This window comes from Providencia sp. PROV004, from assembly GCF_011045615.1.
GTDB classification, from domain to species: Bacteria; Pseudomonadota; Gammaproteobacteria; order Enterobacterales; family Enterobacteriaceae; genus Providencia; species Providencia rettgeri.
Genome location: NZ_CP042859.1, coordinates 519045 through 576715 on the forward strand (window position 1 = coordinate 519045; position 57671 = coordinate 576715).

General features: G+C 42.3%; 38 protein-coding genes and 1 pseudogene (2 of these 39 cut by a window edge). 25 read left to right on the plus strand and 14 right to left on the minus strand.

Translation table 11 applies throughout. From position 1 onward, the window contains the following. Positions 1-954 carry the 5' portion of an efflux RND transporter periplasmic adaptor subunit gene (locus tag FVA69_RS02225; protein ID WP_109912611.1) on the minus strand. Its footprint begins 156 nt before the window's first position, so the window shows 954 of its 1110 coding nt (coding positions 1-954); the start codon lies at positions 952-954; its stop codon lies off the left edge, out of view. 12 nt (positions 955-966) lie between these two features. Continuing rightward, positions 967-1395, minus strand: a complete 429-nt coding sequence (locus FVA69_RS02230; protein WP_164528336.1) for a DoxX family protein — start codon at positions 1393-1395, stop codon at positions 967-969. A gap of 99 nt (positions 1396-1494) precedes the next feature. On the opposite strand from FVA69_RS02230, the gene soxR reads away from it, so the two are divergent. From soxR to FVA69_RS02255, 5 genes and pseudogenes are all read left to right on the plus strand, one after another. Beyond that, positions 1495-1992: a redox-sensitive transcriptional activator SoxR gene (gene soxR / locus FVA69_RS02235; protein WP_109912609.1), complete on the plus strand. Its 498-nt coding sequence runs from the start codon at positions 1495-1497 to the stop codon at positions 1990-1992. A gap of 342 nt (positions 1993-2334) precedes the next feature. Next, positions 2335-3981 carry a Na+/H+ antiporter gene (locus tag FVA69_RS02240; protein WP_004915075.1) on the plus strand — a complete coding sequence of 549 codons (1647 nt, stop codon included), beginning with the start codon at positions 2335-2337 and terminating at the stop codon, positions 3979-3981. A 378-nt stretch (positions 3982-4359) separates the two neighbouring features. After that, positions 4360-4692 carry an AAA family ATPase gene (locus tag FVA69_RS21595; RefSeq protein WP_164528337.1) on the plus strand — a complete coding sequence of 111 codons (333 nt, stop codon included), beginning with the start codon at positions 4360-4362 and terminating at the stop codon, positions 4690-4692. Further along, positions 4610-5063: pseudogene (locus FVA69_RS02250) on the plus strand (fimbria/pilus outer membrane usher protein); the annotation flags it as partial. The gene FVA69_RS21595 and the pseudogene FVA69_RS02250, both read left to right, overlap by 83 nt. 99 nt (positions 5064-5162) lie before the next feature. Beyond that, positions 5163-5459, plus strand: a complete 297-nt coding sequence (locus tag FVA69_RS02255; protein WP_425262878.1) for a hypothetical protein — start codon at positions 5163-5165, stop codon at positions 5457-5459. A gap of 24 nt (positions 5460-5483) precedes the next feature. Here the strand turns inward: FVA69_RS02255 and FVA69_RS02260 are convergent, their stop codons facing one another. Continuing rightward, positions 5484-6257 (minus strand): AraC family transcriptional regulator, encoded by a 774-nt coding sequence (locus FVA69_RS02260; protein WP_004915063.1) that lies wholly within the window; start codon positions 6255-6257, stop codon positions 5484-5486. A 192-nt stretch (positions 6258-6449) separates the two neighbouring features. Between FVA69_RS02260 and FVA69_RS02265 the strand changes: the two genes are divergently transcribed. The 5 genes from FVA69_RS02265 (at position 6450) to FVA69_RS02285 (ending at position 11627) form a co-directional block, all read left to right on the plus strand. Next, positions 6450-8867 carry a DMSO/selenate family reductase complex A subunit gene (locus FVA69_RS02265; protein WP_164528338.1) on the plus strand — a complete coding sequence of 806 codons (2418 nt, stop codon included), beginning with the start codon at positions 6450-6452 and terminating at the stop codon, positions 8865-8867. Further along, entirely contained in the window at positions 8864-9502 is a 639-nt protein-coding gene (locus FVA69_RS02270; protein ID WP_164528339.1) for a DMSO/selenate family reductase complex B subunit, read from the plus strand. The genes FVA69_RS02265 and FVA69_RS02270 overlap by 4 nt, the downstream gene beginning before the upstream one ends. After that, positions 9499-10398, plus strand: a complete 900-nt coding sequence (locus FVA69_RS02275; protein ID WP_123382763.1) for a dimethyl sulfoxide reductase anchor subunit family protein — start codon at positions 9499-9501, stop codon at positions 10396-10398. Before FVA69_RS02270 ends, FVA69_RS02275 begins: the two co-directional genes overlap by 4 nt. Positions 10399-10432: 34 nt before the next feature. Next, the gene (locus FVA69_RS02280; protein WP_164528340.1) at positions 10433-10999 is read left to right on the plus strand and encodes a molecular chaperone TorD family protein; all 567 of its coding nucleotides are present in this window, start codon (positions 10433-10435) and stop codon (positions 10997-10999) included. Between the two features lie 205 nt (positions 11000-11204). Further along, the gene (locus tag FVA69_RS02285) at positions 11205-11627 is read left to right on the plus strand and encodes a DoxX family protein (protein ID WP_004915049.1); all 423 of its coding nucleotides are present in this window, start codon (positions 11205-11207) and stop codon (positions 11625-11627) included. 86 nt (positions 11628-11713) lie between these two features. Here the strand turns inward: FVA69_RS02285 and FVA69_RS02290 are convergent, their stop codons facing one another. Genes FVA69_RS02290 through FVA69_RS02300 form a run of 3 tightly spaced genes read right to left on the minus strand, consistent with a single transcriptional unit; the run spans position 11714 to position 14883 of the window. Next, positions 11714-12508 (minus strand): nucleotidyltransferase domain-containing protein, encoded by a 795-nt coding sequence (locus tag FVA69_RS02290; RefSeq protein ID WP_164528341.1) that lies wholly within the window; start codon positions 12506-12508, stop codon positions 11714-11716. Positions 12509-12534: 26 nt separating this feature from the next. Next, on the minus strand, positions 12535-13761 hold the full coding sequence (locus FVA69_RS02295; RefSeq protein ID WP_117163018.1) for an RtcB family protein: 1227 nt from the start codon (positions 13759-13761) through the stop codon (positions 12535-12537). Between the two features lie 3 nt (positions 13762-13764). Next, entirely contained in the window at positions 13765-14883 is a 1119-nt protein-coding gene (locus tag FVA69_RS02300) for a slipin family protein (RefSeq protein ID WP_164528342.1), read from the minus strand. 486 nt (positions 14884-15369) lie between these two features. Here FVA69_RS02300 and rtcR point away from each other — a divergent pair, with 486 nt between their 5' ends. Further along, positions 15370-16953: an RNA repair transcriptional activator RtcR gene (gene rtcR, locus FVA69_RS02305; RefSeq protein ID WP_164528343.1), complete on the plus strand. Its 1584-nt coding sequence runs from the start codon at positions 15370-15372 to the stop codon at positions 16951-16953. A gap of 60 nt (positions 16954-17013) precedes the next feature. On the opposite strand, the gene FVA69_RS02310 is transcribed toward rtcR, so the two are convergent. The 3 genes from FVA69_RS02310 to FVA69_RS02320 form a co-directional block, all read right to left on the minus strand. Continuing rightward, entirely contained in the window at positions 17014-30555 is a 13542-nt protein-coding gene (locus tag FVA69_RS02310) for an invasin domain 3-containing protein (RefSeq protein WP_164528344.1), read from the minus strand. A 424-nt stretch (positions 30556-30979) separates the two neighbouring features. Beyond that, the gene (locus FVA69_RS02315) at positions 30980-33148 is read right to left on the minus strand and encodes an inverse autotransporter beta domain-containing protein (protein WP_164528345.1); all 2169 of its coding nucleotides are present in this window, start codon (positions 33146-33148) and stop codon (positions 30980-30982) included. Between the two features lie 194 nt (positions 33149-33342). Further along, positions 33343-35625: an inverse autotransporter beta domain-containing protein gene (locus tag FVA69_RS02320; RefSeq protein ID WP_164528346.1), complete on the minus strand. Its 2283-nt coding sequence runs from the start codon at positions 35623-35625 to the stop codon at positions 33343-33345. Positions 35626-35860: 235 nt separating this feature from the next. Between FVA69_RS02320 and rnz the strand changes: the two genes are divergently transcribed. Beyond that, positions 35861-36775 (plus strand): ribonuclease Z, encoded by a 915-nt coding sequence (gene rnz / locus FVA69_RS02325; protein WP_164528347.1) that lies wholly within the window; start codon positions 35861-35863, stop codon positions 36773-36775. A 42-nt stretch (positions 36776-36817) separates the two neighbouring features. On the opposite strand, the gene deoR is transcribed toward rnz, so the two are convergent. Next, positions 36818-37597 carry a DNA-binding transcriptional repressor DeoR gene (deoR, locus tag FVA69_RS02330; RefSeq protein WP_004915016.1) on the minus strand — a complete coding sequence of 260 codons (780 nt, stop codon included), beginning with the start codon at positions 37595-37597 and terminating at the stop codon, positions 36818-36820. Between the two features lie 55 nt (positions 37598-37652). Next, the gene (deoC, locus tag FVA69_RS02335; protein ID WP_109912599.1) at positions 37653-38321 is read right to left on the minus strand and encodes a deoxyribose-phosphate aldolase; all 669 of its coding nucleotides are present in this window, start codon (positions 38319-38321) and stop codon (positions 37653-37655) included. A gap of 168 nt (positions 38322-38489) precedes the next feature. Between deoC and rbsK the strand changes: the two genes are divergently transcribed. The 3 genes from rbsK to FVA69_RS02350 all read left to right on the plus strand — a co-directional run bounded on the left by rbsK (position 38490) and on the right by FVA69_RS02350 (position 41916). Then, on the plus strand, positions 38490-39419 hold the full coding sequence (rbsK, locus tag FVA69_RS02340; RefSeq protein ID WP_004915011.1) for a ribokinase: 930 nt from the start codon (positions 38490-38492) through the stop codon (positions 39417-39419). A 108-nt stretch (positions 39420-39527) separates the two neighbouring features. After that, complete coding sequence (fucP, locus tag FVA69_RS02345; RefSeq protein ID WP_164528348.1) at positions 39528-40835, plus strand: L-fucose:H+ symporter permease; 1308 nt, start codon at positions 39528-39530, stop codon at positions 40833-40835. 64 nt (positions 40836-40899) lie between these two features. After that, positions 40900-41916 carry an aldose 1-epimerase family protein gene (locus tag FVA69_RS02350; protein ID WP_164528349.1) on the plus strand — a complete coding sequence of 339 codons (1017 nt, stop codon included), beginning with the start codon at positions 40900-40902 and terminating at the stop codon, positions 41914-41916. A gap of 35 nt (positions 41917-41951) precedes the next feature. On the opposite strand, the gene FVA69_RS02355 is transcribed toward FVA69_RS02350, so the two are convergent. Further along, positions 41952-42359: a DUF2750 domain-containing protein gene (locus tag FVA69_RS02355; protein ID WP_004915000.1), complete on the minus strand. Its 408-nt coding sequence runs from the start codon at positions 42357-42359 to the stop codon at positions 41952-41954. A 143-nt stretch (positions 42360-42502) separates the two neighbouring features. On the opposite strand from FVA69_RS02355, the gene FVA69_RS02360 reads away from it, so the two are divergent. From FVA69_RS02360 to dusA, 7 genes are all read left to right on the plus strand, one after another. Next, positions 42503-43522, plus strand: a complete 1020-nt coding sequence (locus tag FVA69_RS02360; RefSeq protein WP_109912597.1) for a mechanosensitive ion channel family protein — start codon at positions 42503-42505, stop codon at positions 43520-43522. A gap of 272 nt (positions 43523-43794) precedes the next feature. Further along, positions 43795-45954: an ornithine decarboxylase gene (locus FVA69_RS02365; RefSeq protein WP_164528350.1), complete on the plus strand. Its 2160-nt coding sequence runs from the start codon at positions 43795-43797 to the stop codon at positions 45952-45954. Between the two features lie 98 nt (positions 45955-46052). After that, a complete protein-coding gene (locus FVA69_RS02370; RefSeq protein WP_109912595.1) occupies positions 46053-46988 on the plus strand; it encodes a nucleoside hydrolase in 936 nt (311 codons plus the stop codon). Positions 46989-46991: 3 nt separating this feature from the next. Then, entirely contained in the window at positions 46992-47465 is a 474-nt protein-coding gene (locus tag FVA69_RS02375; RefSeq protein WP_164528351.1) for a DUF6882 domain-containing protein, read from the plus strand. A gap of 362 nt (positions 47466-47827) precedes the next feature. Beyond that, the gene (locus FVA69_RS02380) at positions 47828-48037 is read left to right on the plus strand and encodes a YdgH/BhsA/McbA-like domain containing protein (protein WP_109912594.1); all 210 of its coding nucleotides are present in this window, start codon (positions 47828-47830) and stop codon (positions 48035-48037) included. Positions 48038-48174: 137 nt separating this feature from the next. Continuing rightward, entirely contained in the window at positions 48175-48801 is a 627-nt protein-coding gene (gene ycaC / locus FVA69_RS02385; protein WP_004914979.1) for an isochorismate family cysteine hydrolase YcaC, read from the plus strand. Between the two features lie 212 nt (positions 48802-49013). Beyond that, the gene (dusA, locus tag FVA69_RS02390; RefSeq protein ID WP_164528352.1) at positions 49014-50015 is read left to right on the plus strand and encodes a tRNA dihydrouridine(20/20a) synthase DusA; all 1002 of its coding nucleotides are present in this window, start codon (positions 49014-49016) and stop codon (positions 50013-50015) included. 55 nt (positions 50016-50070) lie between these two features. Here the strand turns inward: dusA and FVA69_RS02395 are convergent, their stop codons facing one another. Next, positions 50071-51054, minus strand: coding sequence for a quinone oxidoreductase (locus tag FVA69_RS02395; protein ID WP_110731425.1), 984 nt, complete (start codon positions 51052-51054; stop codon positions 50071-50073). A 211-nt stretch (positions 51055-51265) separates the two neighbouring features. Between FVA69_RS02395 and dnaB the strand changes: the two genes are divergently transcribed. The 3 genes from dnaB to FVA69_RS02410 all read left to right on the plus strand — a co-directional run bounded on the left by dnaB (position 51266) and on the right by FVA69_RS02410 (position 55314). Then, positions 51266-52678 carry a replicative DNA helicase gene (gene dnaB / locus FVA69_RS02400; protein WP_004260904.1) on the plus strand — a complete coding sequence of 471 codons (1413 nt, stop codon included), beginning with the start codon at positions 51266-51268 and terminating at the stop codon, positions 52676-52678. A 252-nt stretch (positions 52679-52930) separates the two neighbouring features. Then, positions 52931-54013, plus strand: coding sequence for an alanine racemase (gene alr / locus FVA69_RS02405; protein WP_004914965.1), 1083 nt, complete (start codon positions 52931-52933; stop codon positions 54011-54013). 104 nt (positions 54014-54117) lie between these two features. Further along, entirely contained in the window at positions 54118-55314 is a 1197-nt protein-coding gene (locus FVA69_RS02410; RefSeq protein WP_115166560.1) for an aromatic amino acid transaminase, read from the plus strand. A 79-nt stretch (positions 55315-55393) separates the two neighbouring features. Here the strand turns inward: FVA69_RS02410 and uvrA are convergent, their stop codons facing one another. Continuing rightward, positions 55394-57671: the 3' portion of an excinuclease ABC subunit UvrA gene (uvrA, locus tag FVA69_RS02415; protein WP_109912590.1), read on the minus strand. It continues 557 nt past the right edge of the window; only the last 2278 of its 2835 coding nucleotides appear in the window; its start codon lies off the right edge, out of view — the gene reads right to left on this strand; its stop codon occupies positions 55394-55396.

A 57671-nucleotide genomic window follows, 5' to 3' on the forward strand; every position in this document is an offset into this window, starting at 1 on the left:
TTGTCCCGTTTTTACGGACACTCGCTTAACGGTCATCGCATCGCCTTCACCTTGCGTAATAAACACAGTATCGCCATAGGCGGTATAAGTGACTGCGGTTTCTGGGATCGTAATGACTTCATTACTGGCTTGGCGTACCACATTCACGTTGGCGTACATTCCTGCTTTTAGGGTGCCATCACTATTTTCCAGTGTGGCTTGCAGGGCGATAGTGCGTGATTTTCCAATGAGTGGGTCAATTGCAGTAATACGGGCTGGAAATGTTTTATTGGGATAAGCATCAACTGTAATATCAACAATTTGGCCTTGATGCAGTTCCGGTGAGGCTTGTTCATCTAAAGAGAAATTGAGCTTTAAGGTTTGGGTATCCACCAAGCTGGCAATGGCTTCGCCGGGGTTTAAATATTGTCCTTCATGGACTTGGCGAATACCTATCGTTCCGTCGAATGGCGCTCGGATCGTTTTTTGTGCAATTAATGCTTGGGTTTGACGGATTAGGCCTTGGGCAATATCACGTTCAGCACGAGTGCTATCTACTTGAGCCTCTGCCACTAAATGTTGCGCAGATAATGAACGGGTTCTTTCGTATAAGCGAGCCGCATTGCGCAACTGTGCTTGGTAACGTGATAAATCCGCTTGTTCAACGGCATCATTGAGCTGCACTAATAATTGGCCTTTTTTGACTTGCTGGCCAGATTCAAATGCAATTTTCGTAATACGACCATTGGTTTCTGCCGCGACCAACACTTGGCTGCCAGCTTCTAACTCACCCACACCGTAAAAGGTACGAGGCGCAGTATCTAAGCTAACAGGAGCCAATGCCACTTTTACTGGTGGATATTGGTAAGCTGCTTGTTCGTCTTCCTCGTTTTGGGCATAGGTCGAATAAATCGCGCTACCCGCCCCAACAGCGATTAAAACGGAACAAAGTGTCATTATTGTTTTTTTATTCATTAAATTTTCCTTCTATTTCTGCGCTTTTAACGCGAAATAAAGACCTCGAAAATGCCCTGCAATGGCGATAGCAATTAAGCCCCCAATAACAGCGATATGCTCAATTGCCCAAAACATTGCAATTTGAGCTTGTTCCCCCGTGTAGCTCCAAAAGGTGTGGACAACCACAATTGTGAGGAACAAAAACACGGCTAGCGCCCCAGTTCCAAGCCATAAAAGACGGTTAAATAGCACAAGAACTGAGCCAATTAACATGACAGCAGCAGAAGCAATGTTGAAAAACCAATCTGGGTGAAGACCCGCGGCACGCATTCCGGCCAGACTATTTTCATAATCAAAAACTTTGGCTAAACCAGATGAAATAAATAAAACCAAGATGAGTAAGCGAGCAATAATCCATAAGCTATTGCTTTCTAACATTTTGGTAATCACCGATGGCATAAACCTATCCCCTTTTAAAAAGTAACCTCAATTGACAAACTAGCAGGGTGGCACTATAAAACCTTAAGTTAAGTTGAGGTCAAGCAAAGGTGAGATAAAATGGCGGACAAAGACACAAAAACGATAAAACCTCAGAAAAGCGAGGGAAAAAAAATTGATTTTACGCGGGCACTAACGGTGGGCGAAGTGGCAAAACGCTCGGGAGTACCTGTTTCTACAGTCCATTTTTATGAATCAAAGGGACTCATTCAAAGTACTCGAACTCAAGGGAATCAGCGACGATTTCACTCTGTTGTACTGCGTTATATTGCCATTATTAAAGTCGCACAAAGTACAGGGATCCCATTACATGAAATTCAAGAGGCATTAGGGCGTTTTCCTGCAAATAGTGCGCTAACTTCAGAACAATGGCAGGAGATGTCGACACAATGGCGTAAATCTTTAGATAAGCGTATTCGGCAACTGACGCGTTTACGTAATGAATTGGATAACTGTATTGGTTGCGGCTGCTTATCATTAAGTGATTGCCCACTGCGTAACCCTGATGATGTCCTTGGTCGGAAAGGTCCTGGTGCCCGTATTTTAGAACGTCCATAAGCTCTTTTATTAAAACCCGCACTTTTCATTATTTGGATGGCCACTGTTTAACGTGGCTATTTATCTAGATATATCATTAAGTAATGATGGTTTAATTCTATTTTTAACGGTAAGGCATAACTTATTGTTGAGATGGAGTTTTAATCGTTATTTACCAAATTGATAAATAAATTTTTTATTGACAACTCAAGTAGATAGTATTTTTGTAACTTAATGATAGATAGGCTATTTCTTAAATTTATTGTTTTTGTATCAGATGATTAATTGCCACTTTACATTGATTCAATTTATCTATTTACTGCATAACTGGTAATTAATGATTAGCTAAATATGGAGCAATCAATGTCAGTAGTGACACTTGTACTCGTTTTTTTATTAGCCGTTGTTGTGAGCGTTTTTGTTTCACGACTGCTCAAAGATATTATTCCATTACCCCTAATACAGATAGCACTGGGGGCTGGCTTGTCTTTATACGGTTTTACGGTTGAATTTGAACCTCATTTATTTCTGTTTTTATTTATTCCACCTTTATTGTTTCTTGATGGCTGGCGTATTCCTAAAGAAGCCTTATTTCAAGAAATTAAACCAATCATGTCGTTAGCCATAGGTTTAGTGGTGGTTACGGTTATTGGTATGGGGTTCTTTATACATTGGTTAATTCCGGCCATTTCTTTAGCTGTTGCTTTTGCCTTGGCTGCTATTTTGTCGCCAACAGACCCTGTTTCGGTGTCTGCAATGACCGTCAATTCCCCATTACCATCGCGAATGGCGCATATTCTAGAAGGGGAGTCATTGCTGAATGATGCAACGGGTCTGGTGTGTTTCAGTTTTGCGGTGGTCGCTGCGCTAACAGGCACATTTTCCCTTGCTTCAGCGGCGGGGCAGTTTGTATTAGTGGCTTTTGGCGGAATTTTAATTGGTTTGCTGGTGGCTTGGGCAATTGGCTGGTTAAACCAATTGCTAGTTAAGCGCACTGGGGAAGAACCTGCTATTCAAATTATGATCAGTTTATTGATGCCATTTACGGCTTACTTATTAGCTGAACATTTACATGTTTCCGGTATTTTAGCCGCAGTGGTTGCCGGTATTGCCATGCACTATGAAAAAATTGCAGGGCGTATGCAAGCCGCAACACGTATGCAAAGTAAAGCGGTGTGGGATACTGTACAAACTGCGTTGAACGGGATGATTTTCATCTTGTTAGGCGAGCAGTTACCCGGTATGTGGACAAATATGCCTGCTGTAGCAGAGGCCGCGGGTGCAAGCCATCCTTGGATGCTATTTGTTTATGTGGCAATCATTACTGTGGCCTTGGCGGTTTTACGGTTTAGCTGGGTGTGGATCTCGATGACTCTAACGGTCTTCCATAAACGCCGTCGTGGTAAAGAAGCCGATGTTATGCATATTCGTATGATGGCAGTGATGGCGACAGCGGGAGTGCGTGGAGCGATTACGTTAGCGGGTATTTTAACATTACCTTTATTGATGCCAGATGGTTCATTATTTCCGAATCGTGACGTGGCTATTTTCTTAGCAATGGGGGTGATTTTATGTTCATTACTGATTGCCAGTATTGCACTGCCTATTTTAACTAAAGGACTGGTACAAGACTTACCTTATGATAATGACGAAATTCGAGCGCGTTTAGCCTTAAATGAAGCCGCAATGGCACATTTACGTGAATTGATGAACCACCCATCGGATGATATGGATGAAATTGCCATGCGTACTGAGGTTGGGGCACAATTGTTAGAAATTTATGGTAGACGACTCGATAACTCAGATGAAACTGAGTCAGATGTGTATGATTTACATAAGATGATTGATATGGAACGCGAGATGTCCAAGTCAGCATTAAAAGCAAAACGGGACGCGTTATATCAAATGCGTAAAAGTAAAAATATCAATGAAAGGGTGTATCACCGTTTACGTGATGAACTTGATTTAAAAGAAGAAACACTTAATCATCATAAAAATGGTAAACATTAATTAGTGAAATAAAAGGCCTGAATTTTATTCAGGCCTTTTATTTATGCCCATAATTCAACTAAGTTTGACAATTTGTATTGACCACTGATAGGTTGGTTATAATTCCATTTGGGAAATTTATATGTCACAGGGTGTCGTTAGCTTAAACATTATTATTACCATCACTTAGTGGTGGGGATATGCGACATCCTAAACCCGCCAGATAAGGCGGGTTTTTTGTTCTTATCTGGTTAACACTTCAGTAAGGAACGATTTATGACTTTAGTAGAAGCATCATCATTATTAGAAAATCAACCTCGTTTGCATTTTCTTTGTGGGAAAATCGCTTCAGAGAAATCGATATTAGCGAAACGACTGGCTAACTAGCCTCGGACTATTTTGCTTTGTGAAGATGAGTGGCTTGCTGCACTTTATCCTAATGAACTTACTGAATTAGTTTACTATATTGAGAAAAGTGCTTTAGTGAAGCAAGTATTAGAAGGTCATATCAAGCAATTGATACAGGCGGGAAATAATATTGTGATGGATTTTCCTGCTAATACACCATTGCAACGGCAATGGTTAAGATCATTGGCACAGTCATCTGATGTACCTTATGTATTTCATGTTTTGCAAGTAAGCAATTTGGGGAGCTTGGCGCTTACGTGGGGATTACAGTACATCTTATCAGAAGCAACGGGGGGATTACCCTCAAGAGAAACACAACTTTGATTTTACTCGTCTTTATGCATTTACTTCATTGAAAGATAGCGCTTCAATTTTTACCGTGGGAGAAAATTATCTTTATTCGGATATTTTTGAATCTTGGCAATATACTGGTTTTTCTTTAGAAAGTGATGACCGCATGCTACCGCCTAAATTAGCGGGGGTATGCACCTGAAATTATTGGTATGGCAAACACTAATGCAATTGTGATTGTTCGCAGTCAAGAATGTATTATTTCTGAAACAGCCGTTCCTCCAGAGCCATTTCGCATTCAAACACTCGATAGCGGCATCCGTGGTGTATTGGATGTGACGGTACGCGAAGAAAATGGCGAAGAGAGTAAATTTAGTATTAGTACCGCCTCGTTACCTCAGTTAAATGTAAAAGCGATGTGTTCCACGCAAACGAGCTCTGGATAGGCTAGCACGGTCAATTTACGGCATGGCCAATTAAGTCGTATTCATTATGATAGCTTGGTGAGTGAAAGCATCAGGTATACATGCAAATTTGCAACCTTAACGAAGGTAAGATTGCGGTTAGACTATGCCACCGATAGCGACCCGCAAAAGCGGTTGCCGATGAAAGATGCTTCAAATAAAACGATTAACAGTCAGTTAGAAATTGTGGATGAGCAAACTGGGGCGGCAGGCACAGACATTCGTGTGGGAATTCAGTCAGAGCATACGATTCAGATACGTAGTCGTATTCAAGGAGCTAATGCAGACGCAGGAAGCTATCAAGGGTCTGCATGGTTAATCGCCACATTTGATTAAATTGGGTTTTTGAATGGTTAGATATCATCCACCAATTTTCTGAATAAAACTGGATGGACTTTGCCCTAACCATTTTTTAAACATAGTCGAAAAAGACCCAACACTGCTGTAGCCTAAATCAAATGCAACCTCGGTAATGGATTTACCCGCAGAAATATGGGTAATAGCACTTAATAAGCAAGCTTGCTGCCGCCAGTCTGAGAAAGATAGCCCCGTTTGAGCGCCAAAAAAACGGCTAAATGAACGCTCACTTTTATGTAATTTAGCGGCCCATTCCTGTGGTAATGAGGTGATTTGTGGGGCTTTTAGGAATTCCCTGCACAACTGGGCTAAATGTTCATCCCGTGGGATGGGCGCGTAGAAAGGCAGGGGTTCTGCTTGTGCAATTTCATGCAAAATCAATTGGTACATTACCCCATCACGGCCATTTAAATCATATTCAATCGGGGTATCAACCGCTTCAAGCAATAATTGACGAAGTAAGGGAGAAACCCTGAGTACTTCGCACTTATTTCCTCTACGAGGAGCCGCTTTGGGCTCAATGTATAAACTACGTGTACTGACATTCAACATGCGGGTTTCATGAGGGGTATTACAGGGGATCCAAACCCCGCTATCAGGCGGGATGACCCATTCACCATCTGCAGTACTGACTTCAATCAATCCTGTTGCGCCATATAAAAACTGGGCACGGCGGTGGACGTGAGAATCGAGTAACACGTTTGGTAGGTAATCAGTACCGATAGCTAACACATCACGTGGAGTGGCATCGACAGTTTTTAGAGGAATATTTCGCATAGGAATTTATCTTGGCTGAGATTCAAAAATTATTATCTATCTTCTGAATATAGGCAATTTTTATTGACATAACCACATGTTTTATATGGTTGGCTGAAATTCCAATGTGTTTGGCGGCTTTTCGAAAGTTGGCAAACCGGGAAATGATTACTCTAGCGCGGCAACCTAATGTATGCCAGAGGTAGAGTTATCATGGAAAATTATCACGATCGGGCAGATAGCAAGAGTCTGATTAAACCCTTAACCCGTCGTCGGTTTATTCAAGGCAGCTCTGCGCTCATGGCTGTCCCCTTTATTGCCACAAACACGGTCGCATCGACACCAGAAAACCCGAATATCATCCCAACCACAATGCTACAAAATGAAGGTGAGCGAGTGGTTTCTACCTGTAGTAGTTTTGACTGTGGTGGCAAATGTGATATTCGAGCACATGTTAAAGAAGGGGTAGTAACCCGAATTAGTACCCGCCCAGATGCCGATTTAGATGAAGAGATGCCCATCATGCGTGCTTGCGTACGCGGCCGCAGTTATCGGAAATTTGTTTATCACCCAAATCGCTTGAAATACCCAATGAAAAGAGTGGGTAAACGTGGTGAGGGGCGCTTTGAGCGCATTAGCTGGGAAGAAGCGACGACATTGATTGCCGACAATATGCAGCGTATCAACGAGCAATATGGCCCTGCCTCGCGCTTTGTTAGCCTCAGTACTGGAGTGACTGGAGGCATTTTCTCTGGTGCGAATATGCTACGCCGTCTATTTAATATCACGGGGGGCTTTCTGGAGAATTACCATTCAGTGAGTAACGGCAATACCATGGCGGTCACACCTTATACCTATGGCACATCAGCCAGTGGTAGCACCTTAGACACGCTCGAAGATACGCCATTGGTGATTCTGTGGGGGCATAATCCTAACGAAACCATTTTTGGTCATACGAATCATTATTTTCAAAAAATGAAGAAAAATGGCACTAAATTCATTGTTGTCGATCCGCGTTATTCAGATACCGCATCGTCATTAGCGGATCAGTGGATCCCTATTTTACCGACTACAGACAATGCGATGATGGATGCCATGATGTATGTGATCATCAGTGAGGGCCTGCATGATCAAACCTTTATCGATAAATTCACTGTTGGTTTTGATGAGCACCAGATGCCCGAAGGCATACCCGAAAATGAGTCATTGATGGCGTATTTGATGGGGAAAAAAGATGGAATAGTGAAAACTCCTGAATGGGCGGAACCCATTACCAAAGTACCCGCCGATACCATACGTCAATTGGCACGTGAATATGCCAACACCAAACCAGCGGTATTAATGCAAGGCTGGGGGCCTCAGCGTCATATCTGTGGTGAACGTTCCGCCCGAGGCGCGACCTTGTTGGCAACAATCACGGGTAATGTGGGTGTAAAAGGGGGATGGGCAGCAGGTTATGGCATGGCAGTCACGCCGGATCTCCGTAAAACTCTCGCGGGTCCTAGCTTATTTGACAACCCTGTGAAAGCGAAAATTAATATCACCAATTGGGTGCAGGCCTGTGAAAATAAAGATTTGGTAACGCCCAATAACGGTTTAAAAAACGCAGAAAAACTCGATACGGAAATCAAAATGATTTTTTCGTTAGCGGGTAACTATATGACCAACCAGAACCCCGATATTTTGCATGCCGCTAAAGTTCTGGAAGATGAAAGTAAAGTTGAGTTTATTGTTTACAGTGAATTATATATGACTCCCAGTGCCAAGTATGCCGATATTTTACTGCCTGAAACCAGTTTCTTAGAGCGTTGGAATGTGGGTGGCACATGGGGAACGGGTAATTATATTATTTTATCTGAAAAAGTCGTCGAGCCTGAATTTGAGCGCCGTAGTGACTATGAATGGTTACGCGACGTGGCTGAAAAACTCGGTGTTGACGAAAAATTCAGTGAAGGCCGTACAGAAAAACAGTGGATTGAGTATTTAGTCAATGACGCTCATCAAAAACGCCCGGAAGATGGCATTCCAACCTTTGATGAGCTGCTGGTTAAGCGCCGCCATTTGTTAAAACACAAACCGCATGTGGGCCATGTCGCCTTCGAAAAAAATATTAACGATATCGAGAATAACCCGTTTGAAACACCATCCGGAAAAATTGAAATTTTTTCTCAGCGCCTTTATGAGCGTAATGACGTGGACATCCCTGCTTTATCTCATTATGTGCCTGCCATTGAGGGGCCGGAAGATGAACTAGCTTCCCGCTATCCATTGCAATTAATCACTTGGAAAGGTCGTAATCGTGCCAATTCAACGCAATTTGCTAACCCGTGGTTACAAGAAGTACAGCGCCAAGAGTTATGGATCAATCCTATCGATGCCAAAAGACGAAATATCACGGATGGGGAGCGGGTCAAAGTGAATAATGACCGCGGTATCACCATGGTACCGGTCAAAATCACCCAGCGCATTATGCCTGGTGTTGTTGCTTTACAGGCAGGAGCGTGGTGGCAACCTGATGAAAATGGCATTGACCAAGGCGGTTGTGCGAACGTTTTAACATCTTCCCGCAGTACAGCAATGGCACATGGAAATGCCCATCAAACCTTATTGGTGGAGGTAAGCAAAGCATGAGTAAATTTCAGGTTTATCCCGCGATTAGTGACAAACAGCTTGGCTTTTATATTGACTCTGCCCGTTGTTCCGGTTGTAAAGCCTGCCAAGTGGCGTGCAAAGATAAAAATAACCTCGACGTGGGTCGCAAATATCGTCGTGTATACGAAGTCGCTGGTGGTGAGTTTATTGAAAATGGCACAGGGGGGCTGATGAATAACGTCTTTGCCTATACGTTGTCCATTTCATGCAACCACTGTGCCGACCCAATGTGCGTGAAAAATTGCCCGACGACAGCCATGCACAAGCGTGAAGGGGATGGCATTGTGATGGTCAATACAGATAAGTGTGTGGGCTGTGGAACCTGTGCGTGGTCTTGCCCGTATGGTGCACCGCAAATGAACCCTGAAACCAAGCAAATGTCGAAATGTGATTTTTGTATTGATTTACAACTAAAAGGGGAACAGCCCGTCTGCGTCGCCACTTGCCCACTAGGAGCCATTCAATTTGGCCCAATTGATGAATTACGACAACGTTATGGGGAGCTAGCGGATGTCCGAGGATTACCAGACTCATCGATTACCCACCCAAATTTAGTGATCCATCCACATCTTGGGGCGGGTCGTACACAAGACTCACAAGGAGAAGCCAAATGAATGAATGGCCACTGTTATTATTCACATTTTTAATGCAAACATCCATTGGGTTGAGTGTGATGTTAGCGCTTTTTGCAAACAAATTATCGGCGAATTTAACGGGCAAAACGCACGCACAGTTTTTGCTGTGGTATGTATTTGTCGCCTGCGTATTTGCGGGTATCGGTTTATTGTCCTCAATCACCCACTTAGGGGTTCCTTTAAATGCGCCTAACTCACTGCTGAATATTTTTTCATCGTGGTTAAGCCGTGAAGTGGTATTCACCGCTACCTATTTTGCTTTTCTCGGGCTGACTTTCCTATGGTTATGGCTCAAAAAGGAATTGTCATATTTGCTACTTGGCTTGGCCATTATTGCAGGGCTATGCGATGTGTATGCCATGGCTTCAATCTATCGTTATACATCAATGTTAACGTGGATGAATGATAATACGTATTTGATGTTCTACGGCACCATGTTTACTGCGGGAGCTGCTGGGTATTATTTATTAATCAATTTGTTATTGCGTTTTAACATCGGAGCCGTAGAGACTCAGATATCAACTCGTGGGTTATGGATGTTATGGGCGGTGATTGGGGTTAGCTTACTGGTTCGTTTAGCTTATCAGCCTACCTATGAAAGTTACTTGGTTCACACTAGCTATAATAATGAATCCATTACATTTCCTATCGACTCTATCCATGCTTACCAAGGGATTTGGTCACTGCGTATCACGAGTTGGGTAGTTGGAATATTGGCGGTGATGGTATTGGGATATGGGTTGTTTCGTCATATACGACAAACGGCGAATGGGGTTATGACTTCGAGCAGTAAAGGATATTTAGTGGTTGGTTGTACAGCGGCGATGGTTGCTGAGTTTATGCTGCGTTACTGTTTTTACACGATCCACATATAGATAACAGCGTATTGCTTAGGAAATTATCTTTTTTATGATCCATTTTTCACACTATGCAGCCGCGTTTAATATTTTAGGCACGTGCTATTTATTTTCACCCAATGATGATGCAAGCCATTATGCAATAAGCTTTTTCAAGTTAAATGACTTCACATCTCAGTGGCCTTGTAAAATCAGTACTTCGCTTAGCGAACGGATTTCGGCATCGCTAAATATTGAGATTGCGGCACTGCATACTCAGTGGACGGATTTGTTTATTGGACCTGAAGCATTACCCGCCCCGCCATGGGGCTCGGTATATCTTGACCCAGAGGGTGTTTTGCAAGGTTCTTCCACGGTGGCATTGAGTGAGTTTTTAAAACGGGAGCGTTTAAAAATACAGACTCGTTATCCAGAGCCCTCTGACCATGTTGGTTTAATGTTATTTCAAGCGGCAGTTTTGGCTTCACAAGTCAGGGAAGCCGCATTAAAAGAATTGTTGAATGACCATTTGGGAAGTTGGCTACCACAATTTTCTCAGCAATTAAATCGAACAAGCTATAGCCCATTCTATAATGCATTAACTGAATTAGCTCTGGTGACTGTCAGGTCGTGCTTGTAATATTATTCAATATTTTTGATTTTTAAATGGTTAATTAAACGTAATATTTGAATAGGTGAAAGGTTAACAAATTTTAATTAAATGAAAATTGATTTAGTTATAAGAAATGCAAATTAAAATGATTCTTACTTTATCTTTCTAAGCCATAATGCATTTTTAAGCCATACTACTTAATGATGTTTTGGATATCCATAGGGGGTATAAAGTGGTCAATTTATTAAATCGTTTGTTGTCCCATGAAGATGCTGGCAGGTTGTTATTGCGTCTTTCTGTTGGTGGGCTCATGTTGTTTCATGGTATGAGCAAATTAATGACTGGTGCGAGTGGTATTAAAGCGCTGCTGGCTTCTTATGGTTTACCTGAATTTATTGCTTATGGAACAATTCTAGGTGAAGTGGTTGCGCCTATTTTCATTATTTTAGGGATTTTAACTCGTCCATCAGCTTTATTAGTGGCTTTCACCATGGTGGTTGCATGGTTAATGATTGGGCTAGATAAAACATTTGTATTGGATAAAACCGGTGCATGGGCCATCGAAAGCCTAGTGTATTTCTTCTTGAGTGGTATTGCATTGGCATTTTTAGGTGCGGGTAAATATTCCATTATTAAAAACCCGAACTGGCGATAAACCTGTTTTTCTTTTGTGTTTGACATTGCTTTTGAAAAAAGACCATCAAAAAATTTCTGATGGTCTATTTTTTTGAAAAATACCTGTTAATGATTCTCTAACACGGTTTTACGAAAAAATTCATCTAATAAACGGCTGTCACGACAAGCAGGCTCAGGAAATTGCATGCGTTCTGCATTGGCTATGACTTCCAGAACGAGCTTATCAATAGCTGGGCGCCTTGCACCATAATCACTTTCAACCGCTTGGTGCTTTATAACCAGCAATTCATCTATCTCTGCGAGCACCTTGCTATCGGTGACTGTGGCCGTGACTAATTCAGAAAATGCCATTGGTGGCATGCTCTTGCTTGTTTCTATCCAACGCAAAGCTAATACTGCGCGTAGTAAATAAAAATATTTTTTTAATTTAATACGCTCGCCTTTAAAGTCAGTATGTAAATTACGCTTACTGATTGATAAGTAATGATAACGTGATTTTAACGGTGAATAAAATTGCGCCGCCAATTGCTCCAGTTGAGCAAAAAATATCTCATCTTTAAAATACACACTCGGTGAGTGCAGCCACTCTATTAATGCAGGGTTGGAATTACGCATTAGTTTCAGAGCTTTAGATAATTCCCAACCCGATATATCCAGCTCATCATCAATTGGCTTTTCTATCACATCGCGTTTCTTATCCAGCGTTAGATACCAGTCAAGTTTATGAACATAGATAAATCGAACATCATAGTCGCTATCGCGGGAGGCAAAGCCCCAACCGCGACTGCCGGATTCACATGCAAACAGTATTTTAACGTGATGAGTTTCTTCTATTTCTTTGAGTGTTTTCTCTATCCGTTCTCTCATTAGCACGGATACACTTTCATGGTCAGTTTCCATGCTTTTTCTCCTGTAACGTTTTATCGTTAACCCTTAACACATACCACTTGGCGTAGGGTATGAACAATTTCTACCAGTGATGATTGTGCTGCCATTACCGCGTCGATGTCTTTGTAGGCCATCGGTATTTCGTCAATCACATCACTGTCTTTTCGGCACTCAACATGGGCAGTCGCCATTTTTTGGTCGCTAACTGAGAAACGCTTTTTGGCTTCAGTTCGGCTCATTACACGGCCTGCACCGTGGCTACAGGAACAGAAACTTTCTTCGTCTCCTAACCCGCGCACGATAAAGCTTTTCGCCCCCATAGACCCTGGAATGATCCCCATTTGGCCTTTTCGAGCGGATACCGCACCTTTTCGTGTCACTAAAACGTCTTCACCAAAGTGCTGCTCTTTTTGCACATAGTTATGATGGCAATTTACAGCTTCTTGCTCTGTAATAAACGGTTTTGGAATTTCACGCGATAGTGCTTCTAACACGCGGTGCATCATCACTTCACGGTTATGGCGGGCAAAGTCTTGCGCCCAACCCACTGCTTCCATATAGTCATTAAAATGTACGCTTCCTTCTTCGAAATACGCGAGGTCTCTATCAGGTAAATTAGCAATATGCTGTTGCATATCTTTTTGCGCGAGTGTGATAAACAAGTTACCAATCGCATTTCCCACTCCGCGTGACCCGCTATGTAGCATCACCCATACACGGTCTTGTTCGTCTAAACACAGCTCAATAAAGTGGTTTCCCGTTCCCAACGTCCCTAAATGGTTATAATGGTTAGTTTGGCGCAGTTTTGGGTACTTATCGCAGATACGCTTAAACTCTGCATCTAAATGTGCCCAGTGGCTATCGACAATATCCGGTGTACGATGCCAAGCCCCTTTATCACGCCCATGTCGATGGGTGGTTCGACCGTGTGGCACTGCCGCTTCAATGGCAAAACGGATATTTTGCAGGCTATCCGGCAAATCCGATGCCGTTAAGGACGTTTTTACGGCAATCATTCCACAACCAATATCCACTCCAACCGCCGCAGGAATAATGGCCCCTTTAGTTGGAATCACGCTTCCAATGGTTGAACCTTTCCCCACGTGTACATCAGGCATCACAGCAAGGTGCTTGAAAATAAACGGCATTTTGGCGGTATTTTGTAGTTGTGTAACTGCTTTCGGGTCAACAGGAACCCCATTGGTCCACATTTTTACCGGTACGCCATTTTCTTGAGTTAATTCGTTGAATTTATTATTTATCATTATTTATTCCTTAATTTTTACTAATCCGTTTAATACTTGGTCTAATCCACCGTAAACAGAAATTTGGTCGATGCGATGCGCAATATTTTCTAAGGTTTCGAGCTCTTTCAAACGCAAGGCAATGGGGTTGTTTTCCATCACTTTAGCGGTGTTTAGCAGTGAGCGAGTCGCCGCGGTTTCTTCACGTCGGCGGATCACGTTTGCTTGTGCCGATTTCTCGGCTTCGACTACTTGGGATAAAATCGTGCGCATATCTCCCGGTAAAATAATATCTTTAACACCAATGCTATCGATTTCTAGGCCAAACTCAGTGACGCATTGCGCCACTTGAGCCAACATCAGCTCATCAATTAGTTGCTTGTTTTCTAACAGTTCATCTAAGGTTCGAGTCCCCACGATTTCTCTTATTGAGAATTGTAATTCACGATATAAATGTTCTACAGGCTGACTCAATTTTGAAAATGTCAGCAAAACATCCTGATAGCGCCAATTAGCACACAGATTGATGCGTAATGTGACTTTATCTTTGGTTAAAATTTCTTGCCCGCTGACTTCAAGTGATTGCAAACGCGTATCAATGATTTCAACCTCATGTTTATGGTTAATTTTCCAATAGCCGTAAGTTCCCGGTTGTAATAAATCTTGTATCTCACCATCAATTTTTAGCATACCGACATGCCATGCAGGTACTTGGCTAATCAAGGCCAACTCATTGCCTTTAATGCGTTTTTTACCCATTAATCGGGCAACTAAGGCGGAGTCAATAACACTATTTTCTAGTGATTGCAGTTCCACTTTTAAGCTATTGCCATTTTTCCAATACAACCGACGGGTTGCTGGTGGCAAGATTTCTGCCAAGCTATTGTGCAAGTAAATAAAACCAATCTCATCATCAGCTAAAATGATGTCAATACAGTGCTCATCAACCCAATCAGAGTGAAATTGGCGTAAGTGGTCGGCCAATTTTTCATCAATGGCCTCATTGTCGAGGGTGAACAATGACACTGTCAATCGATTGAACCAGTCGTTTAAATGGTGCTCACCCGCTGTTAGTAATTGTTTAAAATTCCCATTTTTAGCGGTCAATGCGATTTGTCCTTGAGCGATATTGATTTTTTTCATTATTTTTCCTTTTTTATGGTTTATCCACCACTGAAGAAAAAAGCGAAGTGGTGAGGGGAAAAGTAGAGTGCCCAGTACGGCTGTCTAAATTTCTGCTCATCACTCGGCAAGGTTCTCGAGTGGTGGTTTTAAGCTTAACTTCAACTTAGTTTTATACAGTTGGATTTGTATTTTTTTCAGGAGTCGAACCTGATAGCTAGGCTATTACCAAGGTATCTTACTGACGGCGGCATACAGACCATGTAGTGACTAACGCCACCATGTCTGCACCGGTTGAACGCGAAGTTCAGACAATTTTCGGCAGTGGATAAATAGATAATTGCCAGAAGCGTGCCAACTTTGATGAAAATATAATAAATATTTTTATATCATTGAAAAATAACAAATAAATATTTTAATGAAATTTTACTAACATTGAATGATGAAATGAATTAGGCTATTTATTATATTTTTATCTCGTCTTTTATAAATTTATATAAACTCATTATGAATAAAAAACACAAAGTTGTTATTGGCGTACTGGGCACGGTACTCGATAGGCGAGGTAAAAAAGCCAATCGCTGGACAAAATGGCGCCCAACGGTAGGTTTGTGCCAACAACCTGATTTGGATATCGGTCGCTTTGAACTGCTACATCAGGTCAATGACTATGGCATGGCGCATCGGGTGAAGGAGGATATTGAGCAAGCCTCTCCCAATACCGAAGTGGTGCTGCATGAGGTGGATATTGCCGACCCGTGGGATTTCGAAGAGGTGTATACCTCGTTATTGGATTTTTCTTCAAGTTATCAATTTGATACTGACGACGAAGAGTATCTGGTGCATATCACGACGGGCACCCATGTGGTACAAATCTGTTGGTTTTTATTAACCGAAGCTCATTATTTACCTGCCAAATTAATCCAAACCTCTCCCAGCCAAAAGGGGAGAGAAAAAGACCCAATCGGCATTCATACGGTGATTGACCTTGATTTAAGCCGTTATACCCACATCACCAGTCGCTTCCAAACAGAGCAGCAACAGCAGGTATCCTTCTTAAAATCCGGGATTGCCACGCGTAATGCTGCGTTTAACACCATGATTGAGCAAATCGAGCGGGTGGCTTTGCGCTCAAAAGCGCCGATTTTACTCAATGGCCCAACGGGGGCTGGGAAGTCGTTTTTGGCGCGACGCATTTACCAATTGCGGGAAAGCCGCCACCAAGTCAAGGGGCGTTTTGTGGAAGTGAACTGCGCCACTTTGCGCGGTGATAATGCCATGTCGACGCTATTTGGCCATGTCAAAGGGGCGTTTACTGGGGCACTAAATGCACGAGGCGGTTTGTTAAAAGAAGCCGATGGCGGCATTTTATTTTTAGATGAAATTGCAGAACTTGGCCTTGATGAACAAGCTATGTTACTCAAAGCCATTGAAGAAAAACGTTTTTTTCCTTTTGGCTCCGACAATGAAATCCACAGTGATTTCCAGCTGATAGCGGGAACCCACCGCAATCTTGCAAAGCAAGTGGAATCGGGTAAGTTTCGTGAAGACTTATACGCCCGTATCAATATGTGGACCTTTGCCCTACCGGGCTTGCGTGACCGTCGTGAAGATATTGAACCCAACATCGATTATGAGCTGGCGAAGTTTAGCCATGACCAACAAAACCAAATTCGCTTTGATAGTGAGGCTCGCAGCCTGTATGTGAAGTTTGCCTGTTCCCCTCAAGCCCAGTGGCGCGGCAATTTCCGTGAATTGGGTGCCTCCATTAGCCGAATGGCGACCTTTGCCGAGCGCGGGCGCATTACTAAAGTGGTTGCCGAGGAGGAAATTAGCCGTTTGCAGTCTCAATGGCAGCCAAAGTTGAGCCATTCATTACCAAAGCAAATTGGTGAGATTGATTTATTCGATAAGCAGCAACTGGCAACAGTACTTGAAGTTTGCCGCCGTTCATCTTCCCTTTCCGAGGCGGGGCGTGAGCTGTTTGCAGTATCACGGCAACACAAAAAACAACCCAATGATGCGGACAGGCTGCGAAAATATCTCGCCAAATTTGAATTGGATTGGGATGGGGTGAAGGCGGGGTATTGAGGGACGCTATATTGCTAAATCGTAGAAAGAAAAATCCCCGCCGAAGCGGGGATGAGGGGGTTAATATTCGATAATACAAAGTGTTTTTAGACTATGGTCATACCATGAGGCCTGCATGGAAATAACCTTGTCGGCAGTAAGACTCGCAGAATCATTTCCTGTCCAGTACAATCCTAGAACATTATGATAAGTATCTATTTTTTTCTGAGGGTTTTGAAATAACATTGCTATTTCTGAGTTATAGGCCGGACGGCCTCCATTAATGCTGCATCCAGAATCATCCATATGACGCTCTTTCGTGTCCGTAGGGTAGAAATATGTATTTATTGTTATCGTTGCGCGTATAGCTTCAAGTTTATGGCTGTTTTTATTCGGCCTAGCGGTTAATTTGATGACATTTTTTTGACGACTTGGTTTATTCTTTATATAAGGGACCAACTTGGTACCAAAGCCTATCACACCGGGATGGCTATTCTCCCATGTATAATCAGTATAATCCTTTGTTATTGAATAGAAATGAAAATACTGTTTGTAAATCATTGCGGTGGCAGGGTAGTCAATATGTTGGAAAGAATAGAAATAGATATCAATTTCCTGTTCGGTACCCACATGACCAATTGAATTAGAGTCAAGGGTTACCATTACTTTCTCTGCTTTTAAGTTCGAGATAGATGCAGTATACACACCTGATGCTGCGGTTTCTTTCATAACAGCGTTACTTAGGACTCCACTACTTGAAGTGATCTTTGGTTTTTTACCTGAGATAAGTACTCCATTTTTATTGATAAGCTTTAAGGTTATTATCGCCTTGTCTTTGCCATTACCTTCAACTGAATCGGTATCAACAGAGAATTCACTTTTCCCGCTGTCAAAAATAGGGGCGTCTGTTTGGATATTAATCTCTTTTTTTCCTGTTATTTTGGCTGGATTATTGATAATAACCGTTAATGTATGCTTTCCTTCAGTGTCAAACTTAACATTGGTTGAATAGTTTCCAAGTTTATCATCACTCCATACTAATGAAGATAAAGGTTGCTTATTACTCGATAAAGTAATGTCACTTGGACTGATATCAATAACACCGTTACCATTTTTATCTCGTAATTGGAGTGTCACTTTAACGGTATCTCCAGTTTCTGCGGTGTCTAAAGTGTTTATGTGAATAACTTCAACACTGTTTGCGCCTTGCGGAGCCATAAATTCGATCTCGATAGGTTTTATCAAACGGTTAGTATTAACTACCACATCTAATTGATGTTTACCGACTTTCGTCGATTGCCAATTTGTGGTGTATTGCCCATTAGAGTCTTCGGTCCAAGTGATACTTTTTTCTTTGCCATTATGTGTTAATTGAATATCTTGATTAGCAACATTAATAACACCATTACCGAACCTATCTTTGAGTTGTAATGTCAGTGGAGTATCCACACCTAATTTGGCCGTTGCTGGCGTAGTTAATTCAACTTTCGCGATATTTTTAGCGCCTTTCAGTGGTTTCACATCAATGTTGATTTTTTTTATCTGACCATTTACCTCAACCGATAAAGTGTGTTGTTTAACTTTCTCTAAGGTTATCTGAGCGGTATAGACACTATCGTGTAATGGTGTTTTCACCCACGATGCTTTCGTGATAATAGTATTATCGCTATTTTCGAGCTTCATGTCTTTCGGGGCAACATCTGCCACTTCATTGCCATATTTATCAAGCATGGTGAGGGTTAATTTAGTGCTCTCACCTGCACTCATTGAAGTTACTGCAGGAGTTGATTTAATCTCATTAACATTGCTAGCCCCTTTCAAGGCTTTCACCGTGACTTCCTTAGTATTGGCATCTTGTTTATTCACCGTCGCGGTTAATGTGTGTTTACCGACTTTGGTTAATGGTAAGGTGGCTTTATACACGCCTGTCGATACCTCATGCCAAGCAATACTGCGGCTATCAATAATTTCTGCGCTATTATTATCGGTTAACACAATATCAGCCCCTGTGACGTCAGTCACCAAATTGCCATATTGGTCTTGTAGTTTTAACGTTAAGTCAACTTTTTTACCGGCATCAAGCGTGTTGGTGTTGGTGGAAAGTGCTGCGGTTTTCACCACATCTTTGCCACTTGGGTCAGTTGCTTCTACGGTTTGAATGCGGCTTGGTTGCTTATTGACAGTGGCTTTAAACTGGTAATTATCGACAGTTTTTAACTGTTGTTTAGTGGTATAGACGCCATCTTGTAGGCTATCCCATTTTACGTTAACTAGATTATCATTTTTGGTGAGCTGAATATCACTTGCATTGATACCAATAACACCATTATCAACACTGTCTGTTAGCGCTAATATTAAGGTCACCTCTTTCCCAGCTTCAAGAGTACCTACATCGGTTTCAAGAGTGGTTTTATGGACGTTATTTACACCTTTGGCTGGGGCAACGGTTAGCTCAAGTTTATCGCTGATCATGTTATCTACGGCAACTTGAATAGGCTGCGAGTGTAACTTGTTCATAGTGAGTTCTTGAGAGTAAAAACCATCTTTAAGTTCTTTCCATATGGAGGTCGATTGCAAGTCAGTTAATAACTTCAATTTCGATGATGCCCCAGTCAGCTTGTTACCAAACTTATCTTTTAGTCCGACTTTTAGGGTGATTTTATCGCCTGAATTTACTGTATTATTTTTTGCGTTGTGGGTGATAGACATGGTGTCTAATGAGCCACGCAAACCATCTTTATCATAAGAGTTAATCAAAATTTCTTTTGGTGCTTTGACGTTCCAATACACCGTTTTTGACTTGCCGTTGACGCCGATACTGATTTTATAGTTACTCGCTTTAGCCGCAGGGAGCTGAGCGATATATCTATCTATGTTGTTTTTTTCCATAAATATAATATTTTGCTCTTTATCATCAATTTTCATTTTGATATCGCTACTGCTAATATTTTTAACTGGGTTGCCATATTGGTCAGTTAAACTAATGGATAATGATGATGGTTGTCCTGCGTCACTGTCGGATATCGGTGAGATAGTGATTGTTTTTACAGCATCTTTACCAGTTGGTGAATTGACCGTGACAGTGGTTGTATCTGTAAATTTACCAATACCCGCACTGAGGGTATGCATTTTAACGTCACTGAGCATGATGGTGGTGGTATAGATACCTAAGCCATGGTTATCTTCATCCCAGACAGCGGATATTTTATTATTACTGTCAGTGAGTGTGATCGTATTATTATTGAGGTGAATAACTGGGTTGTTATCTCTATCAGTGACTTTTAAAGATAACGTAACGTTATCGCCTGCCGTTATGGTGCTCAAGTTTGTTGTTAGCTGAACCTTATTGATCTGGCTTTGGTTAGTCGATGGCTGGGCGTTAATCAATACCTTTTTACTTTGTATTAGGTTAACAGTTGCTTTTAGGGAGTGAATTCCTGCAATTGCGACCGTTGTTGACGCAGTATAGGTTCCATTCCCTTTTGATAGCCAATTTAAACCTGTGAGGTTTTTCTTAATATGCGCATCATTTATGGTGATATCTTTCGCCGTGACCCCTTCAACACCATTACCCCATTGGTCGGTTAATTGAAGTGTCAGTTCCGTTTGGCTTCCTACGGTCAGTTGATTGGTGCTGGCTTTGAGCTCAACAGTTTTCACTTGTGTTGGGTCAGTTAATGCGCTGACATTAATCACCAGTGGGGCATTTGCTTGGTGGTTAACGCGACTGACAAAGGTGTTTTTCCCTTGCTGATGTAATGGGAGTGTGGTGGTGTAAATACCGGCCCCTTTCTCTAACCAAGCCAGTTTAGGAACAAGCGTATGGTTATGTTCTAATTGAATATCGTTGGCTTGTACTTTTTCAACACCATTACCATGGATATCAGTTAATGTTAATTGCAGTTCAACTAACTCTCCCACCATAAGAGTTTTGTTCGTTGCCTTTAATTCCACATTGCTAACAGCAGATTGCCCCTGTGGCGCCTCAACATTAATAACCTGTGATTGGATAGTGTTATTGACAGTAACTTTTAACGTATCAGAGCCTAATTTACGCAATAATAAGTCGGCGGTATAAGTGCCATCCGCATGGTCTTTCCATATGACAGGTCCTGATTGCTGGTGAGCAGTCACAATACTGTTGCTAGAAACCTCTTTTAGCCCATTACCAAAGGCATCTTTCAACGTGACGATGAGTGTAACTTTCTCGCCAGCTTTATGTTTACTGGTTGGCGCTACATTCAGCAATACTTCATTAACGACTTTGTATTGGCCTTTCTTACCACTCCCATCCCTAGCAACAGCAGCAATTGGCACTGGTTTGCTAACATCAAATAATTTTTCGATTGAAGTGACATTTTGAGTTGGGATAGATGCAACCATATTGTGTGAGCCACTTTGCTGTCCGGGTAATGTCCCAACGTATTTGCCCGTAGGGACTTGAGCAACTTGCATGGAAATTGGTTGTTGCTGATCGACGGTAACGGACAGGCTGGTAATATTGGATACCGGGTGCCCATTTGAGTCAGTCAGGGAAAAGACAATCGTACTGTCAGAACCTGCAGCTACGGGTAAAACATGGACAATTTCAACATTATTGACCTTGCTTTTCCCTTCATTGTTATGAACCGTAATCTCAACAGGGAGGCTTTTCTGTTTATTGACGATGGCCGTTAAGCTGTCTTTACCTAGTTTATTTAACACTAAATCCGCGGTATAAGTGCCATCGTTGCCATCAACCCAAGCCACCGGACTTGTTTGACCATGAGTGAGTGCAATTTTGGTGCTTTCAACGCCTGTGAGTTTATTATCAAACGCATCTGTTAAGGTCAGTGTCAGTTTAACGGTTTCTCCTGATTTGTAACCTTGAGTTGTAATCGCCTGTAATTCGACGGTTTTCACCACGCCTTGCGTCTCAGCTTTACCTGAACCATCAGTTTGAGTTGCTTTAATGGTTGTGGCAGCCTTAACGACCCAACTTTGTTGGTTTTTCTGTTTATTAGCCGTGACTTTAACGGTGTAACTGTCTGCTTTACTTGCCGGTAGTGTCGCGTTGTAAGTGCCTTTGGTGCTAGTTTCAGTGAACTTAATGTCTGCTAATTTATCGTTGATAGTGACTTTAATGTCATTAGCTATCTGAGTCACACCTTGTTGATGGGTATCTTGAATTTTCACGGTAAGATTGCCCGCTTTCCTGGCTTCTGACGGGGCGATAGGGTCAATGATAACCTTATCTACTTGATTGACTTGGTTGGTATTTTCCACCGTAATGTTTACGGTTGAACTCTCTTTCTGGTTAACGATGGCTTTTAGCGTGCCACTTCCCAACACTTTTACTGGTAATGTTGTGGTATAGTTGCCGTTATTGTTATCACTCCATGTCACTGTACTACCTTGATTTTGTAGCAGAGTGATGCTGGTAACGCCTTTAAGTGGGTTACTAAACTTATCCTTTAAGGTCACGGTCAGTTGTAAGTTATCGCCTGATTTGATGTTAGTGTCTGGTGTTACAGCCAGTGTGACATCATTGACGACACCACGTGCTCCTGCTGTTCCCCCACCATTTGATGCTGCGGTGACGGTATCAGGTTGCTCCACAGTGAGTGGTTTTGGCGTGGATGGGATTTTATTGGCGGTGATAACCACATCATAAGGCCCCGTTTGTTGCCCTGGTAATTTCCCTGTATAGCTGCCATCCACTTGTGGAGTCAACGCGATGTTTGTTGGTTTTTGATTACCGATGGTGACATCTACGTTTTGAATACCTTCAACCAAGTTGCCTTGAGCATCGGTCAATACAACCGTAAAGGTACTTTCTGCACCTGCTGTTGCATTGGTGATATCAGTGATATCGACTTTATGGATAGCCGTGCTGGCTGATTGCTTGGTGACATTGATTGGAACCGCTTTGCTTTCCAGTTTATTAACGGTGGCCACTAAGCTATCTTTGCCCAGTGTTTTCAACACTAAATCCGCGGTATAAGTGCCATCTTTGCCGGTTACCCAAGCCACCGGACTTGTTTGACCATGAGTGAGTGCAATTTTGGTGCTTTCAATGCCTGTGAGTCTATTATCAAACGCATCTGTTAAGGTCAGTGTCAGTTGAACGGTTTCTCCTGATTTGTAACCTTGAGCTGCAACCGCCTGTAATTCGACGGTTTTCACCACGCCCGTTTTACCTTCGGTACCCGAACCATCAGCCTTAGCGGCATTGATGGTTGTTGGCGCCTTGACTTCCCATGGTTGTGTTGCTGTTTTTTGACCAATCGCGACGTTAACGTCATAACGGCCCGTTTTTTGTGCGGGTAATTTGGCGGTATAAGTGCCCTTTATTTTGCTATCTTCAGTCAATGTGAGGGGGAGTAGTGCTCCGTTGAGGGTGAGTTTTATCTCATCTTTAAGTAAGACCACACCATGGCCATAGATATTCACGGCTTTTAGGGTGATGGTTTGCTCTGAACCTGCTGCTGATGGGGCAATCGGTTCGAGCGTCAGTTGGTGAACTTGAGCCGCTTGATTCGGGCTGACCACATCAATACTAACCATGTTGCTCTCTTGGCTGTTCACTGTGGCTTTCAAGTCATTGTTGCCTAATTGGCTTGATGGCAATGTGGCGGTATAGCTGCCGTTATTGTGGTCAGTCCATGTCAGGGTAGCATTTTTGTTGTTGTGCTGTAGCGCAATGCTGGCACTGCCGACGCCTTTTAGTGGGTTGTTAAAGCTATCTTTTAATGTGACCGTCAGCTGCAAACTGTCACCCGATGTGAAATTGCTGTTTTGGGTTGCACTGAGTGCCACACGGCTGACCACACCGCGCTGGCCGTTTGTGCCACCGCCGTTTGCGCTTGCGGTGACGGTGTCCGATTGTGCCACGGTGAGTATTTTTGGCGTGGATGGGATTTTATTGGCGGTGATAACTATGTCATGATCCCCCGTTTGTTGCCCTGGTAGAGTGCCGATATAACTGCCATCGGTTTGTTGCGTCACAGCGATATTTGGCAGTTTTTGATTATTAATGGTGACATCCACGTGTTGGACGCCTTCGACCGAGTTGCCTTGCGCATCGGTTAATGCAACCGTAAAGGTACTTTCCGCACCAGCGGCAATAGGGACAATAGTGAGGATCTCAACCTTGTGGATCGCTGTACTGTCTGATTGCTTAGTGATATTGATAGGAACTGTGTTGCTATCCCTGTTATTGACGATGACCGCTAAGCTGTCTTTACCCAGTTTATTTAACACTAAATCCGCGGTATAAGTGCCATCTTGTTGAGGCACCCAAGCCACAGGACTTGTTTGACCATGAATGAGTGTAATGTTACTTCCGTCAACGCCTGTGAGCGGGTTATCAAACGTATCTTTTAAGGCCAGAGTCAGTTTAATCGGGTCACCTGACTTGAAGTCTTTGGTTGGTGAAACAGTCAGTGTTGCGCGCTCAATGACACCGCGAGAACCTGATTTACCACTATGGTTAACTGCAATAGGCATTGGAGCATCCACGGATAAGGTTGATTCTGTGGACTTAACGCCACCAACAGTGACGATGACTTTCTGAACTCCTGATTTTTGGCCTGAAAGGATACCGGTATAAATCCCTTTGGTGGTGGTTTCAGTGATCTTAAGTAACGCTTCAGCGCCATTGATAGAGACAACTGCGTTACTATCTATCCCTGTAATAGGTTGGTTGTTGGCATCAGTGAGTGCCAGTGTGATGGTACTTGTTTCCCCAGCCGCAGGTTTAGTGATGCTTTTTATTTCAACTTGTTTGATTTGTGTCGCGGCAGTGGCATTCCCAACATTAATGTTAAGTGGGGAAGTGGTTATTTGGTTCACTTTCACTGTTAACGAGTCTTGGTCAATTTTTGTCAGTGGCAACAGAGCGGTGTATTCACCGTTCCGTAGGTCTGTCCAAATAACAGAACTCTGCTTAGATTGTTTATGTGTTAATTGAATACTAGCGCTACTGATCCCTTCAAGGGCGTTACCAAAGGCATCCTTAATTGACACGATTAATTGTAATGATTGGCCTGACTTTAGGTCATTGGGTGATGACGAGTCCAATGCAACGGTTTTAACCACACCACGTTGATTTTCTGTACCACTGCCATCTTTTTGGTTAGCGCTGATCGTCCTTGCCGTTTTAACGGTCCAAGGTTTTGATACGGTTTTTTTATTAGTTGTCACATTAACGGTGTATTTGCCCGTATTTTGTGCAAGTAATATTCCTGTGTAAGTCCCTTCTTGAGTAAGTGATTCCGTTATAGCAATGGGGGTCGGCAGGCCATTGATATTTGCCATTATCATACTGTTAATCGCGGTGACAGGGTGGTGGTAGCTATCAGTAACTTTCACTGTGATAGTTTGTTTTTCACCCGCTTCACTTGGCGTAATTGGTTCAAGTTCGACATTAGCCACCTTGTTGATATCAGTCGAATTACTCACGGTAATGGGGATGACTTGTGATTTATAACCGTTAATCGATGCCGCTAAATGATTAGAACCTGTTTGTGTTAATAGCAACGAAGTCGTGTAAGTACCATTACGATTATCTAACCATTTTAGCGAACTTGCTTTATATCCATCCAAGATGATATTACTAGGGTCGATAGCGGTTAATAGATTATTAAATGCATCAGTTATGGTCACGGTGATATTCAGCTTATCACCCGATTGCAGATGAGTGATATCACTGGTCGTCATGGTAATGTTATTGATAACGCCTCGTTCGCCACTATTACCTGTTCCGCTTGTATTATTCGAGTTTACTGAAGCTGGTTTTTTCACTTCTAAAGTATCTTTAGCGGAGCCTTGGCTATTCACCGCGGCAGTAATTTGATAGTTACCTGTTTGCATGGCTGGCAGTGTGACGTCATAAATCCCCGGTTTCCTTTCTTTCGCAGGCAATGTGTGCTGTTTGTTATCAATATTAACAATAATTTCAGTTTCACCGACTACTGGGTTGCCATGTGTATCGGTTAATTTAACTGCCAGTATGCTGCTTGAACCTGCGGCAGGTTTTTCTGTTTTGATGATTTCAACTTTGCTGACCTTATCTTTCCCTGCGGCGTTGCTAATTTGAATCGGTTTTACGAGGGTTTTATTGCCATCAATTGACGCAACTAAACCTTTCACGCCAACTTCAGTTAACGTGATGGTCGCGCTGTAAGAACCATCGCTGTTATCTTTCCAGACTGGCTTGCCGTTAAATCCGCCAAGGGTAATTGTATTCGTATTGAGCCCAGTTAAACCGTTATTAAAGGCATCGGTGACGGTGACGGTGATCTCAAGTTGATCGCCAGACTGTAAGTTGTTGGTATTGCCCGTTGTCATGGTAATACTATTAATCACGCCTTTTTCTCCCGGCTTACCTGTGTTATTGGGTTTAATTGGCGTTGGTGGGGTAACCACTAAAGTTGTATCAGTTGAGCCCTTACCATTCACACTCGCGCTAATGTTGTGATTTCCTGCTTGTAGTGCGGGTAGTGTCACTTCGTAAATACCGGGGTTACCTTCTTTGGCAGGACGTTTATGGGTTTGCCCATCAATATTGAGGGTAATTTCTGTTGCGCCAACCACGGGGTTGCCATGTTTATCGGTTAACGCGATAGTGACGGTACTGTTTGTGCCTGCTGCCGGTTTTTCTGTTTTGATGATGTTGACTTTATCAACATGGGATGCCCCTGTGGCATTATTGACCTGAACTTCGGTGTGTGGGCTGTGGCTACCATTGACGGAGGCAGTTAAATCATTGCTACCAACGTCGGTTAAGGTCAAGGTGGTGGTGTAAGAGCCATCGCCATTATCTACCCAGTTTAAGGTATTCCCTTTGTGTTTACCGATATCGATATTATCGGTATTTAAACCCGCCAAACCGTTACCAAAGGCATCCGTTACTGTTACCGTGATTTCAAGAGGATTATCGGATTCAAAACGGTGAGTGTGATCAAGTGCGATCGTCACCTTATCAATAACACCTTTCTCACCTTGCTGGCCTGTGCCGTTTGAGTTATTCGGGAAAATCGGTTTTGGCTGCTCAACTAGTAAGCTTTCTTTGATTGATACAGTATTATTTACACTCGTATGGATATCATGTTTGCCCGCTTGCAGTGCTGGCAGCGTGATTTCATAGATACCCGGTTTCCCTTCTTTCGCGGGTAAAGTGTGTGGGTTGTTATCAATATTAACGATAATTTCAGTTTCACCGACTACTGGGTTGCCGTTGCTATCGGTTAATTGCACAGTCAGAGTGCTGTTTGAGCCTGCAGCAGGTTGCTCTGTTTTGATAATGGTAACTTTGCTGACTTTATCTTTCCCTGCGGCATTGCTAACTTGAATTTGTTTTTGTGGACTTGCAGTGCCATTGATGGAAACAGTGAGGTCATTATTACCGACTTCGGGGAGTGGCAAGGTGGTAGTGTAAGAGCCATCACCGTTGTCAACCCATGTCAATGTATCGCCTTTATGTTTACCAATATCGATATTATTGGTGTTCAAGCCTGATAAGCCGTTATTAAAGGCATCGGTGACTGTGACGGTGATCTCGAGCTTATCGCCAGATTGCAGGCCGACTGTGTTACCTGTTTTGATCTCGATTTTATCGACAACGCCTTGTTCACCTTTTTGCCCTGTACCGTTTGGATTTTGGGGTTTAACAGGTTGTGGCTGCTCAACAATTAGCAATTCATTTGGTGATTCTTTCCCGTTAACAATAGCGGAAATATCATGGTTGCCCGTGAGTTGCCCAGCAATAATAGCTTCATAAATACCCGGAGAGATTTCTGTTACTGGCAAAGTGTGTGGCTGATCATTTATATTGACAGTAACTTCAGTTTCACCAACCACTGGGTTGCCATGTTTGTCGGTTAATTCGAGGGTAATGGTGCTATCTATACCTGCCGCTGGTTTTTCTGTTTTGATGATTTTGACTTTATCAATATGAACAGTTCCGCTGGCATTATTGACGAGAACGTCAGTTTTTGAACTCGTAGTACCATTGATGGTGGCGGTCAGGTCATTGTTGCCGACTTCAGTTAATGGCAAGGTGGTGGTGTACGAGCCGTCACCATTGTCCGTCCATGTCAGCGTATCGCCTTTATGTTTACCGATATCGATATTATCGGTATTTAAGCCTGATAGCCCATTACCAAAGGTATCGGTGATGGTAACGGTAACCTCAAGAGTATCCCCTGATTGTAAACCATGGGTTTTGTTTGGGGTGGTGACGATATTATCAATAACGCCTTTTTCCCCTTTTTGGCCTGTACCGTCCGTATTGTTTGGTGAAATGGTTTTTGGTTGCTCAACAATCAGCGTCTCAGGGGGAGAGGTTTGCCCATCAACAGTGACGGTGATATTTGGTGTACCGCTATGCTGTCCTGGTAATTTCCCTGTATAAACTCCGCTACCCGGAAAGGTTTCACTAATTATTATTGGGGTAGGTTTACCATCGATATTGACCGTGACAGTACCATCAGCCCCCGAGACGGCATTGCCATGTGTATCAGTTAATGAAATTTTGATGTTGCTGTCTGTACCAGCCTCGGCTTGTGAGAGATCTAAAATGGTGACATGGGCTAGTTGGCCAAACACGAAATGCGTTTCTACCGTTACATTTTGTTCATTCAGTGTTGCTGTTACTTTAACAGGCCCTGCGACTTGGCTTGTTACCTCAACGTCAGTATTGCCTTGTTCATCGGTCGGGCTCAATTGTGTGGCATTGGCATTTATCGCATCAAGTTGCAGCATGGCACCTTGAATTGGGTGTGAGTGATTGTCGGTGATATGGAATTGAATTTTATTTTTAGATTTTCCATCGGCAACCGCATTATCACTAAGAACATTGAAATGATTAATATGTGCTTGTTGCGTATCGGCAATAAAGAAAAAAGCGGTTTCAATTGGTACGCCGCCATTTGCAACGGCTTGAACTCGGTGTTCACCCATGGTCAAAGAGGTGAATTGAACCGAAGCTTCTCCTTTTATATTGGTGATAACTTTATATTTTTGTTTATCCGTTGATTTAGCGGCCTGCATTTTTTTATACAGGTTCTTGAAAGCCATACTTGAAGATGTGGCTTTTTGTGTGACCAGCTTTAGTTCAGTCGGTAAGGTAAAGGTTACGGTTGAATCCGGTGCTATATTGCCTAAAACATCTCTGGCAGTAACTGTTAATACATTGATATCTTGTCCATTGGCGAGAGAGTTTCCTTTTTTAATGACCTCGTTATGCTTAATCGATAGTACCCCTGAGTTGGTTACTTCAACGAAGGTTGAGGCTTGTGGTGTAATGCTTCCCTTGCTATCAGATGCGGTTACCGTGAATCGGTAAAGGTTGTTTTTTTTCCTTTCCTGCTCAGTCATAGCGACTTTGTAGGAAGGGAGTTTGATTTTTGTCCGAGCGCCATCAAGGATGATTTCTCCTCCCGCCATTAAAAATTCGGGGGCATGAATGGTCAGTTTGTCTAACGGATATTTGGTATTGAGGGCATTGATTAAAGGTATCTCATCCCCAGTTTTCCCTTGGATAATCGCAGGTAGTGATAGAGTTATCAGCGTTTTCTTTTGGTATTCCAGTATGATGTTATTATTACGATTAACAAAATCATAGCGGCTACCTAATAGGCGACGAGAGTCACCAACCTTAGTCGGGTCAAGTTGCTCTGCGAGGCTCTTACCTAGTGCCCAAGTGAACTCTAATTTGGCATTAGTTTCACTTAATCCACCACTGATTTTTTGTTCTGCGCTTAAAGTTACCAGTGAGAACGGGGTCCAGTTCACCCCAATTGTGGTGGCGAGTGGGTCTTTTTGGCGCTTATCTTTACCGAATAGAGCAACATCGTCGCCAAAATACTGCTCAAATTTAAGATTTCCGCCAATATTGGGGTAAGAAGGCAACCAGCCCTCAGCCTGTAAATCCCATCCATTAGCAGGGCGGGCATTGTAGTCATTATTTAATTCAGAAGCACTACGCCATTCTGATGCACGTAAATAGGTATTGGCGCTTAGTTTTAAGAAATCTTGTGCGTACTCGGCTCCGAAACCTAGGCGAGAGTGGTAGCGAGATAAGTCATGATCAAAAAAGGCATTGACGCCCATCATGCTCTTAGGTGTAAAGCGACGAACCCCAATACCATTATTGGTCTGTAGCCTGCCATCAGTGCGATGAATATTATGTTGGGTAAACAATAATAAATCGGTACTGTCATACCAAGGCACTAACCAATCTAATTGGGTATTTTTAATGGATAATTTTTTATCTACGTCAACACTGAATTTGGCATTACCGGTTTTAGATAACCAACGATTTATTTCATCTGTTGCTGCGTTTGTGACCTTACTGCGAGCGAAGTCCTGCGCCATATCTGCAAGATCCGCTGCTTTTTTCTTATCAGAGATAAAACGCGCGGCGCTTTGGCTATATTCAGCAATAAGCTTCTCTGTTTTATCATCATTGGTTAGTACTGGGTCACTCCCCAGAGTCGGTAGGTCATCAGGTGTTAGCATTTTTGCATAACTTGGCATAACCGGCATGATGGCCGAAGACCATATTGCAGTTAAGAGGACAAAGCCATTTGAGATTTTATGTCTCAGTGTTTGCTTTATAGTTGACGTAGCGGAGTTCATTCAATTTATTCCTAGTTTTATTAACTTGGCTATTGTTGAATGCTTATACAGGTAAGAGCTTGTGAATTAGTTTGACTTAAACAGAAGCGAAAATTACAAGGTGGAAAATCGTAGTATGGGCGGCTTTTATTGATAACGCTGAAAAATAACCTCCTTGCCTATATAAAGGTATTTTTTATCGGCTGAGAATAAATCTTACTTGAATAAAAACAATTGATTAGCTTATGAAAATACAAAATACTAACATTAGAATATGGCTTTTAAAGGTTTGTTAAAGTGCAATATTTGGTGGGTATGATAGTAAATTTAGTCGTGATTCAATAAAGCAATAAGCTAGATTAATTGAATTAAAAATGCCCCTGTTAAGGGGCAAATTTTAACACTGAAAGAGCAGCTAGATTCAGTCTATTTTATACGGAAAGTATTATCCTATTTTTTGAAATAACTGCCTTAGCAAACTTAACGGCGTGCGTGTAGGACTGTTTTGCTCATTTACTGGGGATTTGAAAAGAGTTCCTGTGCTTGGCTGAATATTTATCGCAGATCCATTCCTTTGAAAGTTAACTTGTATTGTTCTACTATCGCCATTTAGGGTTGCAATGATATCTATAGAACCTTCAACTAAGCTACTAACTTCTAATTCCGTATTGCCATGTTCATCAGTCAGCTTAGCTGGTGAGATAATGCCATTTGGCGCTTCAAAATGAACAAGCGCGCCAGCAATGCTTTGTCGGCTGTTATTCACAATATGCAGTTTAATTTTGTTTTTACTGATCCCGTCTGCCATTACATTGTTTTGAATGATATCAATGCTACCAATAAATGATTGGTTAATATCAGGTTTAAAGTTATACATCTCATTTATTTCTGTACCATGCTCAGTCTTTGCTTTTATTGCATAACTTCCTGATATAAAAGAGGTGAACTGAATAGAAGCTTCACCTTTACTATTGGTAACGATGCTATACGGCTGTTCAGAAACGGATTTCGCCGCTTGGGCTTTCCACATAAAGTGATTTAGTAGGGAATCGTATCCTGTATTTTTTTGATCAATAGATTTAAGACCTGCAGGTAATATAAAGTTTACTTTCGCATTGGGTACAGGGTGGCCAAGAGCATCTTTAATTACTACGGCGAATGTATTTGCATCTTTACCATCAGCAACGGCATTGTTTCTTTTGGCGGTATTTGCATGGCTGATGGTGAGAGTGCCTGTGTTAGTCACTTCAATTAACGTTTCCGCTTGCGGGGAAACATTTCCGTTGGTGTCATAAGCCGTCACGGTTAAACGGTAAAGGTTGAGTTGTTGATTTTTAATGGTGTCGTTGGCAATTTTATATGACGGTAGTTTGACTGAACTTTCTATGCCATTAAGGTGGATTTCTCCTCCTGCTGCAACCAATTCAGGCGCTTCTATAACAACGTTGTCTAAAGGGTATTTAGTGGTTAAGTTGCGGATAATAGAGAGCTCTTCTCCTGTTATTCCTTGAATAACTTTCGGTAATGATAATGAAATTAAGGTTTTCTTTTGGTACTCCAACACAATATTGTTATTACGATTAACGAAATCATAGCGGTTGCTAGGAATATGGCGGGTAGCTTCTATCGCTGAAGCATCAAGATGTTGCGCTAAGCTTTTCCCTAACAACCAATTGAATGCAATTTTTGCACTTGTTTCATTTGCGCCACTACTGCCCATTTTATGTTCTGCATTTAGCGCGAGGAGGGGGAATGGAGACCAATTGATGCCGACAGTCGCCGCCATAGGGTCTTTCTGGCGCTCATTTTTACCAAATAAAGCCACGTCATCGCCATAATATTGCTCCAATTTTAGGCTCGCCCCTAAATTAGAATAAGTGGGCAACCAGCCTTCAAATTGAATATCCCAGCCGTTAGCAGGGCGCGCGTTATAATCATAAGCTAATTCGGATGCACTTCGCCAAGTCGATAGCCCCAAATAGCTGTTCACACTCATTCTGGCGTAATCTTGTGCATATTCTACACCAAACCCTAATCGTGAATGGTAATGGGATAAATCATGATCAAAAAAAGCATTCACCCCGACCATGCTATTTTGCTGGAAATGACGTAATCCAATACCTGTATTGGTTTGTAACCGACCATCAGTGCGATGAATGCTGTGCTGAGAAAATAGCAATAAATCTGGTTGGTCATACCAAGGTATTAACCAATCTAATTGGGTATTTTTAATTGATAATTTTTTATCAAGGTTAAGATTGAATCTAGCATTACCTGCTTTCGATAACCAATGTGTTATTTCATCAGTCGCGATATTTGCGGCTTTATGGCGTGCATAGTCTTGCGCCATCTCTGCCAAATTTTTGCTGTTTTTTTCTGTAGCAGCAAAATTTGCGGCATTTTGCCCATATTCTGCTAAAAAACGTTCAGTAGTATCTTCTGGTTGGCTTTCTTCAAATTGAATGGCATGACTACCGAGTGTCGGCAAATCGTCCAAATGAGGGATTTGGGCATAACTTGGTGCGACAGGCACAATAGCTATTGAGCACATAGCCGTAGAGAGTACCAAACGGTTCGGTAGCTTGGGTTTCAATTTTGACGAAGGGGCATTCATCGGACATATTCCTGATATCAATATTAACGTTACAATTGTCAGGGCTGATAGCAAGATGTGCTTGTGAATTTATTGGACTTAAAAGGAAGCGAAATTTTTACTGTGGACATTTTTGGAATGGTAGGTTTATTGCTTGATGAATCCTATTTTTTTAGACTCCCTCCGAGCCGGAGGGAGTACGCTAAAGGACGTGTTTAAGGCGTGACTAAAATAGTTATTGTCTGGCTTGGATACCCATTGATTGAAGCTATAATGTCAAGGTTACCAGTGGCCGGTAATGTTAAGTAGGTAGAATAATCTCCATCACTGTCTTCATACCAGCCAAGGATATTAGTGTTATAGCGACCAAGGTCGATATTTTTAGGGTTTATCCCCTCAAGTGTGTTACCAAAGGCATCGCTGAGTGTGACTGTGATAAGTACGTCATCGCCTATTTTCACGTTATTCGTGGTACTTGTTGTGATTTCGACTTTATCAATAACGCCAAGTTGGCCATGAGGGCCGCTGCCATCAGAGTTAATCGCATTAATTGTCAGTGGTGGATTCACCGTGAACGTATGCTGAGGTGACGTTTTTCCATGTAAAGAAGCGCTAATGGTGTAATCCCCGGACATTTGGCCTGCAAGTAACCCGCTATACTCACCTAAATTAACCGAACTCTCTTCAATCTCGACAGGAACTTGTTTATTGCCAATATTGACCATGATGATCCCATCAGCGCCAGAAACTGGATTGTTATTTTCATCGATTAGCTTGAGTACAATAGCTGTCTCTTTACCTGCATAGGTCGATTGAGTATTTAAGATCTCAATTTTTTTCAAGCTTCCACTAATAAAATAGACAGCAACGGTTTCACTGTGGCCATTTACGGTAGCGGTAATCTCACTGATACCACTTGTCATACTGGTGAGTGGCATCTCAATAATTCCTTTTTGATTTGTCACCCCTTGAGCGCTAATTTTTCCACGAGTCGCACTAAAATTGACTGTTTCTCCTGATATGGGGTTACCCTTTGAGTCAGTGATATAGGCTGAAACCATATTGGCTGTTTTACCATCAGCCAATGCTGCTGTTTGAACGACTCTCAAACTTTGTATTTGTGCTTGGCTAGTCGTTGCAGTATTCGTGCTGGTCACATCAATCAGTGTTTCACTTGTCGGTGATGCATTACCGTGAATATCATAGGCAATACCACTTAAGCGATAACGATTCAATTTCTCACGTTCTGAAGGTGTTGATGCCGTTTTATAAGTGGGTAATTTTACGGTAGCATTTTGACCCGATGAGCTAATAACACCACCGGCAGCGAGTAATTCAGGTGCATTCCAGACAATTTTTTTCAGTGGGTGTTGGGTTATCATCGATTGTACGAGCGGTAGCTCTTGTCCAGCTTTACCTTGAATTTTTGCCACGAGCTTCAATTGAATTTCAGTTTTCTTTTGATAATCAAGAACAATATTGTTATTGCGATTGACGAAATCAAGGCGGTTACCCGAAACACGTCGTGATTCACCGACTTTAGCAGGGTCAATTTGCTCAATAAAATTCTTATCAAATACCCAGTTAAATTGCACTTTGGCACTGGTATCTTGTAATCCGCTACTTATTTTGTGATCGGCGCTAAAGGTGACAAGAGTGAAAGGGGTCCAATTCATACCGATAGTCGCGGCAGCAGGGTCTTCTTGAAGTTTATTTTTCCCCATTAAAGCCACATTATGGCCGACATACTGTTCAAACTTAAGGCTACCTCCCAGTTGCGGGTAATCCGGTAGCCATCCTTGTGCTTGTACATCCCACCCACGAGCAGGACGCGCATCATAAGCGCGAGTTAGCTCAGATGAGCTGCGCCATGACGAAACGGGAAAATAGGTATTCGCGCTGAGTTTTAAGTAATCTTGCCAGTATTCAGCCCCAACGCCTAACCGGGAATGATAATGTGAAAGGTCATGATCAAAGAATGCATTGACACCCACGGTGCTCTGCTCGTTGAAATGACGCAAACCAATCCCATTATTGCTTTGCAACCGGCCATCTGTATTGTGAATACTGTGCTGGGTAAATAACAACATATTAGCTTGTTGATACCAAGGGATGAGCCAATCAAAATGACTGTTTTTAAGCGATAGTTGCTTATCAAAATTCAGGCTGACTTTCACATTACCCGCTTTTGAGAGCCAATGAGTGATTTCCTCTATTGCGGCGTTAGCTGCTTGATTACTGAGATAACTTTGCGCCATTTGTGAGATTTCATGGCTATTTTTTTGTTCTACAAGCCATGTTGCGGCTGTTTTACTGTATTGCGCTAAGTTACGTTCACCATCGTTACTTTCTAGTTTTGGGATAGGACTCCCTAAAAGCGGGAGTTCATCCGGTGTTAGCATTTTTGCATCGCTGGGCAATGTTGACATAATAGCTAATGAGCCGGTCGCCACCAATAAGGCCAAAGGTGCCGGAAATTTCTTTTTAGAGCAAAGCATTAAATATATTCCTAGATTAGATATTCACTTTTAGTATTGTGGAATATGCGGTGTAAAAAACACTTGGGAATTAATTGGACTAATACAGAAAAGGGATTTGTATATTGGAAGAAATTAGGAATAGCCGATTTTTATTTATAATTGGAACATATTGAATAATAGACGAATAAAATAAAGAAATTTTCAATGGGAAAAAATCTTACCATAATAAAAACAAAAGATTAGATGAGGTATTATGGAATTAACATTTCTAGGAACTAGTGCTGGCGTGCCGACAAAAGAGCGTAATGTCACCAGTATGATATTAAATTTAGTCGGTATCCGTAAAAGCTACTGGTTATTTGATTGTGGTGAAGGGACACAGCATCGCATTTTAAATAGCCCATTTAAAACACCAAAAATTGAAAAAATTTTTATTACTCATTTGCATGGAGACCATATTTTTGGTTTACCCGGGTTGTTATGCAGCCGCTCAATGGGGGGAGCAACAGACCCATTGATTGTTTATGGACCGAAAGGGTTAAAACAGGTTATTGAAACGGTACTCACCGTGAGCGTGTCTTATATGACATATCCACTGGAGATAGTGGAAATCGAAGCTGGCCAATTATTTGACGATGGAGAACTGATTGTGACGGCCTATGCCCTTGACCATCGTGTTGAGTGTTATGGCTATCGTATTGAAGAACATCCGAAACGTGGCGCATTAGATGCAGTGAAATTAGCTAATGACAATATTCCTCGTGGCCCTTGGATGCAAGCGCTTAAAGCGGGGGAAACGATAGTTCTTGATGATGGACGAACAGTGAATGGAGCTGATTACCTCGGTGAACCGATCCCCGGAAAGATTATTGCGATTTTTGGCGATACGCAACCGACAGAGCAAGCGCTGGAACTTGCGAGAAATGCCGATGTGATGATCCATGAAACGACCCTAGAAGCGGAGTTTGCACAAAAAGCCAATGAAAGAGGGCACTCGACTACGGTACAGGCGGCTGAGCTAGCTCGTGCGGCAGGGGTTAAACGGTTTATTGCCACTCACTTGAGTGGTCGTTATACGAGTGAGGATATCCCAAAGTTACTCGCGGAATGCCAAGCTGTGTTCCCCGCGAGCGAAATCGCAGAAGACTATTTGACAGTGAAGATCTAATGTAAGCGGGCAAGATATTGTCCGCTTAATCTATTGATGATTTTAATAAATTACTTTCACAAAGCCATTACGACAATATGTCTCATATTCATCAGAAAGTTGCCTATTTGTGACTATCACATCAAATTGTGATAATTCCCCCATATTGGCGGTCGCGACTTCATCAAACAGGTTATAAGGGGCGAGTAAAATCTTACGGATAGATTTTTCCATCGCTTTTTTCTTCATGGGTAAATCATCGAGATTATAGCAAGTTACGCCAAAATTCCCATGCACACCAGCTGCTGAAATAAAGGCTTTTTTCGGGTTGATTGAATCAAGTAATGAGGGGAGTGATGGGTTGTAAAAAGAATCACTTTTAGGGCGATATTCCCCGCCACATAATAGCGCAGTGGCATTTTTTTTCTGGCTAAGGGCGAGGAAAACGTTATGTGAGTAACAAATACCGGTGAAATTAATTTCTTCTGGGATGAGTGAAATCAAGGTGGCCATTTCAATGCCATTATCAAAGAAGATCACATCATCTTCTGTCACCATGCTAGCGGCAAGGTTTGGGATATATAATTCTTCCGTTTGATCGGGGGTGAAAATGTCGGCTTGTGCTTCTTGGGTCAGTAAATTAGCAGGTTGAGTAACAGAAACTATGTAGCCACCGAGGAGTGACATGGGGATGGGGCCTTCCGTATCTGCGCTCAGGTCTCGACGAATAGTCATCTCTGAAACTTCGAGTATTCTAGCAGCTTCTTTAAGATGAATGCGTCCTGAGCGTTTTAAACATTCACTTAAACGGCGAAGGCGTTCTTTTTGTTTAGTTTCTATCACCCTACAATCCTTTTTCAATACACAAAATTGGCGCGGTTAGACCGCGCCCCATCACTTAATAGTCACTTGGTTTGGTGTTATTGCCTGTGACAATGGCAACGCTTGCACTTGCACCGACACGGTTTGCACCCGCTTCAATCATTTTAATTGCGGTTTCACGGTCACGCACACCACCGGAGGCTTTTACACCGACTTCATCGCCAACCACTTTACGCATCAGTGCCACGTGGTGTTCTGTTGCGCCCATTGTACTGAAACCTGTTGAAGTTTTCACAAAACCGACTTTAATTGTGCGGCAAATTTCACAAACTTGAGTAATTTCTTCATCAGTTAACAGGCAATTTTCTAAAATAACTTTTAATGTTGCTTTACCACAGGCAGCAAATACCGCTTCAATGTCTTTGCGAACAAAGTCTAAGTCGCCACTTTTGAGCATGCCAATGTTGATAACCATATCCACTTCATCAGCACCACGACGCACGGCTTCTGCTGCTTCAAACGCTTTCGCTTCCGTTAAGCAAGCGCCTAATGGAAAGCCTACCACACAGCAAACTTTAACGTCGCTGTTTTTTAAAAGCTCGCTGGCTAAAGGAACATAACCTGTGTTTACGCACACCGATGCAAAATGGTGTTCTGCCGCTTCGGCACATAATGTTTTAATATCACTAACAGTGGCATTAGCAGCAAGTAAAGTGTGATCAATATATTTTGCTAAGTCTTGCATTTTCAACTTTCCTATATAAATGTGGGATAGACAACAAAGAATGAGGAAATGTGGTAGATATAACACTTGATCATTCGTTATTCGAGATCCTAATCACAAATGATATTTTTGCAACATGATAATGTTACTATCATATCATTATGTGATTTATTTAACACGAGGGACATTATGGACATAGCAGTTATTGGTTCAAACATGGTTGATTTGATCACTTACATCGATCAAATGCCAAAAGAAGGCGAAACTTTAGAAGCGCCAGCTTTCAAAATTGGTTGCGGTGGTAAAGGTGCGAACCAAGCGGTTGCTGCTGCTAAGTTGAATTCAAAAGTGATCATGTTAACCAAAGTGGGGGATGACATTTTTGCGGATAATACGATCCGTAACTTGGAGTCTTACGGTATTAACACTCGTTATGTGGAAAAAGTGCCTTGTACCTCAAGTGGCGTCGCACCTATTTTTGTTAATCAAAATTCATCAAACAGTATTTTGATCGTCAAAGGGGCGAATAAATTTTTATCACCTGAAGATATCGATCGTGCAGCGGAAGATCTGAAAAAATGTAAGTTGATCGTTCTGCAATTAGAAGTCCAGCTTGAAACGGTTTATCACGCGATTTCATTTGGCAATAAACATGGGATCCCAGTGTTACTGAACCCAGCCCCTGCACAACGTACGCTCGATCTCGATTTTGCCTGCCGATGTGATTTCTTTGTCCCTAATGAAACGGAACTTGAAATTTTAACCAATATGCCAGTCGACACGATGGATAACATTCGTCGTGCTGCGCAGTCTTTATTGGATAAAGGGTTAAAAAACGTCATCGTAACATTAGGGGAAAAAGGGGCGTTATGGATGACTCGCGACAGCGAGTTACATATACCCGCAATTAAAGTGAATGCGATTGACACCAGTGGTGCAGGGGATGCCTTTATCGGCTGCTTCTCGCATTACTATGTCCATACGGGGAATATTGAAGAAGCACTGAAAAAAGCCGTTCTGTTTTCGGCTTTCAGTGTGACAGGGAAAGGAACTCAATCTTCTTATCCAAGTGTTGAACAATTTAATGAATTTGTGCAAATCAACACCGCTAATGAATAGCTAAATAATAATAGTCCAACGTAGCTATATACCCTTTGAATAATTAAGTGGTCATCAGAGCCACATAGCCACTCATCGGGTATAAATTATAAAAATATAAGGGTTACTATGAACATTAAGAACATCACTCAGTTACCGGATGGCTACCTGAGTAAGACACCTCTATTCCAATTTATCCTACTATCGTGCCTGTTCCCATTATGGGGATGTGCCGCAGCATTAAATGATATTTTAATCACACAGTTTAAAAGTGTCTTTGAACTCAGTAACTTCGCCTCGGCTTTAGTACAAAGCGCATTCTATGGTGGTTATTTCTTAATCGCCATTCCGGCGTCGTTAGTGATCAAAAAAACCAGTTATAAATATGCCATTATGGTGGGGCTGATCCTGTATATCGCGGGTTGCAGTATGTTCTTCCCTGCATCTCATATGGCGACCTATACCATGTTCTTGGCGGCTATTTTCGCCATTGCGATAGGTTTAAGCTTTCTCGAAACCGCCGCGAATACCTATAGTTCAATGATAGGTCCTAAACAATACGCCACATTGCGTTTAAATATTAGCCAAACCTTCTACCCAATTGGTGCCGCAGGCGGGATCTTACTGGGCAAGTATCTGGTATTTTCCGAAGGGGATAGCTTACAAAACCAAATGGCGGGAATGAATGCGGAGCAAATCCATGAATTCCGTTTAGCCATGTTGGAAAATACCCTAGAACCTTATCGTTATATGATTATGGTATTGGTTGTGGTAATGATCTTATTCCTTATTACTAAGTTTCCTAAATGTAAAGTGGCAGAAACGCAAGATCATAAGCGTCCTACTGCATTAGAAACCTTAAAATATTTAGCGAAAAATAGTCGCTTTAGAAAAGGAATTATTGCCCAGTTTTTATATGTCGGAATGCAAGTGGCAGTATGGTCATTTACTATTCGTCTCGCATTAGAAATGGGGGATATTAACGAACGTGATGCCTCGAATTTCATGGTGTATAGCTTCGCTTGTTTCTTTATTGGTAAGTTTGTTGCCAATATTTTAATGACCCGCTTTAATGCAGAAAAAGTCTTAATTATCTACTCGGTGATTGGTGCGCTGTTCCTAATTTATGTTGCATTTATTCCGAGTTTTACAGCGGTCTATGCAGCGGTGATGGTCAGTATTCTGTTTGGACCTTGCTGGGCAACTATTTATGCAGGCACTTTGGATACCGTTGATAATGAACATACTGAAATGGCCGGGGCGGTTATTGTGATGGCGATTGTCGGTGCTGCAGTTGTCCCTGCGGTTCAAGGCTATGTCGCAGACATGTTGCACTCATTACAACTTTCATTCCTTGTTTCCATGCTGTGCTTCGTGTATGTCGGTATTTACTTTATGGGTGAACGCCGCTTTAAAGCGAAACAAGCCACGAAATAGTTCCTCAAATTGGGTAGTGTAAGCTGCCCAATTCCATTTATCTCATTAAACCGTGAGTATGAAAATGAATACATTGATACCTCTTCACAAAAGCTTATTTACGGAAAACCCGACGCTTATTTTAAAAAATGACCAATTTACTGCCACGGCATTTCGTTACCAAACAGGCGTGGAAGGGTTACGAATTGAAAATCAGCAAGGGTATTTAACGATTTTACCTTTTTTAGGGCAAATGATTTGGGATGCGGAATTTTGTGGCCAAAATCTGAAAATGGAAAATATGTTTTCAGCGCCAAAATCAGTTCCAACAGTAGTTGAAACCTACGGTTGCTTTGCATTCCATTCAGGTTTAATCAGCAATGGTTGCCCTTCTCCAGAAGATTCTCACCCATTACATGGGGAAATGCCTTGTGCATCAATGGATAGCGCTTGGCTGGAACTGACAGGCGAAAGTTTGAAAGTTGTCGGCGAATATGAGTATGTGATGGGTTTTGGTCACCATTATCGTGCGACACCGTCAGTGCAATTAAATGCGGGCAGTGCATTATTTGATATTCATATGTCAGTCACCAATTTAGCATCGGTTCCTATGCCTCTCCAATATATGTGCCATATGAATTATGCTTACGTGGAGAATGCAACGCTAACACAAAATATTCCTGAAAAAGCGATTAAATTGCGTGAATCAATACCAGGGCATGTACAGCCAACTGAAAAATGGCTGGCATTTAATGAAGCGTTGAAATCTGGCAAAGTCTCATTAAATCAGCTTAATCAGCCACAAATGTGTGACCCTGAAATTGTGTTTTTTATGGATGATCTTAGCCAATATACCGCAACGCCTGAGTTTAGGATGATTTCACCCGCAGGAGATACGTTTGTAACGCGTTTTAAATCTAACCAGCTAAATTATGCAACTCGTTGGATTTTGTACAATGGTGACCAAAAAGTTGGCGCATTTGTACTCCCTGCAACTTGTCGTCCAGAAGGCTTTTTAGCCGCGAAAAATAACCAAACACTGATTTGGTTAGAGGCGGGGCAAACTCGTGAATTTACTGTGACTACTGGTGTTGAAAAGTAGTTTTTTGCCTCAGAAAGGCAGCACATTGCTGCCTTTTACTCGTATTGTTGGCATTCTTCTGCTAAATCGGCGAGAAGCACCGCCGCATCATAAACTAATGTTTTTTTTCCATCAGGTTGCATCATCAAAGCAACCTTAATATTTGCTTCATGCATATCAGGCAAAATTTCTGTCATCAGGTGTTCAAGGGTAAATAGCATTGGCGTAAAATTCGCCCATTCACCCGTTAAACACAATTCAACATACGCTTTGGCAGGCCATAGGGGCAGAAAAAGACATTTTTCATCATTCCATGCGGTAACGAGGTTTTCCCCATCACCGAGGCTCCACACTTGCTCCCAGTCAGCAATTTTACCGACAAAGTAGTTATACTGTTGGTATGGCCTAAGCGCATGGACATTATTTATTTCTTTCTCATTTGGGGAAAATAGGTTGTTATTCATTATTGGATAATCTAAAAAGTAACTGATAATTATTGGGAAAATTATCTTTATAATTGTTATCTTAATAACAAGATAATGAGAAATAGTACACAGTAAAACAAATAAAAATAAGATCTATCAGGTAAATTTTAGGGCGGTTAGAAATGATAGAAGCATTACTTGAAAAATATGCGATTGGCATGACTTTAATTGCGGTTTTTCTCGCAATCTATTTAGCTTTTGAGATTGTACATAAACGACGTAAACATAAACATAAGCGCAAAAGTATTTTGATCCATGTGGTTCAAACTCTTGTGCTGTGTGGCGTGGTGATTGTTATTGCCCAATATGTAGACATGGCAGCAACGGATTTTGATTTAACCTTTATTTCAACTTCTCTGGTTAATTTTATTACCATCTCATTGATTGCATTGATTTTAATGCGAAAACTGTTCCAGCTAGCGAACCGACTAGAAAAAACACAGATTAAAAAAGGCAGTGATCCCACTTCGGCACGTATTGTCGCCCGCGTATTTAAAACCACGATATTTGTCATTATGGTGCTACTGTTTGGTGAACATTTTGGGATGAGCCTTTCTGGTTTGATGGCATTTGGTGGGATTGGCGGTATTGCTATTGGTATGGCCGGTAAAGATATCTTGAGTAACTTTTTCTCTGGGTTAATGCTCTATTTTGATCGGCCCTTCAACATTGGTGATTGGGTCAGTTCACCGGATCGAAATATCGAAGGGACGGTAGTTGAAATCGGCTGGCGGATCACCAAAATTATTACGTTTGACCACCGTCCACTCTATATTCCCAACTCGGTTTTTTCTTCTATTAGTGTGGAAAACCCAGGGCGCATGACTAACCGGCGCATCAAAACTGAAATTGGTTTACGTTACGAAGATTCAGACAAAATTGGGGCGATTGTCGACGATATCCGCACAATGTTGCAACAAGATGCGAATATCGATACCAGTCAAACCTTATTAGTTTATTTCGATGCTTTTGCCGACTCTTCGTTAAACATTATGGTGTATTGTTTTACCAAAACAACAGTTTGGGCTGAATGGTTAGCGGCGCAGCAAGCGGTGTATTTGAAGATCATTGAGATAGTTAAACGCCACGATGCGGACTTTGCATTCCCATCACAGACTTTGTATGTGGAAAAAAACAACTAACGTCCCATTACGGATAAATTGACCGATTAATTGGTGGTGATCATCGGGTTAATTGGTTAATTTATCTTTTTATTATCTTTATGATGGCCTGAAGTATGGGGGCGTGGGTTGTGATGAGATAGAATTTTTATGCTATTAACCAGTGGCTTATAAAATATATTCGACTTTCTAAATCTGGTTATTTTTTCCGACCATGCTAATCATTTCAATTCCCTGATCTATCAAGTATATTGTCCGCCTCTTTTCCTCAGCTAACTAAGAGCCAGACTGCTATGAACAAAATCAATGTGGCATGTAGCCAGGGGGTCGCAATCTATTTCACTAATCAATTTCAGTGGATAGATATTCGCGATGCACAGTTAAACAATATTGCCGCTGTCGTGTTATCTGAACAAGATGCCAACCAAGGGCTGTGGGAAAGAGTCGTTGAGAGCCAGTTGAGTATTCCGCTGTTTATCATCAGTGATAAACAGCTGCCAACCGATGAAAATTTACCGCCTTATTTGACGACGCTATTAGCACCCGCCCCCGCTGCTCGTGAAGAAAATAGTCGTCAATTACTCGATGCTGCGAATCAATATCTTGAGCAGTTATTACCGCCATTTTTTGCTCGAATGATGGATTATGCTGCGGGTCATAATGTCACTTTTGCCTGCCCAGGGCACCAAGGCGGCCAATTTTTCCGTCGTCACCCGACAGGGGAGCAATTTTATCAATTTTATGGTGAAAACCTGTTCCGTACCGATTTATGTAATGCTGATGTCGCAATGGGCGACTTATTGATTCACGAAGGCGCAGCGAAAGAGGCGCAAAAATTCGCCGCGAAAGTGTTTAATGCGGACAAAACTTATTTTGTACTAAATGGCACTTCATCATCCAATAAAGTAGTGTTAAACGCGTTGTTAACACCGGGTGATTTAGTTTTGTTCGATCGTAATAATCATAAATCAAACCACCATGGGGCGCTGATACAGGCGGGGGCAACACCGGTCTACCTCGAAACCGCGCGTAATCCTTTTGGTTTTATTGGTGGTATTGATGCGCACTGTTTTGGCGAAAGTTATTTACGTGGACTTATCCAAGAAGTGATGCCAGAAAAAGCGCAAGCCAAACGGCCATTTCGCTTAGCGGTGATCCAACTTGGAACTTATGACGGTACGGTGTATAACGCAAGGCAAGTCGTTGATAAAATAGGTCATTTATGTGATTACATTTTATTTGATTCCGCATGGGTGGGGTATGAGCAATTTATTCCCATGATGCGCCAGTGCTCGCCATTGCTACTTGAATTAAATGAGAACGACCCCGGGATCATGGTCACTCAGTCAGTTCATAAACAACTGGCTGGTTTTTCTCAAGCGTCACAAATCCATAAAAAAGATAATCATATCAAGGGGCAAAAGCGTTTTGTTTCACACAAAAAACTCAATAATGCTTTTATGATGCACGCCTCTACCAGCCCATTTTATCCTCTATTTGCTTCTTTGGATGTCAATGCACGTATTCACCAAGGTGATGCAGGCAAAATGATGTGGATGGACAGTGTGAAAGTGGGGATTGAGGTAAGAAAATCGATATTTCAGCACTGCCGCTATTTTAAGCCTTTTGTCCCTGAAATTGTCGATGGCAAGTTATGGCACGAATACCCAACAGAGCAGATCGCCGCTGAGCAACGTTTCTTTAACTTCATACCGCAAGAACGCTGGCATGCATTTGAGGGTTATGAGCAGGATCAGTACTTTGTTGACCCTTGTAAACTGATGTTAACGACACCGGGGATTGATGTTGAAAGTGGAGAATATGAATCTTTCGGTGTTCCTGCAACGATTCTGGCTCACTTTTTACGTGAACATGGTGTGATCCCTGAAAAATGTGACTTAAATTCAATTCTGTTTTTATTAACCCCAGCAGAAACACATGAAAAACTGGAACTGCTAGTATCTCATTTAGTCCGCTTCGAACAGTTATTGGATGAAGATGCGTTATTAGAGGATGTATTGCCTTCTGTTTATCTGCGTTATCAAGATCATTATCAAGGTTATACATTACGCCGTTTATGCCAAGAAATGCACCAGCTCAGCGTTAATGACAATATTAAACAGCTGCAAAAAGAGATGTTCCGTAAAGCTCACTTCCCTGAAGTGAAAATGGCACCTCAGCAGGCACATTTAGAATTTATTCGTGGTAACTGTGAATTATTGCCATTGGATGAATTAGAAGGCCGTATTGCTGTTGAAGGGGCATTACCGTACCCTCCAGGCGTATTGTGCGTTGTGCCTGGGGAAGTATGGTCAGGGCCAGTACTGCGCTATTTCAAGGCACTAGAAACTGGTATTAATGCATTACCGGGTTTTGCGCCGGAGTTACAAGGTGTTTATATTTCAAAAAATGAAGGTGAGAAAAAACGAGTCTATGCGCATGTTTTAAAATAAATTTCTGAATATTCAGATATTAAGCATAGATTTTACCTTGCTAGCTCGTTAAATTGGGGTCAGTGCCATTTCTGACTCCAATTTTAATAAGGTAAGGTATGAGCAAAAAAATAATCCTCGATTGTGATCCCGGCCATGATGACGCTATCGCGTTATTACTGGCTTACGGTAACCCTGACATTGAATTATTGGCGGTAACAACCGTTGCCGGCAATCAAACCCTCGAAAAAGTCACTCATAATGCACTGGCTATCGCTGAAATGGCGAAAATTACGGGTATTTCCTTTGCCGCAGGTTCAGAACGTCCTTTAGTTCGGGAAATTGAAGTTGCGCCTGACATTCATGGGGATTCAGGGCTTGATGGGCCTGTACTACCGACACCAACATTGCAGCTTGATGAGCGACATGCCGTTTCACTGATTATCGAAACCATTATGTCTCACCCGCCTAAAACAGTAACTTTAGTGCCTACTGGCGCATTAACCAATATTGCGCTTGCTGCTCGTCTTGAACCGCGCATTGTCGAGCGAGTTAAAGAAGTGGTGCTGATGGGTGGGGGCTATCATGTTGGGAATTGGAGTGCGGTAGCTGAATTTAATATCAAAATTGACCCAGAAGCGGCTCATATTGTTTTCAATGAGAAATGGCCGTTAACCATGGTGGGCTTAGACCTTACCCATCAAGCGTTAGCAACTCCTGATGTAGTGAATGAAATTGCTGCGATTGGCAGTGATTGTTCGCAGTTTGTCGTCGAACTACTGGATTTCTTTGGGAAAATGTACAAGCAGGCCCAAGGCTTCGATGCGCCGCCAGTACATGACCCTTGTGCGGTTGCTTATGTTATTGACCCTAGCGTAATGACCACACAAAAAGTCCCAGTGAATATTGAACTGACCGGAACGCACACGTTAGGCATGACAGTGGCTGATTTCCGCCATCCGGCTCCTGAAAATTGCCATACTCAAGTTGCCGTTAAATTAGACCATCATAAATTCTGGCAGTTAATTATCAAGGCATTAAAAAATATTGGGTAATCAATGGATAATGAAATAGAACAAATGCCTTATGAGGCATTAATTGAACGTAGCATGAATGCGTTACAGGCCAAAAACCAATTTCATTGTGATACATGGAAATTAGATGAAGCAGATTGGTCAGTAAACCAAGACGAAGGAACCATTATATTTCATGCATCTGATAATCTTATGGCAACAGCGCCGGTGCAAATTGTTGGTACATATGACCAAAGCCAAGGTAGTTGGATGTGGAGTTGGGCAAACAGTTCTATCGACAACGCTTTAACGCAAGATGCAATCGCGGTGAAAGCTTATGGCGAGCGGAAAGACAACACATTATTAACCGCCCGTATTAGCCAAATTGAAGAATATGACGCATGGCAATTAACGGCATTAGCCTGCGAACTCAATAGCCAACAAGGGGTATACCGTGGAATTGCAGGGCATACTTTAATCTTTATGACATTTGGCGAGGTTTCTCTTCAACAAATTTAGGTTGTATCGGTGCCTTATCTCTGGTCGATAAGGCATTTTAGCACCGTTATTCCATTAGCCTGTCCGTTATGCTCAGTTTCTTTTTCTATATAGAACTTGCTATCAGCTGCAACTCCAGAATTGGCTGAGCAAATGATTGAATTAATAAATAGCTAACTAAGCATCGATGGTTGGATCGATGTATTTAGCCACTTAGCCATCAATGAATCTCTTTCTTATTTCTCTTCTTTTTATCTTATTCAATTTAACTGAATAAGATGAGCGATATTATTAGCTTTAACCTAAATGTCATTACCCGTAAGATACCTTCATCGCAGACAACAAGGGTTGTCTCATCGAATACTAAGTGAAGGAATTAGACTATGAACATGTTAAAAACTTTGATGACAGCTTCTGTATTATCTTTCGTTGCATTTGGTGCATCAGCAGCAACAATCACTGCAACAGGTGATACGCTGGCTTCAACAGAAGCAAAAATTGCAGCTAAAGCTAAAGCAGCCGGTGCAGACAGCTATACAATTACCAGCGCTCGTATGGGGAATTTTGTCACAATGAGTGCTGAAACCAAATAACAAATTGTGTGAATTCATCTTATTGAAATATTTTTGATGAAAAGTGGTGTTTTAGGATCAGTAAGTAGATTAAATGCCACTTTTATTTTATCTGAACCAATATAGAGTACTTTTCTAATCATTGAGGAGTCGTTGATATGAGCTTTAAATATAACCGCCTAGATAAAGATAATGCAGCTGTATTACTTGTTGACCATCAAACGGGTTTGTTATCGCTAGTTCGTGACCAAGATCCGGATAAATTCAAAAATAGCGTGTTAGCGCTAGCCGATCTGGCAAAGTATTTTAACTTACCAACTATTTTGACGACATCTTTTGAAGATGGTCCTAATGGCCCATTAGTTCCTGAATTAAAAGAAACCTTTCCAGATGCGCCTTACATTGCCCGTCCAGGTCAAATCAACGCGTGGGATAACGAAGAGTTCGTCAAAGCGGTTAAAGCCACAGGTAAAAAACAGCTAATCATTGCCGGTGTTGTGACAGAAGTGTGTGTGGCATTTCCTGCACTATCTGCACTGGAAGAAGGCTATGAAGTTTTTGTTATTACTGATGCCTCAGGTACATTTAACCCAATAACACGTGATGCCGCATGGGATAGAATGTCAAAAGCAGGGGCTCAACTGATGAGCTGGTTTGGTGCTGCTTGTGAATTACACCGTGATTGGCGTAATGATGTGGAAGGTTTAGGAACGTTGTTCTCAAACCATATCCCTGATTACCGTAACTTAATGACTAGCTATGCACTGCTTTCTGCGAAAAAATAGTGCGTGACTGAGTATTAAAATGACATAATTGGTTTATAAATCCTCGGTATGACATTGCTCATATCGGGGGTTATTTCGTTAATTTAACCAAGTCCAGCCACTCGTTTTCGTCATCATCGCACTTAGTTCGCTCTATGTTATAATAGCCTATTGTTTTTGCTTGGCTCCTTGCTTTTGGAGCTATCTATTTGATTTTAATACACAAGAACACCATGCATCAAAATACCTCAAAACAAGGCTATACCAACCTAAACCGATTTTCCGTTGCCCCTATGCTCGATTGGACAGATCGCCATTGCCGTTATTTCCATCGCCTATTAAGCAAAAATACCCTGTTGTATACCGAAATGGTCACAACGGGAGCGATTATTTACGGAAAAGGGGATTACCTTGCTTTTAGTGAAGAAGAGCATCCAATCGCATTACAACTTGGTGGCAGCGATCCTGCGGCATTAGCGCAATGTGCGAAGCTGGCTCAAGAGCGTGGTTATGATGAAATTAACTTAAATGTGGGATGCCCATCAGATCGCGTACAAAATGGGCGTTTTGGCGCTTGTTTAATGGGAGATGCGCAGCTTGTTGCTGATTGTGTGAAAGCCATGCAAGACGTGGTTTCTATCCCGGTAACCGTAAAAACGCGTATTGGAATTGATGAGCAAGACAGTTACGCGTTTCTATGTGATTTTATTGAAACCGTTTCTGATAAAGGCGGTTGCGAAATGTTTATTATCCATGCGCGTAAAGCATGGTTATCAGGCCTTAGTCCAAAAGAAAACCGCGAAATTCCACCATTAGATTATCCGCGGGTTTACCAACTAAAACGTGATTTTCCGCATCTGACAATGGCCATTAATGGCGGTATTAAAACCTTAGAAGAAGCCAAACAACACCTTCAATATTTAGATGGTGTGATGGTGGGGCGTGAAGCCTATCAAAATCCGTCAATTTTAACTGCAGTTGATAACCAATTGTTTGGTGAGCACTTTCCTGTCACTAATGGTGTTGACGCTGTTAGAGCGATGTACCCTTACATCGAAAAAGAGTTATCGAAAGGCGCTTATTTAGGCCATATGACCCGCCATATGTTAGGGATTTTCCAAGGTATCCCCGGCGCACGTCAGTGGCGTCGTCATTTAAGTGAAAATGCGCATAAAAAAGGGGCTGACTTAGTCGTTGTTGAGCAAGCTCTCGAGTTTGTGACGCGTGGCGAATAGCTATCATGTGGGGAAAAAAGCGCCATTTGGCGCTTTTTGCATATTGAGTCGCTTATTATGGAACCAATAAACTCGAACCTTGGGTTTTTCTTGATTCGATAGTGAGGTGAGCTTTTTGTGCATCTTTTAAAGCAAAAATTTGTGATTGCGGCACATCTACATTCACTTTTCCGCTTAAAATCATATCAAATAAGGCATTACTAGCTTGGTCTAGCTCAGCACGGTTAGTCACATAGACACCCAGTGATGGGCGAGTGACGTATAATCCGCCTTTTTGGTTTAAAATTCCTAAGTTTACACCGGTAACAGGACCAGAAGCGTTACCAAAACTCACCATTAAGCCGCGACGCTTGAGCGAGTCTAAAGAAGCAATCCATGTAGATTGACCGACAGAGTCATACGCCACATTCACTTTCTCGCCATTAGTGATTTCTTTCACGCGAGCTGCAATGTCTTCTGTTTGGTAATTGATGACTTCCCATGCTCCGGCATCTTTGGCTCTTAACGCTTTATCTGCAGAACCCACCGTGCCTATCATCTTAGCGCCTAGCGCGTTTGCCCATTGGCAAGCTATCAACCCAACGCCACCTGCAGCGGCGTGGAACAGAAAGACTTCGTCACGTTTCAGTTGATATGTCTGATGGAATAAATAATAAACCGTCATGCCTTTTAATGAGCTGGCTGCGGCTTGTTCAAAGGTAATACCATCAGGAAGGTGTGCCACGGCACTTTCAGGGACATTATGGACTTCGCTATAAGCACCTAGAGGGCCTTGCGCATAAACGACACGGTCACCGGGCTTGAAACCTGTGACATGGGCACCAGTTTTCACAACAACACCTGCCGCCTCTGTACCAAGGCCACTTGGTAGCTTAGCAACAGGGTATAAACCGCTGCGAACATAGGTGTCGATAAAGTTAATCCCGATAGCACGGTTTTCTATTTGAATTTCATTATCTGCTGGGTTTGCTGGGGAATAATCTACTAAGTTAAGTACATCAGCGCCGCCATGTTGCGCGAATTCAATACGTTTTGCCATGACAATCTCCAATAAGGACTATTCATTTTAATTACAATAACAATCGTTTTATCATAACGCCATGTTTCAATCAGAAGAATTACAGGTTTGTGCTTTCAGTGATGTATTTATCCTGTGATTACTTTGCGTAAAGACGCAAAGAAAACCACAAAAAAATAAGATTGGCGTATACTAAGCGCAGATCGTTAATTATAGACTTGGATATTAATGTATGGCTAAAAAACCCTCATCAAATTTCAAAACGGATGCCCCACGAGACCACCAAATGGAAGGGTTAAAACTTCCACCACATTCTCTCGAAGCGGAGCAGTCTGTTTTAGGGGGGTTAATGTTAGATAACGAGCGCTGGGATACCGTTTCTGAACGTGTGACTCACGCTGATTTCTTTAGCCGACCCCATCGCACCATTTTCTCACAAATGCAATTTTTGCTTGAGCAAGGCAAACCCATTGACCTTATAACGTTATCGGAATCACTAGAACAACAGGGTGAATTGGATAGCGTGGGTGGCTTTGCTTATTTGGCTGAGCTATCTAAAAATACGCCAAGTGCAGCGAATATTAATGCTTATGCTGACATCGTCCGCGAACGTGCGATTGTTCGCGATATGATATCTGTCGCCAATGAAATTGCGGATGCAGGTTATGACCCACAAGGGCGTAGCAGTGAAGATCTCCTCGATTTAGCCGAAACCAAAGTTTTCCAAATAGCCGAGTCAAGAGCGAATAAAGATGAAGGGCCAAAGGGTATCGAAGCCATTTTGTCGGAAACTGTTGAAAAAATTGAGCAACTTTACCAACAACCGCACGACGGCGTTACTGGGGTTTCAACAGGTTATCAAGATCTCGATAAAAAAACAGCAGGTTTACAAGGCTCTGATTTAATTATTGTTGCTGCACGTCCGTCAATGGGGAAAACCACCTTTGCGATGAACTTGTGCGAAAATGCGGCGATGACAGAAGAAAAACCGGTACTTATCTTCAGCTTAGAGATGCCCGGCAACCAAATTATGATGCGTATGTTGGCGTCACTATCTCGTGTCGACCAAACTCGCATTCGTACTGGGCAACTTGATGATGAGGATTGGGCGCGAATTTCAAGTACGATGGGCATTTTGATGGAAAAACGCAACATGTACATCGATGATTCGTCAGGTTTGACTCCCACAGAGGTACGTTCACGTGCGCGTCGTATTTATCGTGAACATGGTGGGTTAAGTTTGATCATGATTGACTACCTTCAATTGATGCGAGTTCCTGCTCTTTCTGATAACCGAACGTTAGAAATTGCTGAAATTTCACGCTCACTCAAAGCGTTAGCAAAAGAGCTTAATGTTCCCGTAGTGGCGTTGTCACAGTTAAACCGTAGTCTTGAGCAGCGTGCAGATAAACGCCCTGTTAACTCGGATTTGCGTGAATCAGGGTCTATCGAGCAGGATGCAGACTTAATCATGTTTATCTATCGTGATGAAGTTTATCACGATAACAGCGAACTCAAAGGCGTTGCGGAAATCATTCTCGGTAAGCAACGTAACGGGCCGATTGGTACAGTACGGTTGACGTTTAATGGGCAGTGGTCGCGGTTTGATAATTACGCGGGGCCTGCGTATAACGACGAAGACTAAATACTCGTCATATTTTACACGGTTGCGGTGTTGGCTGCACTCAGCTACGCGAGTCACATAGTTATGTATGCTCCCCGCGATATCTTCGCTTGCCGCCTAGCGATATTGCAAACTATTTAGAGTATTAAAGCTAAACGACCAAGATCGAATGGAAATTGGTTTTTTTTAGCGTATAACAAATAGAGAACATATTGAGCTGCCAATGTGCAGCTTAATTTTTAGCGGCTTTATAGAAAAAAGAACGAGGAAACAATGAAAGCGGCAACCGCATTGATAAACCGCCGCGCTCTGCGACACAACTTGCAACGGGTGAAAGAAATTGCACCAAATAGCCGAATGATTGCAGTTGTTAAAGCAAACGCTTATGGTCATGGATTAGTAGGGGTTGGTCAGGCAGTAGAAGAGCTGGTGGATGGCTTTGGTGTGGCAAGACTCAATGAGGCGCTACTTTTACGACAGCACGGCGTGATAAAACCGATTGTTTTACTGGAAGGTTTTTTTGAGCAGTCTGACTTGCTGTTGATGGCAGAGCACCAGATTGACACCGTGATCCATTGTATTGAACAGCTTGAAATGTTAGAAGCCACCAAATTACCTTATCCTCTTAAAGTTTGGATGAAACTGGATACAGGCATGCACCGCCTTGGTGTACTGCCGAAAGATGCCGAAGACTTTTATCAACGTTTACAACGCTGCCAACAAGTTCAGCTTCCTATTAATATTGTTAGCCATTTTTGCCAAGCAGATGCCCCTCATTTACCGACAACTGAAAAACAAATTACTTGTTTTAAACAGTTTATTGCTGGTAAAGAGGGGGAAAAATCCATTGCCGCCTCCGCCGGAATTTTGCTGTGGCCAGAAGCTCACTATGACTGGGTTCGCCCAGGGATCATGATGTATGGTGCATCCCCACAAGAAGGGAAAAGCGCAAAAGATTTCGGTTTATTTCCTGTGATGACATTAAAATCAACATTAATTGCGGTTAGGGAGCATTCGGCAGGGCAATGTGTGGGTTACGGTGAAACATGGTGCAGTGATAAAGATACGCTGCTTGGTGTTGTTGCCATCGGCTATGGAGATGGTTATCCACGTAACGTTCCTTCAGGCACACCGGTGTTAATTAATGGGCGAAAAGTGCCTATTGTTGGGCGAATTTCCATGGATATGACCGTGGTGGATTTGGGACTAAATGCGGAAGATAAAGTGGGTGACGATGTTATTTTATGGGGAAATCAACTGCCAGTTGAAGAAATTGCCGCACAAACAGGCATTATAAACTATGAGTTACTGACGAAGTTAACCTCTAGAGTTGCAATGGAATATGTAGACGAATAGTCAGCAAAGGGTTATTTTCAGATAACAACGTAAAAAAATGGCGCTAAATATGGCAAATCATCGCTTGCTTTATTTAGCGTAAAACAATGATTAGGAGATGTCCTGTGTTCGAACATGTTGATGCTTATCCGGGCGACCCAATTCTGTCGTTAATGGATGAATTTAATAAAGACACTCGTGAAAATAAAATTAATTTGAGTATCGGTCTTTACTATGATGGTGAAGGAAAAACCCCTGAACTGGCAACAGTCGGTACGGCAAAAGCGGCGTTAAATAAACTGCCAGCAAGCGCATCACTGTATTTGCCTATGGAAGGTTTGAAAGATTACCGTACTGAATTACAAAAATTAGTCTTTGGTGAGGATTGCCCGCTAATTGCACAGGAACGTATCGCTACTGTCCAAACGATTGGTGGTTCTGGTGCGTTAAAAATTGGTGCCGATTTTTTACATCAATATTATCCCGATTCCGAAGTGTGGTGCAGTGACCCAACTTGGGAAAACCATGCCTCTATTTTTTCAGGCGCGGGGACAAAAGTGCATTACTACCCGTATTTTGATGAAAAAACCAAAGGCGTTAAATTTGATGAAATGCTAGCAACATTCAAAAAATTACCAGCAAATAGCATCATCCTAATGCATCCGTGTTGCCATAACCCAACAGGCTCCGACCTTACTCCTGCACAATGGGATGAAGTCACTAAGGTGGCATTAGAACACAAACTGATCCCATTCTTAGACATTGCTTATCAAGGTTTTGCCGAAGGCATTAATGAAGATGCTTATGCTATCCGAGCGATGGTCAAAGCCGGTTTACCCGTGTTTGTCAGTAATTCATTTTCTAAAATTTTTGGTATCTACGGTGAACGTGCGGGTGGCCTGTCGGTGATCTGTGAAAACCAAGATGAACGTGACCGTGTGTTAGGTCAGCTAAAAGCGGGTGTTCGCCGTTTATATTCTAGTCCACCATCTAATGGCGCAAAAATTGTTGCTGCGGTATTAACCAATAGCGCTGAAAAAGCTAAATGGTTAGCGGAAGTGGAAGAGATGCGTTTACGTATTTTAGACATGCGTACGGTACTGGTTAATGAGCTGAAAAAGGCACTACCAAACCAAAATTTCGACCACTTATTAAAGCAACGCGGTATGTTCAGCTACACGGGTTTTTCTAAAGAGCAAGTGGCTCGCCTGAAAGACGAATTTGCGGTTTACTTGGTTGGAACTGGCCGCGTTTGTATGGCAGGTGTTAATCGTCATAATGTTAAACGTATTGTGGAAGCATTTGCCGCCGTTAGCCAATAATTTTTAGCTATCGTAATAATTATCAGGGAGCAAAATGCTCCCTGATGGTCTTTCTACTTATTTTTAATGGCCTTTCGACTTAATAGCCGCGTTCTAAAATCGTTTTCAAGAACCTTGCAGTGTGCGATTTTTCACACTCAGCCACTTCTTCTGGTGTACCAGCAATTAAAATTTCACCGCCACCACTACCACCTTCTGGGCCTAAATCGACAATCCAGTCCGCTGTCTTAATGACATCAAGGTTGTGTTCAATCACCACAATGGTATTTCCTTGGTCACGAAGTTGATGTAAAACGACTAAAAGTTGTTGGATATCAGCGAAATGCAGGCCTGTTGTTGGCTCATCCAAAATATAGATAGTTTGCCCTGTTCCGCGTTTAGACAGCTCTTTGGCTAATTTCACACGCTGTGCTTCACCACCTGAGAGTGTTGTCGCTGATTGGCCGAGACGTATGTAGGATAAACCAACGTCCATCAAAGTTTGTAGCTTGCGGGCAAGTGCAGGTACGGCATCAAAGAATTCACGAGACTCTTCGATAGTCATATCCAAAACTTCATGGATATTTTTACCTTTATATTTAATCTCTAATGTTTCTCGGTTATAGCGTTTACCTTTACATTGGTCACAAGGGACATACACATCAGGTAAGAAGTGCATTTCAACCTTGATGACCCCATCACCTTGGCAAGCCTCACAACGGCCACCTTTTACGTTAAAGCTAAAACGTCCTGGGTTATAACCTCGAGTCCGAGATTCAGGTACACCAGCAAATAGCTCACGCACAGGTGTAAATACACCAGTATAGGTGGCAGGGTTCGAGCGTGGTGTCCGGCCTATTGGGCTTTGGTCAATATCAATCACTTTATCAAAGTGCTCTAAGCCTTCGACATCCAAATAAGGGGCTGGTGTGATGGTGGTTGCACCATTTAATTGACGTTGAGCAATAGGGAATAGGGTATCGTTTATCAGTGTTGATTTACCCGAGCCAGATACACCAGTAATACAGGTAAATAACCCGACTGGGATTTTTAATGTCACATTTTTCAGGTTGTTGCCTTTTGCCCCGAACACAGTCAGCATTTTATCTTTATTAATTGGAACGCGTTTTTGCGGGATGTCAATTCTGCGCTCACCACTTAAAAATTTACCTGTGAGTGAATCTGGGTTTGCGACAATATCTTCCAATGTTCCTTGGGCAACAATTTGCCCGCCATGCACCCCAGCACCAGGGCCGATATCAATCACATGGTCTGCGGCGCGGATCGCGTCTTCGTCATGTTCAACCACGATCACGGTATTTCCTAGATCGCGTAGGTGGATCAAGGTTTCAAGTAAGCGGTCATTATCACGTTGGTGTAAGCCAATTGAAGGTTCATCAAGGACATACATCACACCCACTAAACCTGCACCAATTTGGCTTGCTAAACGAATGCGTTGTGCTTCACCACCGGACAAGGTGTCGGCAGAACGTGAAAGAGTCAGATAATTAAGCCCAACATTGACGAGAAACTTCAGGCGATCGCCAATTTCTTTTAAGACTTTTTCTGCGATTTGAGCACGCTGACCAGTGAGTTTTAGGTTTTGAAAAAATTCCATTGCGTGGCCAATGCTGTAATCTGCGATTTCCGGCAACGTTGTATTTTCAACAAAGACAAAGCGCGCTTCTTTACGTAAGCGCGTTCCATGGCAAGAGACACATGGACGGTTACTGATATATTTCGCTAACTCTTCACGGACAGCTGTTGATTCCGTTTCTTTATAGCGGCGCTCCATATTATTGAGTACGCCTTCAAAAGGGTGCCGGCGTACAGTGATATCGCCACGGTCATTACGGTATTTAAACTCAATCGTTTCTTTGCCTGAACCATATAAAATAATTTTTTGGATAGCTGGGCTCAGGGTGTCGTAAGGCGCTTCCACATCAAATTTATAATGCTCAGCTAATGACATTAGCATTTGGAAATAGTAAAAGTTACGGCGATCCCAACCGCGAATTGCGCCACCGGCAAGTGAGATTTCGGTATTTTGGATGACTCTTTCGGGATCAAAAAACTGCTGAACACCTAAGCCATCACAGCTTGGGCAGGCCCCAGCAGGGTTGTTAAAAGAAAATAGGCGAGGTTCAAGTTCTACCATACTGTAGCCGCAAACGGAGCAGGCAAAATTCGCAGAAAAAACCAGTTCTTCTGCGTTTGCGTCATCCATATCAGCGACAATTGCAGTACCACCAGATAGTTCTAGCGCGGTTTCAAAAGATTCGGCTAAACGCTGAGCAATATCATCACGAATTTTGAAACGGTCAACAATGACTTCAATCGTATGTTTTTTCTGTAATTCGAGCTTTGGTGGATCGGAG

Coding starts and splice junctions, on each gene's coding strand:
- FVA69_RS02280 (WP_164528340.1), top strand. CDS start 10,433: ATGATCCATTTTTCACACTATGCAGCCGCGTTTAATATTTTAGGCACG.
- FVA69_RS02315 (WP_164528345.1), bottom strand. CDS start 33,148: ATGAATGCCCCTTCGTCAAAATTGAAACCCAAGCTACCGAACCGTTTG.
- ycaC (WP_004914979.1), top strand. CDS start 48,175: ATGAGCTTTAAATATAACCGCCTAGATAAAGATAATGCAGCTGTATTA.
- FVA69_RS02275 (WP_123382763.1), top strand. CDS start 9,499: ATGAATGAATGGCCACTGTTATTATTCACATTTTTAATGCAAACATCC.
- FVA69_RS02320 (WP_164528346.1), bottom strand. CDS start 35,625: ATGCTTTGCTCTAAAAAGAAATTTCCGGCACCTTTGGCCTTATTGGTG.
- FVA69_RS02365 (WP_164528350.1), top strand. CDS start 43,795: ATGAACAAAATCAATGTGGCATGTAGCCAGGGGGTCGCAATCTATTTC.
- FVA69_RS02375 (WP_164528351.1), top strand. CDS start 46,992: ATGGATAATGAAATAGAACAAATGCCTTATGAGGCATTAATTGAACGT.
- alr (WP_004914965.1), top strand. CDS start 52,931: ATGAAAGCGGCAACCGCATTGATAAACCGCCGCGCTCTGCGACACAAC.
- FVA69_RS02350 (WP_164528349.1), top strand. CDS start 40,900: ATGAATACATTGATACCTCTTCACAAAAGCTTATTTACGGAAAACCCG.
- FVA69_RS02270 (WP_164528339.1), top strand. CDS start 8,864: ATGAGTAAATTTCAGGTTTATCCCGCGATTAGTGACAAACAGCTTGGC.
- deoC (WP_109912599.1), bottom strand. CDS start 38,321: ATGCAAGACTTAGCAAAATATATTGATCACACTTTACTTGCTGCTAAT.
- dusA (WP_164528352.1), top strand. CDS start 49,014: ATGCATCAAAATACCTCAAAACAAGGCTATACCAACCTAAACCGATTT.
- FVA69_RS02360 (WP_109912597.1), top strand. CDS start 42,503: ATGATAGAAGCATTACTTGAAAAATATGCGATTGGCATGACTTTAATT.
- FVA69_RS02240 (WP_004915075.1), top strand. CDS start 2,335: ATGTCAGTAGTGACACTTGTACTCGTTTTTTTATTAGCCGTTGTTGTG.
- FVA69_RS02355 (WP_004915000.1), bottom strand. CDS start 42,359: ATGAATAACAACCTATTTTCCCCAAATGAGAAAGAAATAAATAATGTC.
- FVA69_RS02290 (WP_164528341.1), bottom strand. CDS start 12,508: ATGGAAACTGACCATGAAAGTGTATCCGTGCTAATGAGAGAACGGATA.
- soxR (WP_109912609.1), top strand. CDS start 1,495: ATGGCGGACAAAGACACAAAAACGATAAAACCTCAGAAAAGCGAGGGA.
- fucP (WP_164528348.1), top strand. CDS start 39,528: ATGAACATTAAGAACATCACTCAGTTACCGGATGGCTACCTGAGTAAG.
- FVA69_RS02230 (WP_164528336.1), bottom strand. CDS start 1,395: ATGCCATCGGTGATTACCAAAATGTTAGAAAGCAATAGCTTATGGATT.
- rtcR (WP_164528343.1), top strand. CDS start 15,370: ATGAATAAAAAACACAAAGTTGTTATTGGCGTACTGGGCACGGTACTC.
- FVA69_RS02260 (WP_004915063.1), bottom strand. CDS start 6,257: ATGCGAAATATTCCTCTAAAAACTGTCGATGCCACTCCACGTGATGTG.
- rnz (WP_164528347.1), top strand. CDS start 35,861: ATGGAATTAACATTTCTAGGAACTAGTGCTGGCGTGCCGACAAAAGAG.
- FVA69_RS02295 (WP_117163018.1), bottom strand. CDS start 13,761: ATGATAAATAATAAATTCAACGAATTAACTCAAGAAAATGGCGTACCG.
- rbsK (WP_004915011.1), top strand. CDS start 38,490: ATGGACATAGCAGTTATTGGTTCAAACATGGTTGATTTGATCACTTAC.
- FVA69_RS02300 (WP_164528342.1), bottom strand. CDS start 14,883: ATGAAAAAAATCAATATCGCTCAAGGACAAATCGCATTGACCGCTAAA.
- FVA69_RS02370 (WP_109912595.1), top strand. CDS start 46,053: ATGAGCAAAAAAATAATCCTCGATTGTGATCCCGGCCATGATGACGCT.
- FVA69_RS02310 (WP_164528344.1), bottom strand. CDS start 30,555: ATGAACTCCGCTACGTCAACTATAAAGCAAACACTGAGACATAAAATC.
- FVA69_RS02380 (WP_109912594.1), top strand. CDS start 47,828: ATGAACATGTTAAAAACTTTGATGACAGCTTCTGTATTATCTTTCGTT.
- FVA69_RS02395 (WP_110731425.1), bottom strand. CDS start 51,054: ATGGCAAAACGTATTGAATTCGCGCAACATGGCGGCGCTGATGTACTT.
- dnaB (WP_004260904.1), top strand. CDS start 51,266: ATGGCTAAAAAACCCTCATCAAATTTCAAAACGGATGCCCCACGAGAC.
- FVA69_RS02265 (WP_164528338.1), top strand. CDS start 6,450: ATGGAAAATTATCACGATCGGGCAGATAGCAAGAGTCTGATTAAACCC.